The organism is Mangrovactinospora gilvigrisea (assembly GCF_001879105.1).
In the GTDB taxonomy this organism is placed as follows: Bacteria; Actinomycetota; Actinomycetes; order Streptomycetales; family Streptomycetaceae; genus Mangrovactinospora; species Mangrovactinospora gilvigrisea.
In genome coordinates, this window is the sequence record NZ_MLCF01000132.1 from 1 (window position 1) to 42,619 (window position 42,619).

A 42,619-nucleotide genomic window follows, 5' to 3' on the forward strand; every position below is an offset into this window, starting at 1 on the left:
GACGGTGCGTCGGCGCGCGGCGCGGGCGCCGGTGGTCGGAATGGCTCCGACGGTCCGTCATCCGACGGTCGTGGCGCGGCGGGCGACTCCGGCGGGAGTTCTGGGGCGTGGCCGGGTGACGGCCGGTCGGGCGGTGACGGTGCGTCGGCGCGCGGCGCGGGCGCCGGTGGTCGGAGCGGTTCCGACGGTCCGTCATCCGACGGTCGTGGCGCGGGGGGCGGCTCCGGCGGGGCTGCTGGGGCGTGGCCGGGTGATGGCGGGGCGGGCGGTGACGGTGCGTCGGCGCGCGGCGCGGGCGCCGGTGGTCGGAGCGGTTCCGACGGCCGGTCCCCGGACGGTCGCGGCACGCTGCCGCGTGGCGCGGCGGGCGGCCCAGGCGGGAATGCTGGGGCGTGGCCCGGGGACGGTGGCAGGGGCGGTGACGGTTCGTCGGCGCGCGGCGCGGGCGGCAGCGGTTCGAGTGCTTCCGACGGCCCGTCACCGGACGGTCGTGGCGCGGCGGGCGGCCCTGGCGGGAGTTCTGGGGCGTGGTCGGGCGACGGTGGGTCGGCGCGTGGTGCCGGTGGCGGCCGTTCCGACGGGAGCCCGCAGGGTGATGGCGGTCGTTCCGGCGCGGGCGTCGGGGCGTGGCCGGGGCAGGGCGGCACATCGGGCGGTTCCGACGGACTGTCGTCGGACGGCCGCGGCGCGGCGGGCCGCCGTCCCGGAGAGGCGCCGGGCGTTGACGGCGCGTCGGAACAGGCCGCGGGGGCCGGCAGTGGCACGCCGGCGGGTGCTTCCGACGGCCTCGGCGCGACGCCGCATGGTGCGGCGGGCCGCTCCGGGGCGTGGCCGGGCGAGGACGACGGCACGTCGCCTCCGGGTGCGGGCGGTTCCGGCGGCGGGTCGCCGGACCGCCGCGGCACGCAACCCGTGGGCCCCGGCGGAGACCTCGGCTCCGCCTGGCCGGGGCGCGACGGCGACGAGCCCGACGGTGACCCCGGCCGGCCCGCCGGAGGCCGCGGCGCCGTCGGCGGTGGGACGCCGTGGGTGGTGGGGGGCGGGCTCTCCGCGGAGACGTGGCCGGGGCGGGACGACCCCCTCGCGCCGCCGAAGCAGCGCGGCGCGCGCCCCTCGTGGGACCTGCGGCCCGCGCACGCCGCACCGCCCGAGAGCCCCGAGGACGGCGGAGACGACGCCGACGACCTGCCCCGCCGCGTCCGCCGGGCGAGCCTCGCGCCGCAGCTGCTCGCCGACCCCGAGACCGCCGCCGCGGACGACGCGCCCCCCCCGCGCGACCCCGAGGAGGCCCGCGCCACCATGACCGCCTTCCGCAGCGGCTGGATCCGAGGGCGCAGGCCCTCACCCCTGACCCCGCTCCCCGACGACCGCACCGCCGCCGCAGAGAACCACGACGACGATCGAGACCGCGAGGAGGCCCCGGATGCTCGGGACGACCCATCACCCCGGTGAACTGGACTGGCTTCTGGACGACCTCGTCTCACGGGTCGCCGAGGTCAGCCATGCCGTGGTGCTCTCCAACGACGGCCTCGCCCTCGGCGCGTCCGCCGGGCTGAGCCGCGAGGACGGCGATCACCTCGCCGCCGTCGCCTCCGGCTTCCAGAGCCTCGCCAAGGGCGCCGGCCGGCACTTCCACGCCGGTTCCGTGCTGCAGACGATGGTCGAGATGGAGGGCGGCTTCCTCTTCGTCGTCGCCGCGGGCGAGGGCACCTGCCTCGCCGTCTTCTCCACCGCCGAGGCCGATGTCGGCCTCGTCGCCTACGAGATGGCCCGCCTCGTCAAGCGCGTCGGCGAGCACCTCTACGCCTCGCCGCGCGCAAGCTCGGGCCCAGGCTCAGGCCCGGGCTCGGGCCCGAGCGGCATCCCGGGCCCGTCCGCGGCCCGCGACGACGATCCCGCCACCCGGGCCTCGGCCGGCCGCCCGGCCGGCGGAGGGTGATGCCCCGTCATGTCGGACGCGTTCCACCTCTGGTACGACGACGAGGCGGGCCCGGTGGTCCGCCCGTACGCCATGACCGGCGGCCGCACCCAGGCGGCCGGTCCGGATTTCGACCTGATCGCCCTCGTGGTCGCGGACAGCGCGCCCGAGGACGATCCGACCCTTCCCCACGGCCATGCGGCGGTCCTGGAGGTGCTCCAGGAGGAGCCCCTGTCCGTCGCCGAGATCGCGGCCGAGCTGGACCTTCCGGTCGGGGTGGTCCGTGTGCTGCTGGGCGACCTGCTGGACGCCGCGCACATCCGGGTGAGCAGGCCCGTGCCGCCCTCCCGGCTGCCCGACGAGCGAGTTCTCCGAGAGGTGATCGATGGACTCCGTGCGCTCTGACCGCGACCGCCGGGAGCGGCGGCTCGACCCCGGCCTGGCGCTGAAGATCCTTGTCGCGGGCGGATTCGGGGTGGGCAAGACCACCCTGGTCGGCTCGGTGAGCGAGATCCGCCCGCTGCGCACCGAGGAGCGGCTCACCGAGGCCGGGGTGGGGGTGGACGACATCGGCGGCGTGGAGGCGAAGACCACCACCACGGTGGCGATGGACTTCGGGCGGATCACCATCCGGGAGAACCTCTCGCTCTACCTGTTCGGCACCCCCGGGCAGGACCGTTTCTGGTTCCTCTGGGACGAGCTGGCGTCCGGCGCGCTGGGCGCCGTCGTCCTGGTTGACACCCGGCGCCTGCAGGACTGCTTCCCGGCGGTGGACTTCTTCGAGCACCGCCGGCTGCCGTTCATGGTGGCCGTCAACTGCTTCCCCGGCGCGCGGGTCTACTCCCCGGACGACGTCCGGTCCGCTCTCGATCTGGACGGCGACATCCCGGTGGTGCTGTGCGACGCGCGGGAGCGCGAATCGGGGAAGGAGGTGCTGGTGGCGCTGGTGGAGCACGCACGGCGGATGCACCTGGCGCTGCGCGCGCCCGGGTGACGGCCCGGAGCGGGTCCGTCGACCCGGGGAAACCCCGAGTTTTCCCCCAGGTGGCCCCGGACTGTGCCCGCCGAACCTGTTCCCGGGAACCTGAGCGGGGTTACCTTCGTATTGAGGGGCAGATCCCCCCGGAGCCCTGACACTGCGGCCGCTCGCCGCGGATGGAGGACGACAGACATGTCGAGGAGCACGAAGATTGTCATTGGCGGCGCGGTGGTGGTGCTCGGCGCCGGGTTCTTCGTCAGCTGGTGGCTGGCCTTCGCGCTGATCCTGGTCCCGGTCGTCGGCTACATGGCGCTGGACAAGTCGCAGCGGCGCCGGCTGAACCGGATCACCCGCAAGGAGCTGGACCGCTAGCGCGCACCGCCCAGGCAGAGGAAGCGAACACGGCACCCCGTCCGATCCGACCGATCGGGCGGGGTGCCGCTGCGCATGGCGGGCATGAGGACACATGAAGGCATACGGGCGTGCGGTTACGGGCGAATCGGTGGTGCGGCGGTAGGGGAGCGGTACAGGATGTGAACGTGGACGGGGCAGAGGTTCAGACAACTGCCGGGGACGGCGCCGGCTCCGGGGAACCGGGGGGCGCCGTCGCCGTCGAGCGCGCCGCGGGCGCCGCCGAGGCGGCGCTGGAGCGCGCCTCCGGGCTGCGCAACGCGGGGCGGACGGCCGAGGCGGTCCGCGTCTACGGGCAGGCCCTGGAGGACGGCGCGCGGGCCGGTTCCGCGATGCTGCAGGCGGACGCCTACCTCGGCCTGGGCGACTGCGCGTTGGACCGGGGCGATCTGGAGCGGCTGCTGTCCTGCTGCGCCAAGGCCGAGCGGCTGCTGGCCGACCAGGACCTGCCGGTCCGGGCGCCCGCGCTGCGCGGGCGGGCGCTGGCCCATCTGCAGACCAGGGATCTGCGCTACGGCTGCCATCTGCTGGAGCAGGCCGTCGACGAGCTGCACGCCCACGAGGCCCCGGAGGACGCCGCGGAGGCGGGGGCGGCGGGGCCCGGCGCAGCGGGCGAGGACGGCGGGGCGGCGACGGCGCGCGCCCTGGTGCTGCTGTACGCCACGCTGATCTCGCCCTACGTCGACCTGGGGGAGCGGGAGCGGGCGGCGCGGGCCGCCGAGGTGGCCGAGACGCTGCTGCCGCGCACCCGCGATCCGCAGGTGCGGGCGTATCTGCGCCGGCAGGCGGCGCGCTGGCTGACCACCGAGGGCCGCTTCGGGGACGCGCTGGAGGCGCTCGCCGAGGCGGAGGCGGCCTACCGCCGGCAGGGCATCAGGATCGAGGTGGCGCAGTCCCGTTGGGCGCGCGGCTATGTGCTGGCCCAGCAGGGCGCGCTGGAGGAGGCGGAGCGGGAGCTGACGGCGGCCCGCGACGAGCTGCGCGAGGTGGGCTCCCAACTGATCACCATGCAGGTCGAGGTGGAGCTGGCGGACGTCTGGCGGCGGCGCGGCAAGTCGGTGGAGGCGGCGGCGCTGCTGGGGCGGATGCTGCGGGAGCTGCGCGGCGACCACGGGGCGGTGCACGCGGCGGCGGCGCACCATCTGCTCGGGGTGATCCTGGAGGGCAGCGATCCGGGGGCGGCGGAGCGGCACTACCGGGCGGCGCTGGTGCTGCGCCACCAGTCGCGGCTGGCCGGGGACCTGGCGGTCACCTGCCGCCGGCTCGGCGACCTGCTGCACCGCATCGGCCGCACCCCGGAGGCGGTGGACGTCTACCGGTTCGGCCTCTCGGGCCTCTCCGGCCCGGGGACGACGACGCTCGGCGACTCCTGACGGCGGCAGCGCATGAGGAAGCCGCCGCACCGAGCGGTGCGGCGGCCGCGTTGCGGGTGCCGAGCGGGCGTCAGCCCGTCGAGGACGACTTGATCTTGGGCAGGTGGGTGAAGACGTCGAAGTAGAGCAGGCCGGAGGCGAGCAGCCCGATGAGCCCGAGGATGAGGCCGGCCCAGGCGAGGGCGCGGACCCACGGCGCGGGGCGGAAGTACCCGCCGCCCAGCCCGGACTTGAGCAGCACCACGGCGGTGATGACGACGGCGACGGCGGCGGTGATGCCGTTCCACATCGCCATGATGTGCCAGGGGTGGCCGTAGATCGCCTCGACCTGGGCGCTGGTGCTGGAGCTGGAGCCGAGCCCGGCCTGCCCGACGAGCTTGGAGCGGTCCTCCATCAGGGAGCCGATCCAGGTGCCCGAGATGGAGGCGAAGCCGAGCGCGCCGCCGACCATGGCGGCGACCGCGGAGGGGATGCCGCGGGTGCGGACGGTGGGCACCGACTCGACGAGGCCCTCGGCCTTGCGGACGGCGTAGATGCTCGGGGGCTCGAGGTCCTCCTCGTCCTCCTCGTCCTCCTCCTCCTCCGCCTCGTCCGCCTCGTCCGCCGCGTCGGTCTCGTCCTCGGCCCTGGTGCCGGCCTCGTCGTCCGTCGCGGTGTCGTCCCGGTCGTCGCCCGCCTCGGCCTCGACCGCCTTCGAGGACTCGTCCTCGGCCGTGTCCTTCTCGGCGGACGGGTCGGTCTTCGCAGCCTCCTCCGCGGTGTCGCCCGGGGCGGCGGCGTCCTTCTCGTCGCTGTCGATGGGTGCCATGGGGCGGAGCCTAGGGGCCGAATCTGAGGATGAGATGAATACGGTGCGGTCCGTGATGAAGACGTGACGGATGTTGTCGAAAGATAAGGACGGCCCTTGCGGCGTACGGGTGTTGACGAGGCCGTTGACGCTGTAACAACAGGTATGTACAGTCGCCGCATGTATGCGATGCAGTACGAGATCACGCTGCCGGCCGACTACTCCATGGACGTCATCCGCAAGCGGGTCGCCGAACGCGGGCATCTGACCGACGGGTTCGAGGGCCTCGGCCTCAAGGCCTACCTGGTGCGCGAGCGCGGCGCGGACGGCTCGCCGGTCAACCAGTACGCGCCGTTCTACCTGTGGGACGACACCGGCGGGATGAACCGCTTCCTGTGGGGCGGCGGCGGATTCGACGGCATCGTCGCCTCCTTCGGGCGCCCCGAGGTGCGGCACTGGACGGGCGTCGCCTTCCGCACCGGCCCCGACGCGGCGGGCGAGCCGCGCGCCGCGGTCCGCCGCACGGTGCGGCTGCCCGCCGGCGCCGACCCGGCCGGCGTCGTCCCCGCGGCGGCCGAGGCCCTGGAGGAGCGGGCCCGCCGCGCCGGCGTCCACTCCACCGCGCTGGCCGTCGACCCCACCCGCTGGGAGCTGGTGGAGTTCACCCTGCACACCGACGAGCCCGCCGCCCCGACCGATCCGGACACCGCGCTCTACCGGGTGCTGCACCTGTCCCGGCCGCACTTCGCCGAACTACCGCTCGGCCGCCAGTGGTAGCGGGCCCAGCAGGCAGCGGACGAGGCGCCCGCCGCTACACCAGGCGGTAGCGCCCGCCCGGCTGGGTGCGGAACTCCTTCGTCCCGCCCGGCAGGCCCGCGACCCGGCACAGCCCGCCCCGCTCGGCGCGCACCTCGGCGGAGGTGATCCGGCCGCCGCTCAGCTCCGCGCTGACCAGGAACGCCCCCTTGGCCCGCAGATCCGTGAAGGACGCGTCCCGATCGCGCGGCCACGACGGGAAGAGCCGCACCGTGCCGCCCTCGCTCGTCATCAGCAGCGAGTTGAGCGCCTCCAGCGGGCCCGCCACCTCGATGCCGCCCACCGTGCAGTACGGGGTGAGGTTGGACGGCCGCCACAGCTGCGCCGTGCGGGCCTTGAACTTCTCGATGAGGTCCGCGCCGTCCCAGCCGGCCCGCGCCGCGATGACGAAGACCTTGGCGTAGGCGTTGCCCTGGCCCCAACCGGCCTGCAGCCGCAGCGAGTCCAGCACCCGCTGCCGGTCCGCCTCCGCGCCGACGCCCAGCGAGACGTTCTCGCCGGGGTGCACCAGGCCCTCCAGATTGATCGGCTGGTTGCCGGGCTCGAAGGTCACCGAGATGTCCGTGGAGCCGCGCACCGCCTCCGCGATCAGATACACCTCGGTGCCCTGGTAGACCCCCACCGGCGCGGGCGCCAGCTTCGCCAGCACCTCCTCGCGGCGGGCGTTCAGCGGCAGATCGGCGCCGAGCCGCTCGGAGGCGGCGATCAGCGTGGTGTAGAGCTTGCGGATGAAGCCCAGGTCGAGATCCGGGTTGAGGTCGTCGGAGCCCTCGTGGGCCGAGCTGTGCTCGACGTTCCAGTGCGTGCCGTCGAACGTCAGGTAGTCCTGCCAGAAGTCCTCCAGCCCGCGCATCGCCGGGTAGAGGTACCGCTTGAGGAACCGGTCGTCCTGGGTGTACTCCCAGTACCAGATGACCGGGATGATCGCGAAGGAGCCGTTGGACTTCTGGTCCACGAACGCCTGGTTGGTCGTCGGCGCGACCGGCACCGCCGCAGGGGCCGGCAGGCCGTGGTGCAGCGGCATCAGCGTCCGCTGGTAGGCGATGCCCTGGTAGCCGGCCGCCGCCGTGGTGTTGCGCTGGTACGGCAGCTCGTCCAGCACCGAGATCGCGTAACTGCGCAGCGCGTCGGCCCGGTTGGCGGCCGGCAGGCCGTAGAACGGCGCCTGGTAGTTGTAGTTGAGGAAGTCCCTGCCCTGCCAGTTGGGGACGTCGGTGACCACCCACGACCCCCACAGCCCCGGCGGCAGCTCGCCCTCCCGCGCCGCCGCGCCCATCAGGTGCAGCGCCCCGTAGTAGTACTGCTCCAGCACCGGATCGCCCAGGTCGACCCAGGAGCGCAGCCAGTACGCCCGCCACCAGGCGGCGTGCTCCGCCGCCAGGGCGTCGATCCGGCGGCCCGCCGCCGACGCCGCCTCGGCCGCCCGGGCGGCCAGCGCCGGCGCCGAGGGGCCGTCGGCGGTCGGCCGGGCGTCGCCGCGCAGCGCGGCGGCCACCCGCACGCTCTGGCCGCCGCGCAGCACCACCCGGCCGGTGGCCGTCGGCGCGGTGGAGGCGTCCCCGGGCGTGCTGGACACGGCGTCGAACGCGGCGCCGCGCTCCCGGCGCAGCGCCACCGCCTGGGTGGAGTACCAGGGCGGCTCGGTGGTCGGATGGCCGGTGCGGGCGATCCAGGGTGCGCCGCCGGAGACCCCGGAGGCGGTGGGGTAGTGCAGCTGGTAGCCGGGGGAGGGGGTGAGGGCGCCGAGGGTGAGGTCGATCCGGGTCTCGGGCGCGCCCTCGGGCAGCGCCACCTCCACCACCAGGGTGTCGTCGGAGTCCGCGGTCCAGCCGGTGACGGTGGCCCGTGCCCCGCCGAGCTGAACGGTCGTCACCGAGCGGGAGTCGCGGATCCGCTGCTCCGCCCGGTAGACGGCGGCCGGGTCGACGCCGGCCGGCACCGGGTCCGGCGAGGAGACCGTCAGCTGGGCGATCGACAGCTGGCTCGTCCGGTACTCCAGGTACTTGGTGTGGTACATCATGCCGAAGTGGTTCTTGTTGGCGAACCAGAACTTCTGCGTGGTGGTGCCGGTGTCGCCGACGACCACGCCCAGGTTGCCGTTGCCGAGCAGCGCGCCGTCGCTGAGGTAGACCGTCACCAGGTTCTTCGGCGGGGCCGTCGCCACCCCGGTGATGCCGTCCAGCTTGGCGGCGAGGCCCGCCCAACCATCGGATGTTCCTGCGGAGGACGCCCCGGGGGTGGGCGTCGCCCCGGAGGCGGATCGCGCCATCGCCCCCAGAGCCAGCGGAGCGGCCAAAGTGCCGCCAACTACAGTGCGTCGAGAGATGCCGGAGCCGGACATGCGGAATGCGCCTCCCAGGGGCCAAGCGGACGAACGGGGCCTGTGTGAGCGTCAGACATCCAATATCTGTGCCGACGGGCGGTCAATCCCCGTGACGGCAAAGGTTTGCAGCCCGCGCCGCCGCATAGGCTCGGCACATGACGGAGACCCCGCACAACCCGCTGATCGCGCCCAGCACCCTGCCCTACGCGCTGCCGCCGTTCGCCGACATCCGGACCGAGCACTACCTGCCCGCCATCGAGCACGGCATGGCCGAGCAGCTCCGCGAGATCGGCGCCATCACCGCCGACCCGGCCCCCGCCGACTTCGCCAACACCCTGGAGGCGCTGGAGCGCAGCGGCACCGTCCTGGCCAACGCCCTCCAGGTCTTCTTCCTCAAGGCGGGCGCCGACACCGACGAGGCGATCCAGGCCGTCGAGGCGGAGATCGCCCCCCGGCTCGCCGCGCACGGTGACGCGATCCACCTCGACCCGCGGCTGTGGGCGCGCATCAAGGCCGTCCCCGGCACCGGCCTCGACGCGGAGCAGACCCGTCTCCTGGAGCGCTACCGCACCGACTTCGCCCGCGCCGGCGCCGATCTGACGGAACAGCAGCGCGACCGGCTGCGCGCCCTCAACACCGAACTCGCCGCCGAGTCCACCCGCTTCGAGCAGGACCTCTTCGCCGACACCCGGGCCCGCGCCCTGGTCGTCGAGGACCGCGCCGCGCTCGCCGGCCTCCCCGACACCGAGATCGAGGCCGCCGCCGAGAACGCCCGCGCCCTCGGCCGCCCCGACGGCAGCTATGTGCTGAGCCTGAAGAACTTCAGCAACCAGCCCCAACTCGCCCGGCTGGAGAACCGCGAGACCCGCCGCCGCCTGATGGAGGCGAGCCTCGGCCGCGGCCTGCCCGGCAGCGCGGAGACCATCCGCCGGCTCGCCGTGCTGCGCGCCGAGCGGGCCGCCCTGCTCGGCTACCCCAGCCACGCCGCCTACGAGGTCGCCGACCAGACCGCGCGCACCGCCGACGCCGTGGAGTCGATGCTCGCCCGCCTCGTCCCGCCGGCCGTCGCCAACGCGCGCCGCGAGGAGGCCGCCCTCACCGCCGCCCTGCGCGACGACCTCGGCGACCCCGAGGCGGTGCTGGAGCCCTGGGACTGGGCCTACTACGCGGAGAAGGTCCGGCGCGTCGAGCACGATGTGGACGACTCCGCCGTCCGCTCCTACCTGGAGCTGGAGCGCGTCATCAAGGACGGCGTCTTCCACGCCGCCCACCTGCTCTACGGCCTCACCTTCACCGAGCGCCCCGACCTCGTCGGCTACCACCCCGAGGTGCGCGCCTTCGAGGTCTTCGACGCGGACGGCAGCCCGCTCGGCCTCTTCCTCGGCGACTGGTTCACCCGCGACTCCAAGCGCGGCGGCGCCTGGATGAACGACCTCGTCCCGCAGAACCGGCTGCTCGGCCGGCGCCCGGTCGTCACCAACAACCTCAACATCGCCAAGCCGGCCCCCGGCGAGCCCGCGCTGCTCACCTTCGACGAGGTCCGCACCTGCTTCCACGAGTTCGGGCACGCCCTGCACGGACTCTTCTCCGACGTGGACCACCCGCGGCTGGCGGGCACGGAGGTGCCGCGGGACTTCGTGGAGTACCCGTCGCAGGTCAACGAGATGTGGCAGACCTGGCCGGAGGTCCTCGCGCACTACGCCGTCCACCACGAGACCGGCGAGCCGATGCCCGAGGGCCTGGTGGACCGGATCCTGGCGGCGGAGGCGTTCGGCGAGGGCTTCCGCACCGTGGAGTACCTGGGCGCGGCGCTGCTGGACTGGGCGTGGCACTCCCTGACGGAGGGCCAGGACCCGGGCGACGTCGCCGAGTTCGAGGCGGCCGCGCTGGCGAAGGCGGGGATCGCCATGGACGCCATCCCGCCGCGCTACCGCACGGGCTACTTCGCGCACATCTGGTCGCACGGGTACAGCGCGGGCTACTACTCCTACATCTGGAGCGAGGTGCTCGACGCGGACACCGTCGAGTGGTTCAAGGAGTCCGGCGGGCTCAAGCGCGCCAACGGCGACGTCTTCCGCGCGAAGCTGCTGTCCCGCGGCGGCGCGGTCGACCCCCTGGAGGCCTTCGCGTCCTTCCGCGGATCCGCACCGCGGATCGAGCCCCTGCTCAGGCGCCGCGGGCTGGCGGCGGAGTAGGCGGCCCTACACCTCGGGCGACAGGTTCCACCCCGTCATCGCGGGGCGCCCGTGCTCCGTCCCCAGGCGGCTCAGCGTCGCCGTGTCCAGGCGGAACAGCGCGCCCGCCGCCGGCTCCAGCCCCAGGCGGCGGGCCGTCAGGACGCGGAGGAAGTGGCCGTGCGCCACCAGCACCACATCGCCGGGGCCGGTGTTGGCGAGGTCGACCATCGCCAGCACCCGGTCCGCCCGGGCGCCCACCTCCTCCGGGGACTCCCCGGGGTGGCCGGCCGGCCCCGGGACCACCCCGTCGTCCCACAGCGTCCACGCCGGGCGGGTGCGGTGGATCTCCTCGGTGGTGACGCCCTCGTAGCCGCCGTAGTCCCACTCGTGCAGGTCCGGGACGAGCACCGGGTCATGGCCGTCCAGCCCGGCCAGCCGCGCCGTCTCCCGCGCCCGGTGCAGCGGCGAGACGAAGACCCGCGCGATGTCCCGCTTCGCCAGCAGCGGGGCCACCGCGGCGGCCTCCCGCTCGCCCCGCTCCGTCAGCGGCAGGTCGGTGTAGCTGGTGTGCTGGCCGGACTTGCTCCACGCGGTCTCGCCGTGGCGGAGCAGCAGCAGTTCGCCCATGGCCGGTGACTTCCCTTCGGACTCTCAGGGCCCGGGGCGGGACCTCGGACGCCGGATGACGTATGCATCACCGCATCCAACAGGGCCGATGGTCCCGCCATTCCGCGCACCGGTCAGCGGCCGCGCAGCTCGCGGTACTCCCGCACCAGCGCCTGGGTGGACGCGTCCAGCCCCGGCACCTCCGCGCCCTCGGTGAGCGCCGGCTCGACCCGCTTGGCGAGCACCTTGCCCAGCTCCACGCCCCACTGGTCGAAGGAGTCGATGCCCCACACCGCGCCCTGGGTGAAGACCTTGTGCTCGTAGAGGGCGATCAGCTCGCCCAGCACCTTCGGGCTCAGCTCCGGCGCCAGGACGGTGGTGGTCGGCCGGTTGCCCGGGAAGGTGCGCGCCGCGACCTGGTGCTCCGCCACGCCCTCGGCCCGCACCTCCTCCGCCGTCTTGCCGAACGCCAGCGCCTGGCCCTGCGCGAAGAGGTTGGCCATCAGCAGGTCGTGCTGCCCGGCCAGTTCGCCCAGCTCGGCCACCGGCCGGGCGAAGCCGATCAGGTCGGCCGGGACGACCTTCGTGCCCTGGTGGAGCAGCTGGTAGTAGGCGTGCTGGCCGTTGGTGCCGGGCGTGCCCCAGACGATCGGACCGGTGGTCCACTCGACCGGCTCGCCCTCCTTGTCGACCCGCTTGCCGTTCGACTCCATGTCGAGCTGCTGCAGATAGGCGGTGAACTTCGACAGGTAGTGCGAGTAGGGCAGCACCGCGTGCGCCTGGGCGTCGAAGAACGACTCGTACCAGATGCCCAGCAGCCCCATCAGCATGGGGACGTTCTCCTCGACCGGGGCCGTGCGGAAGTGCTCGTCGACGGTGTGGAAGCCGTCCAGCATCTCCCGGAAGGCGTCCGGCCCGACGGCCACCATCAGCGACAGGCCGATGGCGGAGTCCATCGAGTAGCGGCCGCCGACCCAGTCCCAGAAGCCGAACATGTTGGCCGAGTCGATGCCGAACTCCTCGACCTTCTCCTTGTTGGTGGAGACGGCGACGAAGTGCTTGGCGACCGCGGCCTCGTCCTTGAGCGCGGCGAGCGCCCAACGCCGGGCGGCGGTGGCGTTGGTGATGGTCTCCACGGTGGTGAAGGTCTTGGAGGAGATGATGAAGAGCGTCTCCTCCGCGTCCAGGTCGCGGGTGGCCTCGTGCAGGTCGGCGCCGTCCACGTTGGAGACGAACCGGAACACCATGTCCCGGGCCGACCAGGGGCGCAGCGCCTCGTAGGCCATCGCCGGGCCGAGGTCGGAGCCGCCGATGCCGATGTTGACGACGTTGCGGATGCGGCGGCCGGTGTGGCCCTTCCACTCGCCGGAGCGGACCCGGTCCGAGAAGTCCGACATCTTGTCGAGCACCGCGTGGACGTCCGGCACCACGTCGTGGCCGTCCGTCTCGATGACCTCGCCGCGGGGCGCGCGCAGCGCGACGTGCAGCACGGCGCGGTCCTCGGTGACGTTGATGTGCTCGCCGGCGAACATCGCGTCACGCAGTTCCGCCACGCCCCGGGCCTCGGCCAGCTCGCGCAGCAGCCGCAGGGTGTCGTCGGTGACCAGGTGCTTCGCGTAGTCGATCTGCAGGTCTCCGACCTTCAGTCGGTAGCGTGCCGCGCGGTCGGCGTCGGCGGCGAACAGCTCGCGCAGATGGGTGTCGCCGAACTCCTCGCGGTGCTTGCCGAGTGCGTTCCACTCCGGCAGCTGGTTGAGTCGCATGTGTCGCAGTCTCCTTGTCGGCGAGCCGGCGGGCGGCCGTCGCAGCGGTGGTGACGGGATCTGGCGTCTTCTTGATATCACCGGGCAGCCCGGACGGCAGTCGGGAACCAGGTCCTCCGGGCCGCCTGTCCATCGTCCCGTTCTGTTGTATACAACCGCATGGGTGCGGCGCGGCTTCCCCCGGGTTCGGGAGGGGGCCGGGCAGACGTCCGTTTCGTTCAAGACCGGGGCGCACGGACGGCCGTAGCGTCGTGGCATGAGCACTGTTGAGCAACCCCGATTCGACGCGGTCGGCGTGGTCGTCGCCGACCTGCCGCGCGCCGTCGCCTTCTACCGCCTGCTGGGCGTCGACTTCCCCGAGGGGTCGGACGCGCCGGGCGCCCCGCACGCCGAGGCGGTGACGCCGAGCGGCGTCCGGCTGATGCTGGACCCGGAGGAGACCGTCCGCAGCTTCGACCCCGAGTGGACGCCGCCGAGCGGCGCCGGCCGCATCGGGCTCGCCTTCCACTGCGGCGACGCGGCGGGCGTGGACGCCGCCTTCGACCGCGTGGTGGCCGCCGGCCACCGCCCCCACCTCAAGCCCTTCGACGCCCCCTGGGGCCAGCGCTACGCCTCGGTCTGCGACCCGGACGGGAACGCGGTGGATCTGTTCGCGTGAGCCGGCGGGTCGTTCACCGGCCGCCCGCGCGGTTCGCCGCGCCCCTCACGGGGCAAGCAGGCGCCGCAGCGGCAGGCCCGTCAACTCCCGCACGTCCCGCGCGAAGTGCGCCTGGTCCGCCCACCCCAGCGCCGCCGCGGCCGAGGCTGCCGGCGTCCCCGCGCGGACCAGGTCCAGGCCGCGGCCGAGCCGCAGCACGCGGCTCAGCCGCTTGGGGCCGTAGCCGAATGCCGCCTGCGACCGCCGCCGCAGCTGCCGCTCGCTCAAGCCCAGCTCCCGCGCCGTCTCCGGGACGGGCCGCCCCGCGGCCATCGCCCGGGCCAGGGCCGCGACCAGCGGCTCCGCCGCGCCCGTGCCGCGGCCCAGGGCGATCTCCTCCAGCAGCGCGCCCGGCGCGGGCGACTCGGCCAGCCGCCCGGCCAGCTCGCGGACGAGCCGTGCCGGCCACACCTCCTCCAGCGGCACCCGGCGGTCCGTCAGCTCGTCCGCCGGGATGCCGAGCACGGCGGGCGCCGCCCCCGGCGCGAAGCGCAGGCCGGTGGTGCGGGTGCCGGGGACGACCTCGGGGATGTGGGCGGTGGTGTCCGGGCCGGCGATCACCAGGCGGGGCGACGGCTCGCGGTAGAAGAGCACGTCCATGCAGCCGTCGGGCAGCACGCGGTGCGGGCCGGCGCCGGAGAGCACCGTCCAGACCGCCGCGCCGGGCACCCGCGAGGCCCGTTCCCGGTAGGACGTCATGCCCCAACCCTGGCACGCGGCACCGACAACCACCCCGCGGTGCACCGGTCGGAAAAAAGTCTTTGCGCCCCGGGTCGGCTCCCCGTACCTTTGATCCCGGCCCCGAAGTCGTTGAACGGAGAAGCCCGTTGCTCCTGTAAGGATCCGCTGACACCGTGTTCCGCACGCCCCCGCCGGCGTGTGCGAACGGTGCGCGATCCTTGCGGTCGAGCCGCCTCCGATCCGCTCCGGGGCCCCTGCTTCTGCGGCGCCGTCCTTCGCGACGGCGCGCCCCACGGTGTCTCCCCGTGTTGCCACCCCTCACCGCGCAACCACCGGAGACCCACCTCATGTCATTGTCCCGGAACCACACCTCCGCCCCCGCGCTGGTCTGCGCCGGACTCGGCTTCGCCTGGCGGGACGGCACCCCCGTCCTCGCCGGCTTCGACCTCACCGTGGGCCCCGGCCGCACCGGGCTCGTCGGCCTCAACGGCTCCGGCAAGTCCACCCTGCTCAAGCTGCTCGCCGGGGTGCTGGTGCCGCAGGACGGCAGCGTCCGCGCCACCGGGGAGATCGGTTATCTGCCGCAGGACGCCACCCTCGACACCGCGCTGCGGGTCGACGCGGCGCTCGGCGTCGCCGAGGCCCGCGCCGCCCTGCACGCCATCGAGGCCGGCGACGCCGACGCCGGCCACTTCGCCGCCGTCGGGGACGACTGGGACGTCGAGGAGCGCGCCCGCGCCACCCTCGACCAGCTCGGCCTGGAGGGCATCGGCCTGGACCGCACCGTCGGCGAGCTCTCCGGCGGCGAGACGGTGCTGCTGAGGCTCGCCGCGCTGCTGCTGCGCCGTCCCGACGTGCTGCTGCTCGACGAGCCGACCAACAACCTGGACCGCGAGGCGCGCCGCCACCTGCACGACGCGGTGGACGCCTGGCCCGGCGTGCTCGTCGTGGTCAGCCACGACCGCGAGCTGCTGGAGCGGGTCGACCGGATCGCAGAGCTGCGGGACGGCCGGGTCCGCTGGTTCGGCGGCAACTTCACCGCCTACCAGGACCAGTTGGCCGCCGAGCAGGACACCGCGGAGCGGCTGCTGCGGGTCGCCGAGTCGGACGTCAAGCGGCAGCGGCGCGACCTGGCCGAGGACCGGATCAAGCAGGCCACCCGCGACCGCCAGGGCCGCAAGGCCGCCGCCAACGGGCTGCCGAAGATGGTCATCCACGCCCGGCGGCGGGCCGCCCAGGAGACCGCGGGGCGCAACCGCCAGCTGCACGAGGACCGCCTCCACTCGGCCCGCGAGCGGCTCAAGGAGGCCGAGGAGGCGGTGCGCGACGACGACCTGATCCGCGTCGACCTGCCGGCCACGGAAGTCCCGGACGGCAGGCAGGTGCTGACGGTGCGCGAGCTGACGACCCGGCACGGCATCACCGGGCTCGACCTGGACATCCGCGGGCCGGAGCGGATCGCCCTGCTCGGCCGGAACGGCTCCGGCAAGTCGACGCTGCTGCGCACCCTGATCGGCGAGCTGGCGGCGGCCGGCGGCGGGTTCGAGGCGCACGTCCCCGTCCGCCACCTGCCGCAGCGCCTCGACGAGCGGGTGCTGGACGACCGGCTCAGCGTGGTGGAGAACGCGGCCCGGCACGCGCCCGGCGCCGGCAACAACGCGATGCGGGCGCGGCTGGCCCGCTTCCTCTTCCGCGGCGCGCGCGCCGACCAGCAGGCCGGGACGCTCTCCGGCGGCGAGCGGTTCCGGGCGGCGCTGGCGGCGCTGATGCTCGCCGAGCCGGCGCCGCAGCTGCTGCTGCTCGACGAGCCGACGAACAACCTGGACCTGGGCAGCGTGCGGCAGTTGACGGCCGCGCTGGCCGCCTACCGCGGGGCGCTGGTGGTGGCCGGGCACGATGTGACGTTCCTGCGGGAGGTGGGGATCACGCGGTGGCTGCGGGTCGAGGAGGGCCGGCTGGTCCGGGTGGATCCGGACGACGTGTGAGCGACCGGGTCGTCCCCGGCGGCGGCGTGCGAGGATCGGTTGCCATGACGATCGGGGAGTTCGCCCGGGCCACCGGGCTTTCGGCGAAGGCGCTGAGGCTCTACGACGACGTCGGGCTGCTGCGGCCGCACCGGGTCGACCCGGGCACCGGCTACCGGCACTACGCCGAGGAGCAGGTCGCCAGGGCGCTGCTGATCGCCCGGCTGCGGCACCTCGGGATGCCGCTGGAGCGGATCCGCAGCGTGCTGGACCGCCCCGCGGGGCATGCCGCGGCCGGCGAGCTCACCGCGTTCTGGGCGGAGACCGAGGCGGCCCTCGCCGAGCGGCGCCGCCTCGCCGAGCGCCTCGTCGACCAGCTCACCGGCGCCGGCCCGGCGCCCGGCGGGCCGGAGCTGACGCTGCGGCACGCCTCCCGCTGCGAGCGCGGCCTGGTGCGCCCCGCCAACCACGACGCGGCCCGCGCGGACGCGCAGGTGCTGGCCGTCGCCGACGGCTACGGTCCGGACGGCGGGCGCGCCGCCGCCGCGGCCGTCCGGGCGCCGCGCGGCGGCGATCCGGCGGCGGTCGCCGCCGAGCGGGTGCGCGCCGCGCTGCACCGGATCGGGGCGGCCGGCGGCGCGGGCTCCGGCACCACCCTGACGGCGCTGCTCCGGCCCGCGCCGACCGCGTCCGCCCTGACCGTGCTGCACGCCGGCGACTCGCGCGCCTATCTGCTGCGCGACGGCGGCCTCTTCCGGATCACCCGGGACGACTCGCACGTCCAGGCGCTGGTGGAGGCCGGGCGCCTCACCGGCCCCGAGGCCGAGCAGCACCCGGAGCGCCCGCTGCTGCTGCGCGCCCTGGACGGGCGCAGCGCGCCGCGGGCCGTCGCCGAGCGGGAGATCCGTGCCGGCGACCGCTACCTGCTCTGCACGGACGGGCTCTGCGCGGTCGTCGCCGAGCCGGAGCTGCGCCGCACCCTCGCCGACGACCGGACGGCCGGCGATCCGGACGCCGCCGCGGACGCGCTGCTGGCGCTGGCCCACCGGGCGGGCGCGCCGGACAACATCGCGCTGGTGGTCGCGGACGCGGCGCCGTCCCCGTAATGGCGCACCACCGGCGGGTGGGGATCCGCCTGACTTGGAAGACTCGGAGGCCGGATACTGATGACCGGCCGTCACCTCACCGCTGAAGGGATCCCGACCATGGGCAGCAAGCAGCGCACCGCCGGCGCATCGGCCAAGGCCGCGAAGGCGGCCCGGGCGACGAGGTGCGGAGGGCGGCGGCGCTCCGGCAGCGTCCGCCACGACCTGGGGATGCTGGCCCTGCGGGTGGGCACCGGCGCGGTGCTCTGCGCGCACGGCGGGCAGAAGCTGTTCGGCTGGTTCGGCGGCGGTGGCATCGAGGGCACCGCGGCGGCGATGGACCACATGGGGTACCGCCCGGGCAAGGCGAACGCGGTGATGGCCGGGCTGGGCGAGTTCGGCGGCGGCGCGGCGCTGGCGCTGGGCCTGGGCACCCCGGTGGCGGGCGCGGCGGCGGCCGGGACGATGGCCGGGGCGGCGGCGGTGCACGCGCCGTCCGGGTTCTTCGCGCAGGAGGGCGGGCTGGAGTACCCGGCGTTCCTGGGCTTCGCCGCGGCGGCGGTGGGCCTGTCGGGGGCAGGCCGGCTGTCGCTGGACCACCTGACCCGCCACCGCTACGACAAGGCCTGGATGGTGCTGGCCGCGTTCGCGGGGACGGGCCTGGCGGTCCGCGCGGTGCTGCGGAAGCGGGACGCGGACGTCGCCGCCGCGGAGGCGGCCGAGGAGCGCGAGGCGGACGAGGAGTCCGCGGGCCTGCGCTGAGGCCGCGTCAGGCCGCGGGGCGCCGCGCCCCCGCGGCGGCGAGGGCGTCGCCGGCGAGGCGGTAGACGGTCCAGCCGTCCATCGGGGTGGCGCCGAGCGACTTGTAGAAGGCGATGGACGGCTCGTTCCAGTCCAGCACCGACCACTCCAGGCGGCCGTAGCCGCGCTCGGCGCAGATCCGGGCCAGGTTGGTGAGCAGCGCCTTGCCGTGCCCGCCGCCGCGCGCCTCGGGGCGGACGTAGAGGTCCTCCAGGTAGATCCCGTGCGTGCCGTTCCAGGTGCTGAAGTTGCGGAACCACAGCGCGAAGCCCACCGTGCGGCCGGTGGCCTCGTCCTCGGCGACGTGCGCGAACGCCGCGGGGTGGGGGCCGAAGAGCGCGTCGTCCAGCTGGTCCGTGGTGGCGCGGGCCTCGTCCGGCAGGCGCTCGTACTCCGCGAGTTCGCGGATCATCGCGTGGATCTCGGTCACGTCGGCGGGCGTGGCTTCTCTGATCATGCCTAGACCCTAGCCGTGCCTCCTCGGGCCCCCGATTGTGCGGGGTACCGAAAGGTTCGGTCCCCGAGCTATATTGGTCGGTGTCCGAACCATTTATCGCCGGAGCCGCCCCGTGAGCCACGCCGCCGTCCGCCTGCCGGCCCTGCTGACCACGGAGCGACCGCGCCCCGAGGCCGTGCGGAGCCGCCCGGGGGCCTGGGCGCTCGCGGTGGGCACGGTCTGCTTCGGCGCGTTCATGGGGCAGCTGGACGCCAGCATCGTCACCCTCACCTACGGCAGCCTGCGCACCGAGTTCCACACCTCGCTCGCCGCCGTGCAGTGGGTGTCGCTGGCCTATCTGCTGACGCTCGTCGCCCTGCTGATACCGGTGGGGCGGCTCTCCGACGCGCACGGCCGCAAGCTGCTCTACCTCTACGGCTTCGTCCTGTTCACCGCTGCCTCCGCGGCCTGCGGCTTCGCGCCGACGCTGGGGCTGCTGGTGGTCTTCCGGGCGGTGCAGGCGGTCGGCGCGGCGATGCTGCAGGCCAACAGCGTCGCCCTGGTCACCACCAGCGCCCCGCGCGCGCGGATGCGCACCGCGCTGGGCATCCAGGCCGCCGGGCAGGCGCTGGGGCTGGCGCTCGGCCCGACGATCGGCGGCGCGATGGTGGCCACCATCGGCTGGCGCTGGGTCTTCTGGATCAACGTGCCGATCGGCATCGTCGCCGTGGTCGCCGGGCACTACCTGCTGCCGCGCACCCGGCACCGGAACGCCGGCTCCGGCTTCGACTGGGCCGGGCTGGCGCTGCTCACCGTCGCGACCACCGCGCTGCTGCTCGGCATCTCCGCGGCCTCCGGGCTGAGCCTGCCGGCCTGGTCGGTGGTGGCGCTCTTCGCGGTCGCGGTCGCGGCCGGCTGGGGCTTCGTCCGGCGGCAGGGCCGGGCCCGCGACCCGCTGCTGTCGCTGCGGCTGCTGCGGGTGCGGTCGGTGTCGTCCGGGCTGGTCGGCGCGCTCTGCGCCTATCTGGCGCTGTTCGGCCCGCTGGTGCTGGTGCCGCAGGTGCTGCGCGCGCACGGCGACGGCGCGCTGGCGGCGGGCGTCATGCTGACCGCCCTGCCGGCCGGGTTCGCGGTCGCCGCGACCCTCGCCGACCGGGTGCTGCCGCGCGGGCTGTCGGACCGGGCGCGGTGCACCGCCGGCGGCGTCGTGGTGGCCGCGGCGCTGGTCGGCCTGCTGCTGACGCCCGCGGTGCCGGGGGTGCTGGTGCCGCTGCTCGGCGTGCTGGGGCTGGGCCTGGGGCTCTTCATGCCGTCGAACAACGCGCTGGTGATGGCGTCCATCCCGACCGAGTTCGCGGGCACCGGCGGCGGACTGGTGAACATGGCGCGCGGGCTCGGCACGGCGCTGGGGGTGGCGCTGGTGACGCTCGGCATGCACCTCGGCGGGAACGCCGGGGCGTGGGGCGTGCTGGTGGCGGCGGGGGTGCTCGCGCTGCTCAGCGGGCTGGGCGGAGCGGGGGGAGTCCGCAGGTCGGGCACGGGGCGTCCGATCCGCGGAACGGTTCGTGAGACGGACGGTCCGCTCGGTTAGGCTTCGGCCATGTCCGCCCAGTCGCCCGCGCGTTCGTCGTCCGAAGCGTCCCCCGACGTGGTGTCGGGTGCGCCCGATGCCCGGCTGCTCACCGATGCGGTGACGCGGCTGCGGCGGGCGCTGCGGCAGTCCATCCGCACGGACTATCCGTGGGAGCAGCTGCCGATGGCCCAGGTGGAGCTGTTGCAGGTGCTGCACGAGCACTCGCCCGCGCGGATCGGCGACCTGGCGACGCGTCAGCGGCTGGCGACGTCGACGGTGAGCGGGCTCATCGGGCAGATGATCAGCGCGGGGCTGGTGGCGCGGGAGGTCGATCCGGGGGATCGGCGGGCATCGGTGGTGACGCTGACGGAGGCGGGCGAGGAGCAGCTGGACGCGTGGCTGCGGGCGCACGAGCGGCGGATAGACGCGGCGCTGGGCGAGTTGGGCGCCGAGGAGCGGGTGCGGGTGCGGGAGGCGCTGCCCGCGCTGTTCAAGCTGGCCGAGGTGCTGGGGGCGGACGGCGCGGAGTAGCCCGCGGCCGGCCGTGGTCGCCGTCGCCGCTCGACCCGCGGCCGGCCGTGGTCGCCGTCGCCGCCCCTCCGCCCCGGCACCCCACCCGGTGCGGGCCGGGCCCCCGGATAGCGGGGGGCTGCGCCGTCTCCGACGGCTCTCCGCAGCGTCGCGCCGCCCGCCACGCCCTTCACGCCGCATCGCCCGGAGGCCGGCCCGACCCACTGCCACGGCCTCCGTGCGGCACGCCGACAGGATGCACCCGACGCCGCTGCTTCCTCCGCCCGGATGGCGGGGCTGAGCGCGCTTGGCGAAGTAGGGCACACTTCCCGCGCCGCCCGGCACGCACATCTGCGGCGTTGCCCCTTCGCCGAACCCGCTTAGTGGGCGACGATGAGGTACCAGAGGGGTGGGAAGAGGGCCTGGAAGAGGCGGGGGGACCGGGTTGCCGCGTTGCAGGCCAGGGCCAGGGCCGCGAGGCCCAGGGTGACCGCCTCCCACGTCGGGGACGGGTTGCGGAGGGCCGCCGGCGCGGACGCGGCCACCGTCACCGCCAGGCCCGCCAGGACCGTCGCGAGGCGGCGGCGTCCCGGGGACGGGCACGCGGCGACGATGTCCGAGGCCGGGCTCGGCGCCGGCACCCCCAGCCGCGACCACGCCGGCATCAGCGCGATCCACACCGCCGGCGCCGCCCCCGCGGTGAACCCCGCCGCCACCGCGGTCAGCGCGAGCAGCGGCAGCCACCACCAGGGCTGGCCCAAGAGCAGCAGCCGCACCTCGGCGAGCAGCGGGAACGGCCGGTCGAGGGCGGGCGGTGGAGCCCCGAGCCCCGCCGTTCTGAACCGCGCGGCCTGCGCGGCCTGCGCGGCCTGCGCCGCCTCGGCGCGGCCCGCGGGGCGCGGCGGCATCAGCCGGTACCAGGCGCACGGGGCGAGGACGAGCGCCAGCGCCAGCGCCGCCAGCGCGACCGCCTGCGGCACCAGCTCCAGCCAACTGCCCGCCGGCAGGCCCGCCCAGTGGACGACCTCCCGGGAGGGGCCGTTCATCGTCAGCCCGACGCCGAACTCCATCCGGTGCGGGTCGTCGCCCTGCGCCACCACCGCGTCCCGCAGCGAGCGGGTGATCCGCCCCATGCCGAGCAGGTCGAGGCCGCGGCCGCTCTGGCCGCCGATGACCAGCACCATCCACACGACGAACCACAGCGCCGCCCCCGCGGCGCCGCGCAGCGGCCGGACGGTGTCCCAGAGCACCGCCGCGCCCGCGGCGAGCAGCAGCAGCGGCAGCTCGACCACCGCGAGCGGCAGCAGGAGTGCCACCGGGTCGATGCGGGTCGACTCGCCGCGCAGCAGCTGGATGGCGACCGCCGTGCCCAGCAGCACCAGCGCCCCGGAGAGCAGCACCAGCACCGCGCCGCCGAAGCGTCCCAGCAGATGGGACGCGGTGGGCCGGGATGTGGACGCGACGAGCTCGGCGACGCCCTCCGCCTCGTCGCGGGCGAGCGCGCCCCGCACGGCGGCGAAGCCCGCGAAGGAGAGCCAGAGCCCGCCGGCCATCGCCGTCACCGCGGCGAGGTAGCCGGTGGTGAACTCGCCGCGGTAGGGGCCGAGTTCCAGGACCTGGAAGGCGGCGTCCCGGGGCGGCGCGGCCAGCAGCCCCAGCAGCACCGACCCGACGAGCATCACCAGGTAGGCCGGGCCGCGGCGGCGGATCCGGAAGTCGGCGCGGGTGGAGGCGAGCGCCGCGGAGGCGACGGCGAGGCTCATGCCGGCACCCCCGCGCCCACGCCCGCGGCGAACGCCGCCGACGGCTGCTCGCCCACCAGCAGCCGGTAGGCGTCCTCCAGCTCCGGCGCCGCCGGCGCGGCGCCCTCCGGCGGACGCCCGCCCGGGGCCAGCAGCCGCACCCGCACGCCGTGCTCGGCGCGCGCCGTCCGGACGATCTGCCAGCGGGCCCGCATCAGGGGCAGCTCACTGCTCGGGACGACCGTCTCGAAGACCGAGCCGGCGGTGTGCCGCAGCAGCTCGGCGACCGTCCCGGCGCGGCGCAGCCGTCCGCCCGAGAGCACCGCGATGCGGTCCGCGGAGGCCGCCGCGTCGGTGACGATGTGCGTGGAGAGCAGCACGATGCGATCCGCGGCCAACTCGCCGAGCAGATCGAGGAAGCGGGACCGCTCGCCCGGGTCGAGGCCCACCGTCGGCTCGTCGACGATCAGCAGCCGCGGGTCGTTGAGCAGCGCCTGGGCGATGCCGACCCGCTGCCGCATGCCGCCGGACATCGCGCCCAGCCGGCGGTTCGCCTCCCCGCCGAGGTTGACGGCCGCCAGCAGCTCGGCGGTCCGGGCGCGGGCCGCGCGGTGCGGCAGTCCCTTGGCGGCGGCGAGGTAGCGGAGGAACTCGGCGGCGGTGAGCCGGGCGGGGGCGCCGAAGTCCTGCGGCAGATAGCCCAGGACGCGGCGCAGCGGCTCCGGGCGGCGCGCGGTGTCGGTGCCGTTCCACAGCACCCGCCCGGCGGTCGGCCGGACGACGGTGGCGAGGATCCGCATCAGCGTCGACTTCCCCGCGCCGTTGGGGCCCAGCAGCGCGACGACGCCCGGCCCGAGGTCGAGCGAGAGCCGCTCCAGCGCGGGGTGCCCGGCGCCGCGGTGGGTGTGCGAGACGTTGTCGAGGGTGAGCCGGGGCGGCTGCTGCCGAGGCGCCGTCACTTGGCGCCGCCCTTCAGGCGGGTGGGCTCGCCGTCGCGCAGCACGGTGACGCCCTTGGGGACCTCGACGCGGAACCGGGCGTCGCAGATGGCGAGCCAGCGGCAGCCGGCCTCCAGGTTGAGGCGGTGGCCGCGGAGCGTCCTGGTGAGGAGCTTCTCGCCGGCCTTGTGGTCGAAGCGGCGGACCACCGTGACGGTGCCCGGCCGGGCGGTGGCGACCAGGTCGGTGGGGGTGCCGTGGGCGCGCACGTCCAGGGTGCGGCCGGTGAAGGCGAAGTCCTTGGACTCGGGCTTGGCGTTGCGGTAGTCGGGCCCGCTGCAGGCCGCGGTCGCGGCAAGGGCGGTCAGGGCTGCTGCGGTGACGATGAGGCGTCGCATGCGGACAGCGTCGCCGCCCGGGGGCGGGGTCCGCCTCTGCCGTTCGGCAGATATCGGCGCCCCGGTTCCGGGCCGGTCACCGCCCGGGGTCGAGCGGCAGGACGGCCGTGGTGGTCCAGCCGGGGGCGGCCGGGGCGGCGCTGAGGGTGCCGCCCAGCGCCTCGACGCGGGCGGTGAGTTCGGCGAGGCCGAGGCCGCCGGCGCCGCGGTGCCGGCGGCGGAGCCGGGGGGCGGGTCCGGACGCGGCGCCGCCCCCGTCGTCGTGGACGGAGACGCGCAGCCGCTCGCCGTCCCGCTCGACCCGGACGGTGACGGCCGCGCCGGTGCCCGCGTGCCGGCGGACATTGGTGAGCGCCTCGACGACGAGCCGGTGCACCGCCTCCTCCACCTCCGGCGCCGCCGCCGCGTCCGGCCCTGAGTCCGCCCCCGCCTCCAGCCGGGCCGTCGGCCCGAACCGCTCCACCACCTCGGCCAGTTCGGCGAGCCCGTGCCGGCGCGGCGAGGGCGCGCGGTCCGGGGCCGCGCCGGTGCCGTCCGGGTCGCGCAGCGTGCTGACCGTGCGGTCCATGGAGTCCAGCGCGCGCAGCCCCGCCGCCTCGATCCGGGCCAGCAGCGCCTTCGCCTCCGCCGGGTCCGTCTCGCCGAGCTGCCCGCCCTGCGCCTCCAGCACGATCCCGGTGACCTCGTGCGCGACGAAGTCGTGCAGATCGCGGGCGACGCTGAGGCGCTGCTCGCGCTGCGCCTCGGCGATCGCGCGGACCCGCCGGGTGTCCAGCGTCCGCAGGTAGAGGCCGATGCCGCCGGCGACGACCGCGACCAGCAGCCCCATCGCCGCGCCCACCAGGTGGTCGGCGAGTTGCTTGCCCGGCTGGTGGAGGGAGAGCCGCAGCGGCAGCAGCACCAGCGCGGTGCCGGTGAGCGCGGTGACGGCGGCCGCGGTGCGCGCGTCCGGGATCCTGACGGCCCGTCCGACGAGCACGGTCAGCGCGGTGGCCTCGATCAGCCCCCAGAGCCCGGCCGCCGAGATCGGCCCCGGGTAGAGCGGGTCGAGGAGGAGCGAGAGGACGGCGGCGAGCGCCGCGGGCCCGGCGAGCGGCGGCCGCCCGGACCGCGGCCAGCAGGCGGCGGCCGCGGCGACGGCGGCGGTGACGACGACCGGCAGCGCCTTGAGCGCCGGGACGGAGGAGACCGGCAGCAGCACCGCCGGCAGCGCGGCGAGCAGGCAGGCGATCAGGGAGCCGCGCGGCACCCGGGCCGGTCGGCGGGACGCGGTCGCTCGGAGGGGCACGGCCTGTCGGCGGGGCACCGCCGTCACCCCGCGGACGGGGGCCGGTGGACGAGGCCGGACTCCCACGCCCGCACCGCGATCCCCACCCGGTTCCGCACCCCCAGCTTCCGCTGGATGCTGGCCACGTGGGTCTTCACCGTGCCGGGGGAGATGAACAGCTCGGCGGCGATGTCGGCGTTGGTGAGGCCCTCGGCGACGCGCCCGGCGATCTCCTCCTCGCGGTCGGTGAGCGGCTCGTCCGGCCCGGGCCGGCGGTCGCCGCGGCGGGGGCGTCCGGTGACATGGCTGAGCAGGCGGACCGTCACCTCGGGGCTGATCAGGCTGTCCCCGGCGACCGCGGCGCGGACGGCGGCCACCAGCAGGGCCGGGCCGGAGCGCTTCAGCAGGAACCCGGAGGCGCCGTTGCGGAGCGCCGGGTAGAGGTATTCGTCCAGGTCGAAGGTGGTGACCACGACGACGCGGAGGGGGTCGGCGCCGCTGTCCGGGGCGGGCGCGACCAGCTCCCGGGTGAGGGCGATGCCGTCCATCCCGGGCATCCGGACGTCGACCAGGGCGACGTCCGGGCGGTGCTGCCGGGCCAGCGCGAGGGCCGTCCGGCCGTCGGGCGCCTCGGCGACGACCTCGAGGTCGGGCTCGTGCTCGAGGATGCGGCGCATGCCGCGGAGCGCCATGGGCTGGTCGTCGGCGAGGAGGACTCGGATCACGCGATCGAAGGGTACGGGGTCGGGACGGGGCACGCGGCGCGGGTACCCCTATGGGGTAGGGTCCGTGGGGTGCGTGGACCTGGCGGCGCGGTGCGGGTGGTGGCCCTGGTGGTCGCTGCGCTCGCGTTGCTGCTGCATCACGGGGCGGGGGACGCCGTGGGGGTTCGGCACGGTGGGCATGGCGCGGCCGGCTCTTACTCGTCCGCGCCCCGCGGCAAAGCCGCCGATATGCAGAGCCGCGCGCCCCTGAACGGCTCAAGCGTGCACGTCGACGGGGCGATGGGCGGCTCGTGCGCGGCGCCGCACTGCGCCTCGGCGGATGTGCGGGGGTTCTCGCTGGCCGCGCCCGTCGCGGGGGCGCTCGCCGGGGATGCCGCCGCCTTGCCGGGGCGGGTCGCCGCCGCCGCGGACGCGCCGCGGGCGCACGGTCCGCCTCCCGATCTCTCGGTCCTCTCGGTGCTGCGCATATAGGCCGATCGGCCTGTCCGCAGCTGATCGCCCTTACCGAGAGACCGAAAAGAGAACACCGTCATGAACGCGATCAACCGTCGCTCCCTGCTCCTCGCGGGCCTCGGCACGGCCGCCGCCGGGACGCTGGCCGCCTGCTCGGCGTCGTCCTCCGGCGGGTCCGCCGACGCCGCCGCACCCAAGCTGGTCCCCGTCGCGGGGGCCGCGGTGGCGGCCGCCGAACGCCGCCGGAAGCACACCGGACGCACCCGCAGCGTCGCCCTCACCGCCGCGCCCGCCGAGCTCGACCTGGGCGGACGCACCGTCAGCAGCTGGGCCTTCGACGGTCGGCTGCCCGGCGCGGCGCTCCGGATGACGGCCGGCGACACCCTCGCCGCCACCGTCACCAACAAGCTGCCCGCGCCCACCACCGTGCACTGGCACGGGGTGGCGCTCCGCAACGACATGGACGGCGTCCCCGGCCTCACCCAGCCGGCCGTCGCCAAGGGGGACTCCTTCACCTACCGGTTCACCGCGGACCGGCCGGGCACCTACTGGTACCACCCGCACGTCGGCGTCCAGCTGGACCGCGGCCTCTACGGGACGCTGGTGGTGGAGGACCCGCACGAGCCGCTCTCCTACGACGACGAGTGGCTGGTCGTCCTCGACGACTGGCTCGACGGGGTCGGCGGCGCCACCCCGGACGCCGTCCTCGCCGAGCTCACCAAGGGCATGGGCGGCACGGGCCACGGCGGGGGCACCAAGAAGAAGAGTGGCGGCGGCCACGACATGGACGGCATGAAGGGGATGGGCGGCACGCGCCCGCTCTCCGGCTCCATGGGCGGCTCCGGCTCGCACATGCTGATGGGCGCCACCAGTCGGCTGCTGGGCGGCGACGCCGGGGACGTGAAGTACCCGTACCACCTGGTCAACGGCCGCCTCCCCACCGCACCGGACAGCTACCGGGGCCGGCCCGGCGCCCGCGTCCGGCTGCGGATCGTCAACGCCGGCGCCGACACCGCCTACCGGGTCGCGCTCGGCGGGCACCGGATGAAGGTCACCCACACCGACGGCTTCCCCGTCGAGCCCGCCGCCGTCGACGCGCTGCTGCTCGGGCCGGGCGAGCGCTACGACGCCCTGGTCACCCTCGGGGACGGCGTCTTCCCGCTCACCGCGCTCGCCGAGGGCAAGGGCGGCGGCGGGATGGCCCTGGTGCGGACCGGCTCGGGTGCGGCCCCGTCCGCGACCGTCCGCCCGAAGGAGCTGGACGGGCGGCTGCTGACCGCGGACCGGCTGCGCGCCGCCGCCGACGTCCGCCTCAAGGCCGCCGCCCCGGACCGGACGGTGCGGATCGCGCTGACCGGGTCGATGGCGAAGTACGACTGGTCGCTCGACGGCCGCCGCTACGACAGCGGGAACCCCCTCGCCGGGGCCCTGACGGTCCGCCAGGGCGAGCGGGTGCGGCTGGAATTCGCCAATCGCAGCGACATGTGGCACCCGATGCATCTGCACGGCCACACCTTCGCGCTGGCCGGAGCCTCCGGTTCCGCCGGCCAGGGGCCGCGCAAGGACACGGTGATCGTCCTGCCCGGGCAGACCGTCCGGGCCGAGTTCGACGCCATCAATCCGGGCCGCTGGATGGTGCACTGCCACAACGCGTACCACGGCGAGGCCGGGATGATGGGCGTGCTGGGCTACCTCGCCTGAGCCCCGCGCTCCGGCCGCCGCCGCCGGCCCGGCCGCCCGACTCCGCTTCGCGCCCGTCCCGGGCGGGTCGCGCGGGTGGCCGGGTCCCGCCCCCGCGTGAACTTCCCCCGCCCGCCACCCGTTCGGAAGATTGGCACCGGGTTCGACGGGCGGTGCCGTCCTAGGATGCGTGCTGGGAGGAAAAGGGACGGTGGCAGCAGTGACTACCCGTGCTGTGAGGGCTCGCTTCACGCGACTGGCCCGCCTCCTCGGCCTGGACCGGAACACGCTGCGGCGCCGTGCCGACCGCGTCCGCACCCTGCTCGGCGCGCTGCTCGGGCTGCTGGTCGCCGGCGCGGCGGTGGGCGCCTGGGTGCTCGGCGTCCGCGTCTACCACGCGCAGCAGGACGCGGTGCAGCGGATGGTGGCCCGGTTGCACCGGGTGCCGGCGACGGCGCTGGAGACGGCGCCGGCCCCGGCGGACGGCAGCGCCACGGGGGCGCATCCCACCGTCATGGTGCGCTGGACGGATCCGGTGAGCCGTGCGCGGCTCACCGGCGAGGCGCAGGTGCCGGACGGCACGGTGCGCGGCGAGCGGGTGCCGATCTGGCTCACCTCGGCGGACGTGCCGGCGCCGATCCCGCAGCGGACCGCCGACCTGGCGGCCGGCTCGGCGGGTGTGGGCGCGGTGGCCTGGCTGGGCGCGACCGGGGTGCTGGTCGCCGGGCACCTGGGCGCGCGCCGCCTGGTGACGTCCCGCCAGCTGCGGGCCTGGGAGCGGGAGTGGGACGAGATCGGCCCCCGCTGGTCCAAGCGGTTCCACTAGTTCCGCTGGGCCGCTCCGGTCGGCCGCAGCCGCTCTGACCTCAGGTTTCGCGGCATGTCGGGGACCAACGGGCCCTGGGGGAGGGGGTGCCTCCGCCGGATTCTGGTGGCGTTCCGCCGGATGAGCCACCGGGACCGGGAGGAGTGGGACGCCATGGCCGAGGACGAGCCGCGGACGAAGGCGGCGCCCCCGTCGGCGCCGAGGAACAGCGTGCGGGTGGAGGTCGACGAGGGCACCCCGTCCCGCTGGATCTGGATCTTCAAGTGGCTGCTGCTGATCCCGCACTACCTGGTGCTGCTGGCGCTGCACCTGGCGGTGGCCGTGGTCTGGGTGGTGGCGCTCTTCTGGATCCTGCTGTGCGGCCACTACCCGCGGCCGCTCTTCGACTTCTCCCTCGGGGTGCTGCGCTGGACGTGGCGGGTGGGGGCGTACGGGTACGCGGGCCTGGTGACGGACGAGTACCCGCCGTTCTCGCTGGCCGAGCGGCCGGAGTACCCGGCGCGGGTGACCGTCGACCACCAGGAGCACTACAGCCGCGGGCTGGTGCTGGTGAAGTGGTGGCTCCTGGCGCTGCCGCAGTACGTGCTGGTCTCGACGTTCACGGGGAGTCTGGCGGTGCTGGGCGGCGGCGGGTTGGCGCTCACCCTGACGCTCTACGCCGGTATCGCACTGCTGTTCACCGGGCGCTACCCGCGGGGGATCTTCGATCTGGTGATCGGTTTGCACCGCTGGCAGATCCGGGTGTTCGCCTATGTCGGGCTGTTGACGGACGAGTATCCGCCGTTCCGGCTGGACCAGGGCGGATCCGAGCGGGCGGAGGAAGTCTGACACAGTGTCAGATTGTGTCGGGAAACCGAGTGGTCATCGTGATGCGGGTGTGACACGTCCGAGGCACTCGCGTGGTACCGATCCCCCATGACCATGCCGATCCGGCTGACGCCGGAACGCCCCGCCCTCGTACGCCTGTTCGGCCGCGGCGCCGCGGCGCGGCGCGTCGACTGGCCGATGGTGGCCGCGGCCCTCGCCCTGATGCTCGTCGGATCGGTGCTCTCCTGGTCCGCCACGGCCCAGCAGGAGATCAACCAGGGCGGCAACCCGCACTTCTACCTCGACCGCCAGCTGGTGAACGCCGCGATCGGGGTGGCGCTCGGCGCGGCCGTCACCGCCGTCGACTACCGGCGGATCCGGCCCTACGCGATCTTCATCTACGGCGCCGCGATGCTGCTGCTCGCCACCGTGCTGACGCCGATCGCCTCCACCGTCAACGGCGCCCACTCCTGGATCGTGCTCGGCGGCGGCCTCTCCGTGCAGCCCTCGGAGTTCACCAAGCCCGCGGTGATCCTGCTGATGGCGGCGCTGCTGGCGGACGCGGTGGACGCCCGGGACGCGGCCGTGCCGACGGGGCGTCAGCTGGTCGCGGCGCTGCTGGTGGCGCTGGTGCCGGCCGGCATCATCATGGCCATCCACGAGCTGGGCACCGCGATGGTGCTGGGCGCCATCGCGATCGGGGTGGTGGCGGTCGCCGGGATGCGGGCCCGCTGGCTCGCCGCGATGGCCGGGGTCGGGGCGGTCGTCGTCTTCGCCGCCGTCCAGCTGCACGTCCTCTCCCAGTACCAGGTGGACCGGTTCGCGGCCTTCGCCGACCCGCGGCTGGACCCGTCCGGCGTCGGCTACAACGCCCAGCAGGCCCGGATCGCCATCGGCTCCGGCGGGCTGCTGGGCGCCGGCCTCTTCCACGGCTCGCAGACCAACGGCGGCTACGTCCCCGAGCAGCACACCGACTTCGTCTTCACGGTGGCCGGCGAGGAGTTCGGGTTCGTCGGCGGGATCGTGCTGATCGGGCTCTTCGGGGTGGTGCTCTGGCGGGCCCTGGGGATCGCCCGCCACGCCGGCGACCGGTTCGGCACGCTGGTGGCCGCCGGGGTGGTCTGCTGGATCGCCTTCGAGGCCTTCGAGAACATCGGGATGACGCTCGGCATCATGCCGGTCGCCGGCATCCCGCTGCCGCTGGTCTCCTACGGCGGCTCCTCGATGTTCGCCACCTGCATCGCGCTCGGGCTCCTGCAGTCGGTCCGGATCCGCGCGGGATCCGGGCACGGCTCCGCACGGTGACGTCCGGGGCCGCCCGCGGCCCGTACGCTGGCCCCATGGTGGTGAGCGACGGGCCCGAGGCCGCCGGCCTCGGCGAGGAGCTGTTCCGGACCGCGGCCGCGCTGCGCCGCCTGCAGCGGAGGCGGCTGCGCGGCAGCGTCCCCGGCCCGCCGCTGCGCGGCGCCCAGCTGGAGCTGCTGCACGTCGTCGAGGAGCACCCCGGGATCGGCGTCGCCACCGCCGCCCGCGCGCTGCGGCTCGCCCCCAACTCCGTCTCCACCCTCATCCGGCAACTCGCCGACCTGGGCATGCTCGCCCGCGAGCCCGATCCGGACGACGGCCGCGCCGTCCGGCTGCGCCTCACCGAGGCCGCCGAGCGCCGCCTCGCCGCCTGGCGCGCCGCCCGCTCCCGGCTCGCCGCCGAGGCGATGGGCCGCCTCGCCCCCGCCGACCGCACCGCCCTCGCCGCCGCCCTCCCCGCCCTCCGCGCCCTCCTCTCCGCGGTGGAGGAGGGGCCGGACATCGCCGTCGTCCCCACCGACGACGCGTCCTGATCCGCCGCCGATGGGGGCGCGCGGACGGCCGGAGACCGGCCAAACGCCGTGCACCACAGTTGTCCTGACCTCGCCCTGCGCACTCGACGCCGCAGGGCGTTTCCTGTTGCCTGCCGAGTCGGACACGGGAAACCGTCCTGATCGCCTTGTCCGGCGTCGCCGCCCCATCGCAGGCTGAATCGCGGTGGCCGAGCGCCGCCCGGACCGATTCCTCGGAGGCCAGCGTGCCGGAAGCCACCGGGTCGTTCGGACGGGAGCTGCGTGAGCGGCGTGTCCGTGCAGGGCTCTCACTGCAAGGCCTCGCCGACCTCGTCCACTACAGCAAGGGCCAGTTGAGCAAGGTCGAGCGCGGCCGGCAGCGGCCGTCACGCGAACTGGCCGGACTGTGCGACGAACGGCTCGGCGCCGGCGGCGCACTGGTCCGGCTCGCCGCCGATGGGACGGCGGGGGAGGGGATAGATATGGACCGGGACCGACGGCAGCTGATGGTGGCGGGGATCGCCGCGGCGCTGGCGCCGGGGAACGAGCTGGTCGCGTTTCCCCAGCTGCTGCCGCACCTCGCACCGCCGCGACCGGTGGACGGCCGCGCCGGGGGCGGTGCGTTCCTGGAGAGTTCCCGCGCGCTGCTCCTCGGGCTGCGGGCGATGGGTCAGGTGTCCGCGCCGGCGCAGGTCATCCCGACGGCAGCCGCCCATGCACGCACCTTGCTGCTGGCGACCGCGGACGCCTCCGGACGGGACCGCGCCGAGCTGCTCCGCCTTGCCTCCCGGTTCACCGAGTACGTCGGCTGGCTGGCGCAGGAGCAGGGCGACGACCGCACCGCCTTGGCGTGGACCGCCCGCGCGGTCGAGCTGGCCAGGGCCGCGGGCGACCGCGACCTGGCGGCCTATGCACTGATACGCGATGCCCTGGTTGCGCTCTACCGCAACGACGCCGCCCGGACCGTCGCCGCGGCGCGGCGTGCCCAGGCCGACGGTGTCCCCGTGCACATTTGCCGGCAGGCTGCGCAGCGCGAGGCCCAGGGCCATGCGCTGGCCGGGGACGCCGCAGCCGCCCTCGACTGCCTCGACCGGGCGCGGGACCTGACGGAGCATCCGGCAGGCCGGGCCTCCGAACCTGTGCTCGGCTCGATGCACGTCCCGGACCCCGTCGCCGCCGCGACCGGCTGGTGCCTCTACGATCTCGGCCGGCCCGCCGAGGCCGCCGCGATACTCGACGCCCAGACCGCCGCGATGCCCGGGGCCGCCCTCCGCGCCCGCGCGCGGTTCGGAGTCCGGGCCGCGCTGGCCCATGCGGCGGCCGGCGAGGTGGAGCGGGCCTGCGCCGGTGTGGCGCCGCTGCTGCCCACCCTCGCGGCCACCGGCTCCGCGACCGTCGCCGTCGATGTGCGGGCGCTCGCCCGCACGCTTGCCCGGCATCCGCGCAACGCCGAGGTGCGCCGGCTCCTCCCGGAACTGACCACCCTTCATCTTCCGTAGCGGCGGCGCTGATTCCGCGCCCGCCACCACCGAGCCCTCATGTCCTGTTCCTCGACCACGCACAAAGGGGAGACCTCGCCGTGTCGCATGTCTTCATCAACTACCGCACCGGCAACTCGGACGAGACCGCGGTCCTGCTCCGTCGTGAACTCGGCAGGCGCTTCGGCGACCAGCAGATCTTCTGCGCCGCCGTGGACCTGCCGGCCGGGCAGCCGTTCCCCGCCGAGCTGCGCCGGGCGCTGCGGCGCAGCGAGGTGCTGCTCGTCGTCATCGGCCCCGACTGGTCGACGGACCCGCGGCTGAGGGAGCGCGACGACTGGGTCCGGCAGGAGATCCGGCTCGCGCTCGGCAACGGTATGGCTGTCCTTCCCGTCCTGGTGGGGCGGCGGACGGAGCGGCTGCGCGCCGCCGATTTGCCGCGGGACATCGCGGTCGTCGCCGAGCACAACTCCGTGGTCTACGACACCCACTCCGATTCCGACGACATCCGCCGCCTCGGCGACGCGCTGGTCGACCTCGACCCCGAACTGGGCGGCTTCGACACCCAGCCGGCGGAGGGGGAGGTGGAGGGCGGCGTGCCGCCGCTCACCGCAGGGACGTCCAGCATCGGCGGTGACGTCCGGAACTCCTCGGTGATGCAGACCGGGAACATCCACGGCAACAACGGGGCCATCGTCAACGGGCCGATCAAGGGCCAGCTGCACACCGGCCGCGGTGATGTCCACGTCCACGGACTGCCCGACGGCAGGCGGGAGGGGAGGCGTTGAGCGACACCTACACCAGTCACTTCGCCGGCCCGACCGGTCCGGTCTTCTCCGGCGAGGGCGACCAGTTCAACCTCTACTTCGAATTCGTCGGGTTCGACAGGGGAACCGACGAGCCACCTTCCTCGACGGACCGCCCGAGCCCGGGCGGGCTGGCGGCCGGTCAACTCAAGTGGCTGGTCGGGTGCTTCGTGCCCGGAGCGGGTACCGACGAGGCGCGCAAACGCCTTGCCGACCGGCGCGCCGTCATCCTGGTGGGGGACCCCGGCAGCGGGCGAACGACCGCCGGGAGGGTGCTCCTCGCCCAGACCGAGGGCGACGGCGCCTACCGTGAACTGCTGGTCGACGAAAGAAGCGACGAGGGATTCCTCCGGATCGACCCGGGCGACATCGCGGAGGGCGACCGCCTGCTCCTCGATCTCTCCGACGCGGACCAGGCACGATGGAAACAACTCGAGCCGCAGCTCTCACCACTCATCGGGACGGTGCAGCAGCACAATGCCCGGATCGCAGTTATTGCACCGCAAAGCCCCCAGCCCGAGTGCTATTCGTTCATGGCCGCAGTGCAGCGTCCCGACGAGCGGCACGTGCTTCTCCGCCATCTCCGCAAGCACGGGATCGGCCGCCATGTCCAGGATGCGGAGTCGGACGGAGACATCGCGCTTCCCCCCGAGATCGAGGCCTACTTCGACCGCCGCCCTCCGATGCGGAGTCTGGCGCATGTGGCCGACCTGATCGTCCGCAACCGGGACAGCGACCCGTGGGCCGACCTGGGCCACTGGTGCCGCAGTGCGCTGGCCGCCCTCTCCGAACTCCGCGGTCCGGCAGCCGAGCTGACAGCCCGGCTCCGCACCGGGCAGCAGCGAGCGCTGCTGCTCGCCGCCGCGATGCTGCACGGCTCCCGAGTCGACCATGTGCACCTCGCCGCGGAAAGCCTGCTGGCGACCGTCCGCCATCAGTACGAGCAGGCGCAGCTGCTGGAGCGCGACGACCTCGCGGCACGGCTGGGGGAGTGCGATGCGGAGGTCGACGCGCAGGGGCGGGTGCGGATGAAGCAATTCGGGCTCGCCTCGGCGATCCGCAGGCACTTCTGGACGAACGTCCCCGATCTGAGAGCCGACCTGCAGGCCTGGATCGCGGGGCTGGTCGCCGGTGGCGATCTCGATCCAAGTGAACGCACCGGCCTGGTCGCGCACTTCGCCGACCAGAGCCTCGGCGGCGGCTCCCCCGAGTACCTCGTCGAGCTCGCGAAGGCGTGCTCTGCGGCCGGCCGCGGCAAGCACGCGGCTCTCGCGCTGGAGTTGGGGCTCCGGGACGACGACCATGCACGGTACTTCCGCCGCGCCGTCTACGACCTGTCCCGGACCGACTCGCTGCCGGAGCGCATGGTCGGCGTCCTCAGCGGGGTGTGCGCCGAGGTTATCGCCGTCCGCTACCCCGACGAGGCGCTCGTCCGGCTTCACCATCTGACGAGGCGCCATCCCCGCAACCCCGTGCCGTTCCGCGCGGTGCTGCGACTCGTCGAGGCCGACCGGCGGATGCTCCGGCTCTTCGCCGCCCGGCTGGTCCGGGCGGCCGATGCGGGCGGCAGCGCCGCCGACTCGGACCTCTTCCTGGCCGTCGCGCCGATCGCGGCCCGGCACCTGTCCGCGGACCGATGCGCCGCCCTGGAGCCGTGCTGGGCCGCAGCGCTGCGAATCCGGGGGCACCGGGAGTGGGAGGGCCCCGTCATCGCCTGGCTGCGGGCCGCCAACGGCCCCGCGCGGCGTCGCGAAGCTCTGGTCAGCGCACTGGTGGGAGCCGCCGAGCCCGTCGAGCACGGTCGGCTGTACGGCCTCGCCCGGCGGGTCGGTACCGCCGCTGCGGACGCCGTCTTCCGGAACATCGACGTCGTCCAGGGGATGCCCGCCGAAGGTGATGACGCGAATCCCAGAACATCCGAGCCGTCAGGAGCGATGCACCCATGAACGGAAGCCGGACCACGGTGGCGGTCTTCGTCACCGCCATCTGCGCACTCGTCGCCGTCATCTGCGGTCTCCTCGCCCACTTCGCTCCCTGGACCTGGGGCGCAGCCGGCGTGACGGCGCTCCTCGTCCCGGTCGTGATCCTGCGCCTGACGGCACCGCGCGCGGCGCTCATCCCGCCCGACCGGCAACTCTGCCCCGACCTGCCCATCCCGCCGCAGGAGAAGTGGGAGCGTCGCCTGGTGGATGTGCGGCTCGCCAGTGCCTGGGACGACTACGCGTTCCTCTTCTCGGCCACCGTGCAGTGGCGGCCTTTCGACGCTGCGCCCGACGACCGTTCCGTCAACCCGGGCGGCATCGCCGTCGGGGAGGTCCTGGCACGGGCACAGCTGATCACCGCGGCCACCGAGCCCGGCGACTATGCCCTCGCCCAGCACCAACTCGACGCTGCCCTGGCCCGGATGGAGCCGGACGCCGCCGGATCCGTTGACGCGATGGCGACCGACGTCGTGCTGCGGCTCGTCGACGCCGACCGCCAGCGCCTGGAGAGCCTCGCGGACGTCCGCAAGAAGGAGGCCGTCTGGGAGCACCGGCGCAAGTACGAGCTCAACCAGCGCGCCTACCTCGGCGGTGACGTCCTCAAGGACACCGGCAGCGCAGTGGTGTGGTGGCTGGCGCGCAATGAGGACCGGATCGAGAAGGTGGTCGACGACATCGGGCTGCTCGCCCATCTGACGGCTGCGGCGAACAACGAGGACGTTCCGGAGCGCTTCCGGCATCCGGCCGGACAATCGGACACGCCGGACACATCCGCCAGATGGGATCCGGCGGCCCCGCCCGGCAGCCACAACGGCTTCTCCCTGCCCGGCTGGGCTGCGGACGGCTTCCGCGGTGCGGCCCGCGACGAGATCGGGGCCGTGGAGGACCTCTTCGCGTCGTCCGGCTTCGAGCCCGGACACCCGAGTCGCCCGCTTATCGCCCGTCAGATCGCTCAAGCGCTCGCCACCAGCGGAAACGCCGCGGCAGCCGCACGCATCAGGGAGTACTACGACCCGGATCCCGAACCGAAATCCGAGCCCGGCGCCGATCCGGCCGGCGGTACGCAGGCCGAATCGGGCACGACGTACGAGGAGGCACCATGACCGGTTGGACCACGGCACTGGCCACGGCGGCCGGTACCACTGCGGTGGGGCTGGCGGTCACCGCAGTGTGGAACCGGCTGAGGCGCGGTGCGGCCGCGGCGCTCCGCCCGCTCGAGCGCTCCGAACGGGCGGGGCGTCCGGGAACCGAGTCCGAAGCCGGCGGCCGCATCCGGAACGGGATCGACGGCTCGGTGGACGGCAGCACGGTGGTCCAGGCGGGCGATGTCCATGGTGATGTGCGGGCCCGACGCTGAGTCACGATCGCGGTTCCGGGGGCGGATACGGGCGGGATCACGTTGGGGGGGGCTGGTGTTGCGGCACGTCGGAGGGGGGATGGGACCTATGGCCTCGATCTTGGGGGACGAACGGCTCTGGACCGGGGGTTCCCGCTCTGCGAAGTCTGATCGCTGGGGGCACAGCACCACACCACCCACAGAACCGCGAGAGGAACCCAGAGGATGCCTAGGAGCGAGCCCGGCGGCGCCACCCACAGCGACGTCGACGTGCCCGGCGGAGGTCCTGGCCGCAACACGGAGGAGATGGCGCGGGAGGAGGCGCTGCGGCTGCTCGGCAGCGTCCCGTTCGGGCGGGTGGTCTTCACCCTCCACGCGCTGCCCGCCATCCGTCCCGTCAACCACCTGCTGGAGGACGGCGCGATCCTGATCCGCACCCATGCCGGGGCCGAGCTGGCGGAGGCCGCCCGGCGCGACGAGGGGCGAGGGACGGTGGTCGCCTACGAGGCGGACAGCCTGGACGCGGAGAGCATGACCGGCTGGAGCGTGGTGGTCACCGGCTACCTGCGCCCGGTCACCGACCCGGTGGAGGAGGCGCGGCTGCGCGAGCGCCTGCATCCCTGGGTGGACCGGGACATGGACCGGGCCGTCCGGATCGACCCCGACCTGGTGACCGGCTACCGCCTGCGGCCGCGCTGACCCCACGTCAGGACCCCTGCGCACTACGCTGGAGGGGCGGCGAGGGGAGGCGGTCGGGATGACCGGCGGGCGGCTGATGGGGATCGAGGAGGTGGCCCGGCGGACGGGCCTGACCGTGCGGGCGGTCCGCCACTACGAGGCCGCCGGGCTGCTGCCGCCCGACGTCGACGGCCCCGGCCCGCGCGGCTACCGGGACGCCGACGTCGAACGGCTGCGGCTGGCCGCCCGGATGCGTCCGCTCGGCCTCTGCCTCGCCGATGTGCGGGCGCTGCTGGACCTGCTCGACCGGCTGCCCGGCTTCCCCCGCCAGGGCGGGGACGGCCCGGACGGCGAGTGCGCCGACGTCGCCGCCCGGCTGCGCCGCCATGCCGACCATGCCGACCTGCGCTGCGCCGACCTGCGCGCCGAGCTGGAGCGCGCCGAGGGCTTCGCCCGCGCGCTGCGCGAGCACGCCGACCGGGTGGAGCGCGCCTCGGCGGCCCGGAGCACCGCCGCGGGCTGACGGGTTCCGTGCGGACGGCCCCTTGCGGGCAGGCCGATCCGGCGACAACCCTGGTGGTCCGACGTCGCGTTGGAGGAACGATGCTGCGGATCGCCGAAGTGCACGCCGTCGAGATCCTCGACTCCCGCGCCCGGCCCACCCTCGCGGTGGTCCTGCGCACCCCGCAGGGCCTGAAGGTGCGCGCCGGGGTGCCGTCCGGGGCGTCCACCGGCCGCCGGGAGGCCGTCGAGCTGCGCGACGGCGACCCCGACCGGTACGGCGGCAAGGGCGTCTCCCGCGCGGTGGCCGCCGTCAACGGCGAGATCGCGGACGCGCTGACCGGCCGCGAGTTCGACTCCTTCCGGGAGGTGGACGACGCGCTGCGCGAGCTGGACGGCACCGAGGACAAGTCGCGGCTGGGCGCCAACGCGCTCGTCGGGGTGTCGATGGCGGCCGCGCGCGCCGAGGCGCTGCTGGGCGACCGGGAGCTGTGGGAGCACCTGGCGGCCGTCGCCGGGGCCCGGCCGCGGCTGCCGGTGCCGCACTTCAACGTGGTCAACGGCGGTGCGCACGCCGACAACCCGCTGGACTTCCAGGAGTTCATGGTGGCCCCGCTGGGCGCGCCGTCGATGGCCGAGGCGGTGCGGGCCGGCGCCGAGGTGTACGCCGCGCTGCGCGGCCGGCTCGCCGGGCTGGGCGAGCCGCTGGGCCTCGGCGACGAGGGCGGCTTCGCCCCGACGGTGACCCTGGAGCAGCCCGAGGAGGTGCTGGAACTGCTGGTCGGGGCGATCGGCGACGCCGGCTACGAGGCGGGCCGGGGCGGGGTGGCGCTGGCGCTCGACCCGGCGGCGAGCGGGTTCGCCGCGGACGGCGGCGGATACACGGTGGCCGGCGAGTCGCTGACGTCCGACCAGCTGATCGACCGCTACGAGGAGATGGTGGACCGGTTCCCGGTGTGGAGCATCGAGGACGGCCTCGGCGAGGACGACCGGGAGGGCTGGACCCGGCTCACCGCGCGGCTGGGCGGGCGGGTGCAGCTGGTCGGGGACGACGTCTTCGTCACCAACCCGGGGATCATCGCGGAGGCGGTGCAGGCGAAGATCGGCACGGCGGCGCTGATCAAAGTGAACCAGGTGGGCACGGTGAGCGAGACGCTGGACGCGGTGCGGGTCTGCCGGGAGGCCGGCTATGCGCAGATGGTCTCGCACCGGTCGGGCGAGACGGAGGACGCCTTCATCGCCGACCTGGCGGTGGGAACGGGCTGCGGCCAGATCAAGGCGGGGGCGCCGGCCCGGGGCGAGCGGGCGGCGAAGTACGCCCGGCTGCTGGAGGTCGCGGACGCGCGGCCCGGGCTGGAGTACGGCTGGGTGCGGGCCCGCTGACGGCGGACGGGCGGCCTACCAGCGGCCGATCTCGCTGGTGAGGTCGAGGGCGAGGACGCGGTCGGTGAACGCGAACGCCTCGAAGCGGGCGCCCGGCGGCGCCGTCGGATCGTCGGCGAGGCGGCGCAGCATCCGCAGCACGCGCGGGGTGTCGAGGCCGTCCTCCAGCGCCGCCACCAGCTCGCCGCGGACCGCGTCCGGCACGGGCCGGGACGGCGAGTCCGCCCACTCCGCGACCGACCGCCGCCACGCCGCCGCCTCCGCGGCGGCCTCCGCGAGCCGCTCCTCCGTCAGATCCACCTGCTGCGCCGGGCGGTGGCCGAGCAGCACCATCCGCAGCGGCAGCGGCTCGGCCGTCCGATAGCCGCGCCCCGTCACCGGGCCGGCCTCCAGCACGGTGTCCGGCTCCCGGAACGGCCCGCGCCCCGGCGGCCGGACGTTGAGCGCCGCGGCGCGCGCCGCGAGCTCAGCCGGCACCGCCGCGCCGACCTGCGCCGGACGGCCCGTCAGCTCGGCCCACCGGACCAGCACATCGGCGAGCAGCAGCCCCCGCAGCGTCACCGGCTCCGCCACGCCGACCCGCGTCCCGCGTCCGTCCTCCGCCCACGTCATGCACCCACGCTACCGGGGCCAGTGCGCCGGGCGCGGGAGACCGGCGGGCAGCCGGGTGCCGGCGCCGCCGGACGCGGCGGCCAGCTGCGGCGGGGTGAGGTAGAGCGCGCCGGTGAGGTCGGCGTCCGCGAGCCGGGTGTCCCGCAGGTCTGCGCCGAGCAGGTCCGCGCCGCGCAGATCGGCGCCGGTGAGGTCGGCGGCGATCAGATAGGCGCCGCGCAGGTCGGCGCCGCGGAGGGCGGCCTTGCGCAGGTCGCGTCCGATCAGGTCGGCGTTGCGGCGGTCCGGGCCGGCGTCGGGGCCGCGCTGCAGCTCGCTGGCGCGGGCGAGCAGCGGGCCGAGCTCGGCGCGCAGCGCGCCGGGGTCGGCGGCGAGGACGGTGTCGGCGTCCGCGCCGGCCAGCGCCGTCAACGCGGCGCGGATCCGCTCCAGTTCGGGGTGGACGGGCGCGGCGCGGCGCATCGCGAGCGCCGCGGCGGCGAAGTACACCAGCTCGTGGACCTGCCGCAGCACGGCGAACGCGGTGAACATCCGCTCCCGCTCGGCGCGGGGCTGCTGGTGCCAGTCGCGTCCGCCGAAGGTGACCTGGACGGTCTGCTGTCCGGCGCCCAGGCAGTCGAAGACCGTGCACCCGGACCACCCCGACTCCCGCAGCCGGTCGTGGATGCCGCAGCGGGAGTCGTCGCGCAGATGGCGGCAGGGCCGCCCGGCGGGCTTGTTCTCCGCGAAGGCGGCGTTGCCGGTGCTGCGCGCGAACGGCAGGGCCGTGCAGCACAGGCCGGAGCAGCGCGAGCAGTCGGCGCGCAGGGGGAGCGGGGTCTCGTCGGTCGCGTCGTTCACCTGCGCATTGTGCCGGAAAACCGCTCGGCGGTTGTCGGTGGCGGGTGGCAGTCTGGCGGGCATGGGGATGACGGGGACGACCGGGGCGGTGGGGATGACCGGGATGGTGGGGACGATGGGGACGATGGGGACGATGGGGACGGTGGGGTCGACGGGGTCGACGGGGGAGCTGACGATCACCGCGGGCGACGCGACCTGCCCGCTCGCGGCCGGGCCGAAGATCGTCGCGCATGTCTGCAACGACCGCGGCGGCTGGGGCAAGGGCTTCGTGCTGGCGCTGTCGCGGCGCTGGCCCGAGCCGGAGAAGGCGTTCCGGCGCTGGCACCGGGAGCGCGCCGGCAACGACTTCGGGCTGGGCGCGGTGCAGTTGGTGCGCGTCCGGCCGGACACCTGGGTGGCCAACATGGTCGGCCAGCACGGCGTCAGGCCGGGCAGCGGCGGCCCGCCGGTCCGCTACGAGGCGATCGCCGCCTGCCTGGCCACCCTCGCGACGGAGGCGCTCCGCCTCGGCGCCTCCGTCCACATGCCCCGCATCGGCTGCGGTCTGGCGGGCGGCACCTGGTCGCGGATCGAGCCGCTGGTGGCGGAGCACCTGGTGGCCCGGGGCGTGTGGGTGACGGTCTACGACCACGGGTGACGCGACGAGGTGGTGTCAGCCCGCCTTCGTCACGGTTCCGTTGGACATGAAGTAGTGCCCGCCGCAGCTGTACTCGCTGTAGTGGCCCTGCTGCCAGACGCAGACGCCCGCGTAGTAGCCGGGGCCGTCCCAGTACCAGCTGGTGGAGGTGGAGCCGGCGGAGTCGAGGGTGTGGAAGCTGTTGAGGTTCTGCGAGGACGAGGTGTTGGACGGGTAGACGCGTTCGTAGTGGAACTCGCAGGCGTGGCCGGCCGAGCGCATGCTGCCCATGGCGTAGCCGCCGGTGCCGGACGTCTTGAGGTCCAGCCAGGCTTCGCAGCCGTGGGAGACGGCGAGCGAGCCGGGGACGTAGCCGGCGTCGGTGGGGGTGGGCAGCCCGGGGGAGGAGGAGGCGCTCGCGGAGGCGTGCGAGGCCGGAGACGTCGGCTTGGGCTTGGGCTTGGAGGCGGCGGCGGTGCCGGTCGACTTCACGGAGGCGGACGCGGACGGCGGGCCGGCGACGTGCTTGGCGCCGCGGCGGTGGCCGGGTCCGTCGGGGAAGGAGCCGCGCCGGCCGTCCGACGCGGAGGCGGACGGTCCCGCCCCGTCGGCGGCGGTGCTGTGCCGCGCGGCGGCGGAGCCCTTGCCGTGCCCGCCCCCGCCGAGCACCGCCCACGCGGCGCCCCCGCCTCCGACCACGACCACCGCCGCGGCGACGGCGGCGACGACGGCGCCCCGCCGGCTCCGCCGCCGCGGCCCCCCGACACCTGCCGCGGGCCCGACCACCACCTCGGGAGCGCCACCGCCGGGGTAGGCGATCCGGGGAGTGTCCCG

Annotated in this window: 41 protein-coding genes and 2 pseudogenes; 29 read left to right on the top strand and 14 right to left on the bottom strand. The window is 75.1% G+C overall.

Features of this window, described 5'->3' with window-relative positions; genetic code table 11:
* Positions 1-912 precede the first annotated feature (912 nt).
* The 6 genes and pseudogenes from BIV57_RS20165 to BIV57_RS20190 all read left to right on the top strand — a co-directional run bounded on the left by BIV57_RS20165 (position 913) and on the right by BIV57_RS20190 (position 4,681).
* Positions 913-1,452, top strand: coding sequence for a flagellar biosynthesis protein FlhF (locus BIV57_RS20165; RefSeq protein WP_071658273.1), 540 nt, complete (start codon positions 913-915; stop codon positions 1,450-1,452).
* Positions 1,424-1,840: pseudogene (locus BIV57_RS20170) on the top strand (roadblock/LC7 domain-containing protein); the annotation flags it as partial. The gene BIV57_RS20165 and the pseudogene BIV57_RS20170, both read left to right, overlap by 29 nt.
* A gap of 108 nt (positions 1,841-1,948) precedes the next feature.
* Positions 1,949-2,323, top strand: coding sequence for a DUF742 domain-containing protein (locus BIV57_RS20175; protein ID WP_071658274.1), 375 nt, complete (start codon positions 1,949-1,951; stop codon positions 2,321-2,323).
* Positions 2,304-2,912, top strand: a complete 609-nt coding sequence (locus BIV57_RS20180) for a GTP-binding protein (protein WP_071658275.1) — start codon at positions 2,304-2,306, stop codon at positions 2,910-2,912. The genes BIV57_RS20175 and BIV57_RS20180 overlap by 20 nt, the downstream gene beginning before the upstream one ends.
* 177 nt (positions 2,913-3,089) lie before the next feature.
* Complete coding sequence (locus BIV57_RS20185) at positions 3,090-3,269, top strand: hypothetical protein (protein ID WP_071658276.1); 180 nt, start codon at positions 3,090-3,092, stop codon at positions 3,267-3,269.
* A gap of 167 nt (positions 3,270-3,436) precedes the next feature.
* The gene (locus tag BIV57_RS20190; RefSeq protein ID WP_139275738.1) at positions 3,437-4,681 is read left to right on the top strand and encodes a tetratricopeptide repeat protein; all 1,245 of its coding nucleotides are present in this window, start codon (positions 3,437-3,439) and stop codon (positions 4,679-4,681) included.
* Between the two features lie 70 nt (positions 4,682-4,751).
* Here the strand turns inward: BIV57_RS20190 and BIV57_RS20195 are convergent, their stop codons facing one another.
* Positions 4,752-5,489: a hypothetical protein gene (locus tag BIV57_RS20195; protein WP_071658278.1), complete on the bottom strand. Its 738-nt coding sequence runs from the start codon at positions 5,487-5,489 to the stop codon at positions 4,752-4,754.
* A gap of 159 nt (positions 5,490-5,648) precedes the next feature.
* Here BIV57_RS20195 and BIV57_RS20200 point away from each other — a divergent pair, with 159 nt between their 5' ends.
* Positions 5,649-6,245 (top strand): DUF4865 family protein, encoded by a 597-nt coding sequence (locus tag BIV57_RS20200; protein ID WP_071658279.1) that lies wholly within the window; start codon positions 5,649-5,651, stop codon positions 6,243-6,245.
* A 34-nt stretch (positions 6,246-6,279) separates the two neighbouring features.
* Here BIV57_RS20200 and BIV57_RS20205 read toward each other — a convergent pair whose 3' ends face one another.
* Entirely contained in the window at positions 6,280-8,553 is a 2,274-nt protein-coding gene (locus tag BIV57_RS20205; protein ID WP_139275739.1) for a glycosyl hydrolase family 95 catalytic domain-containing protein, read from the bottom strand.
* A 209-nt stretch (positions 8,554-8,762) separates the two neighbouring features.
* Between BIV57_RS20205 and BIV57_RS20210 the strand changes: the two genes are divergently transcribed.
* Positions 8,763-10,802, top strand: a complete 2,040-nt coding sequence (locus tag BIV57_RS20210) for a M3 family metallopeptidase (protein WP_071658281.1) — start codon at positions 8,763-8,765, stop codon at positions 10,800-10,802.
* A 6-nt stretch (positions 10,803-10,808) separates the two neighbouring features.
* Here BIV57_RS20210 and BIV57_RS20215 read toward each other — a convergent pair whose 3' ends face one another.
* On the bottom strand, positions 10,809-11,411 hold the full coding sequence (locus BIV57_RS20215) for a histidine phosphatase family protein (RefSeq protein ID WP_071658282.1): 603 nt from the start codon (positions 11,409-11,411) through the stop codon (positions 10,809-10,811).
* Between the two features lie 113 nt (positions 11,412-11,524).
* Positions 11,525-13,153, bottom strand: coding sequence for a glucose-6-phosphate isomerase (gene pgi, locus BIV57_RS20220; protein ID WP_071658283.1), 1,629 nt, complete (start codon positions 13,151-13,153; stop codon positions 11,525-11,527).
* A gap of 256 nt (positions 13,154-13,409) precedes the next feature.
* Between pgi and BIV57_RS20225 the strand changes: the two genes are divergently transcribed.
* Positions 13,410-13,811 carry a VOC family protein gene (locus BIV57_RS20225; protein ID WP_071658284.1) on the top strand — a complete coding sequence of 134 codons (402 nt, stop codon included), beginning with the start codon at positions 13,410-13,412 and terminating at the stop codon, positions 13,809-13,811.
* 45 nt (positions 13,812-13,856) lie between these two features.
* On the opposite strand, the gene BIV57_RS20230 is transcribed toward BIV57_RS20225, so the two are convergent.
* Positions 13,857-14,549: a helix-turn-helix domain-containing protein gene (locus BIV57_RS20230; protein ID WP_071658285.1), complete on the bottom strand. Its 693-nt coding sequence runs from the start codon at positions 14,547-14,549 to the stop codon at positions 13,857-13,859.
* Between the two features lie 329 nt (positions 14,550-14,878).
* Between BIV57_RS20230 and BIV57_RS20235 the strand changes: the two genes are divergently transcribed.
* From BIV57_RS20235 to BIV57_RS20245, 3 genes are all read left to right on the top strand, one after another.
* On the top strand, positions 14,879-16,516 hold the full coding sequence (locus tag BIV57_RS20235; protein ID WP_071658286.1) for an ABC-F family ATP-binding cassette domain-containing protein: 1,638 nt from the start codon (positions 14,879-14,881) through the stop codon (positions 16,514-16,516).
* A gap of 44 nt (positions 16,517-16,560) precedes the next feature.
* Positions 16,561-17,601, top strand: a complete 1,041-nt coding sequence (locus BIV57_RS20240; RefSeq protein WP_071658287.1) for a MerR family transcriptional regulator — start codon at positions 16,561-16,563, stop codon at positions 17,599-17,601.
* A gap of 210 nt (positions 17,602-17,811) precedes the next feature.
* Entirely contained in the window at positions 17,812-18,342 is a 531-nt protein-coding gene (locus BIV57_RS20245) for a DoxX family protein (RefSeq protein WP_071658309.1), read from the top strand.
* Between the two features lie 7 nt (positions 18,343-18,349).
* Here BIV57_RS20245 and BIV57_RS20250 read toward each other — a convergent pair whose 3' ends face one another.
* Entirely contained in the window at positions 18,350-18,838 is a 489-nt protein-coding gene (locus BIV57_RS20250; protein WP_071658288.1) for a GNAT family N-acetyltransferase, read from the bottom strand.
* Between the two features lie 112 nt (positions 18,839-18,950).
* Here BIV57_RS20250 and BIV57_RS20255 point away from each other — a divergent pair, with 112 nt between their 5' ends.
* Positions 18,951-20,408: an MFS transporter gene (locus tag BIV57_RS20255; RefSeq protein ID WP_265737002.1), complete on the top strand. Its 1,458-nt coding sequence runs from the start codon at positions 18,951-18,953 to the stop codon at positions 20,406-20,408.
* A gap of 9 nt (positions 20,409-20,417) precedes the next feature.
* On the top strand, positions 20,418-20,921 hold the full coding sequence (locus BIV57_RS20260; RefSeq protein WP_071658289.1) for a MarR family winged helix-turn-helix transcriptional regulator: 504 nt from the start codon (positions 20,418-20,420) through the stop codon (positions 20,919-20,921).
* Between the two features lie 359 nt (positions 20,922-21,280).
* Here BIV57_RS20260 and BIV57_RS20265 read toward each other — a convergent pair whose 3' ends face one another.
* The 5 genes from BIV57_RS20265 to BIV57_RS20285 form a co-directional block, all read right to left on the bottom strand.
* On the bottom strand, positions 21,281-22,663 hold the full coding sequence (locus BIV57_RS20265; RefSeq protein ID WP_071658290.1) for a hypothetical protein: 1,383 nt from the start codon (positions 22,661-22,663) through the stop codon (positions 21,281-21,283).
* On the bottom strand, positions 22,660-23,601 hold the full coding sequence (locus BIV57_RS20270) for an ABC transporter ATP-binding protein (protein WP_071658291.1): 942 nt from the start codon (positions 23,599-23,601) through the stop codon (positions 22,660-22,662). Before BIV57_RS20270 ends, BIV57_RS20265 begins: the two co-directional genes overlap by 4 nt.
* Positions 23,598-23,978 (bottom strand): hypothetical protein, encoded by a 381-nt coding sequence (locus BIV57_RS20275; protein WP_071658292.1) that lies wholly within the window; start codon positions 23,976-23,978, stop codon positions 23,598-23,600. The genes BIV57_RS20270 and BIV57_RS20275 overlap by 4 nt, the downstream gene beginning before the upstream one ends.
* 76 nt (positions 23,979-24,054) lie before the next feature.
* Positions 24,055-25,266 (bottom strand): sensor histidine kinase, encoded by a 1,212-nt coding sequence (locus tag BIV57_RS20280; RefSeq protein WP_245797821.1) that lies wholly within the window; start codon positions 25,264-25,266, stop codon positions 24,055-24,057.
* Between the two features lie 23 nt (positions 25,267-25,289).
* Positions 25,290-25,937 (bottom strand): response regulator, encoded by a 648-nt coding sequence (locus tag BIV57_RS20285; RefSeq protein WP_071658293.1) that lies wholly within the window; start codon positions 25,935-25,937, stop codon positions 25,290-25,292.
* A 132-nt stretch (positions 25,938-26,069) separates the two neighbouring features.
* Between BIV57_RS20285 and BIV57_RS24685 the strand changes: the two genes are divergently transcribed.
* The 14 genes from BIV57_RS24685 (at position 26,070) to eno (ending at position 39,717) form a co-directional block, all read left to right on the top strand.
* Positions 26,070-26,441 (top strand): DUF6153 family protein, encoded by a 372-nt coding sequence (locus tag BIV57_RS24685; protein ID WP_139275740.1) that lies wholly within the window; start codon positions 26,070-26,072, stop codon positions 26,439-26,441.
* A gap of 60 nt (positions 26,442-26,501) precedes the next feature.
* Complete coding sequence (locus BIV57_RS20295) at positions 26,502-28,124, top strand: multicopper oxidase family protein (protein ID WP_071658295.1); 1,623 nt, start codon at positions 26,502-26,504, stop codon at positions 28,122-28,124.
* Positions 28,125-28,338: 214 nt separating this feature from the next.
* Entirely contained in the window at positions 28,339-28,929 is a 591-nt protein-coding gene (locus BIV57_RS20300; protein ID WP_071658296.1) for an Rv1733c family protein, read from the top strand.
* 120 nt (positions 28,930-29,049) lie between these two features.
* Positions 29,050-29,757, top strand: a complete 708-nt coding sequence (locus tag BIV57_RS20305; RefSeq protein ID WP_245797822.1) for a DUF4389 domain-containing protein — start codon at positions 29,050-29,052, stop codon at positions 29,755-29,757.
* Positions 29,758-29,844: 87 nt separating this feature from the next.
* Positions 29,845-31,041: a rod shape-determining protein RodA gene (gene rodA, locus BIV57_RS20310; RefSeq protein ID WP_071658297.1), complete on the top strand. Its 1,197-nt coding sequence runs from the start codon at positions 29,845-29,847 to the stop codon at positions 31,039-31,041.
* Between the two features lie 35 nt (positions 31,042-31,076).
* Positions 31,077-31,574, top strand: a complete 498-nt coding sequence (locus BIV57_RS20315) for a MarR family transcriptional regulator (protein WP_079170528.1) — start codon at positions 31,077-31,079, stop codon at positions 31,572-31,574.
* A gap of 224 nt (positions 31,575-31,798) precedes the next feature.
* Positions 31,799-33,052, top strand: a complete 1,254-nt coding sequence (locus BIV57_RS20320; protein ID WP_071658298.1) for a helix-turn-helix domain-containing protein — start codon at positions 31,799-31,801, stop codon at positions 33,050-33,052.
* Positions 33,053-33,132: 80 nt separating this feature from the next.
* A complete protein-coding gene (locus BIV57_RS25405) occupies positions 33,133-33,819 on the top strand; it encodes a toll/interleukin-1 receptor domain-containing protein (RefSeq protein WP_071658299.1) in 687 nt (228 codons plus the stop codon).
* Entirely contained in the window at positions 33,816-35,783 is a 1,968-nt protein-coding gene (locus BIV57_RS20330; protein ID WP_071658300.1) for a hypothetical protein, read from the top strand. The genes BIV57_RS25405 and BIV57_RS20330 overlap by 4 nt, the downstream gene beginning before the upstream one ends.
* Positions 35,780-36,922 carry a hypothetical protein gene (locus tag BIV57_RS20335; protein WP_071658301.1) on the top strand — a complete coding sequence of 381 codons (1,143 nt, stop codon included), beginning with the start codon at positions 35,780-35,782 and terminating at the stop codon, positions 36,920-36,922. Before BIV57_RS20330 ends, BIV57_RS20335 begins: the two co-directional genes overlap by 4 nt.
* Positions 36,919-37,176: a hypothetical protein gene (locus BIV57_RS20340; protein ID WP_071658302.1), complete on the top strand. Its 258-nt coding sequence runs from the start codon at positions 36,919-36,921 to the stop codon at positions 37,174-37,176. Before BIV57_RS20335 ends, BIV57_RS20340 begins: the two co-directional genes overlap by 4 nt.
* A 204-nt stretch (positions 37,177-37,380) precedes the next feature.
* A complete protein-coding gene (locus tag BIV57_RS20345; protein ID WP_071658303.1) occupies positions 37,381-37,854 on the top strand; it encodes a pyridoxamine 5'-phosphate oxidase family protein in 474 nt (157 codons plus the stop codon).
* 58 nt (positions 37,855-37,912) lie between these two features.
* Positions 37,913-38,356, top strand: a complete 444-nt coding sequence (locus BIV57_RS20350; protein WP_071658304.1) for a MerR family transcriptional regulator — start codon at positions 37,913-37,915, stop codon at positions 38,354-38,356.
* A gap of 80 nt (positions 38,357-38,436) precedes the next feature.
* Entirely contained in the window at positions 38,437-39,717 is a 1,281-nt protein-coding gene (gene eno / locus BIV57_RS20355; protein ID WP_071658305.1) for a phosphopyruvate hydratase, read from the top strand.
* 15 nt (positions 39,718-39,732) lie between these two features.
* Here the strand turns inward: eno and BIV57_RS20360 are convergent, their stop codons facing one another.
* Together BIV57_RS20360 and BIV57_RS20365 are read right to left on the bottom strand one after the other, a co-directional pair.
* The gene (locus tag BIV57_RS20360) at positions 39,733-40,329 is read right to left on the bottom strand and encodes a hypothetical protein (protein WP_071658306.1); all 597 of its coding nucleotides are present in this window, start codon (positions 40,327-40,329) and stop codon (positions 39,733-39,735) included.
* 9 nt (positions 40,330-40,338) lie between these two features.
* Positions 40,339-41,169, bottom strand: a complete 831-nt coding sequence (locus BIV57_RS20365) for a pentapeptide repeat-containing protein (protein WP_071658314.1) — start codon at positions 41,167-41,169, stop codon at positions 40,339-40,341.
* Positions 41,170-41,302: 133 nt separating this feature from the next.
* On the opposite strand from BIV57_RS20365, the gene BIV57_RS20370 reads away from it, so the two are divergent.
* Positions 41,303-41,806 carry a macro domain-containing protein gene (locus tag BIV57_RS20370; protein WP_071658307.1) on the top strand — a complete coding sequence of 168 codons (504 nt, stop codon included), beginning with the start codon at positions 41,303-41,305 and terminating at the stop codon, positions 41,804-41,806.
* A gap of 15 nt (positions 41,807-41,821) precedes the next feature.
* Here BIV57_RS20370 and BIV57_RS25410 read toward each other — a convergent pair.
* Positions 41,822-42,619 (bottom strand): annotated as a pseudogene (locus tag BIV57_RS25410) (serine/threonine-protein kinase); the annotation flags it as partial.

Coding starts and splice junctions, on each gene's coding strand:
- BIV57_RS20230 (WP_071658285.1), bottom strand. CDS start 14,549: ATGACGTCCTACCGGGAACGGGCCTCGCGGGTGCCCGGCGCGGCGGTC.
- BIV57_RS20225 (WP_071658284.1), top strand. CDS start 13,410: ATGAGCACTGTTGAGCAACCCCGATTCGACGCGGTCGGCGTGGTCGTC.
- BIV57_RS20180 (WP_071658275.1), top strand. CDS start 2,304: ATGGACTCCGTGCGCTCTGACCGCGACCGCCGGGAGCGGCGGCTCGAC.
- BIV57_RS20360 (WP_071658306.1), bottom strand. CDS start 40,329: ATGACGTGGGCGGAGGACGGACGCGGGACGCGGGTCGGCGTGGCGGAG.
- BIV57_RS20345 (WP_071658303.1), top strand. CDS start 37,381: ATGCCTAGGAGCGAGCCCGGCGGCGCCACCCACAGCGACGTCGACGTG.
- BIV57_RS20175 (WP_071658274.1), top strand. CDS start 1,949: ATGTCGGACGCGTTCCACCTCTGGTACGACGACGAGGCGGGCCCGGTG.
- BIV57_RS20200 (WP_071658279.1), top strand. CDS start 5,649: ATGTATGCGATGCAGTACGAGATCACGCTGCCGGCCGACTACTCCATG.
- BIV57_RS20250 (WP_071658288.1), bottom strand. CDS start 18,838: ATGATCAGAGAAGCCACGCCCGCCGACGTGACCGAGATCCACGCGATG.
- BIV57_RS20265 (WP_071658290.1), bottom strand. CDS start 22,663: ATGAGCCTCGCCGTCGCCTCCGCGGCGCTCGCCTCCACCCGCGCCGAC.
- BIV57_RS20305 (WP_245797822.1), top strand. CDS start 29,050: ATGAGCCACCGGGACCGGGAGGAGTGGGACGCCATGGCCGAGGACGAG.
- BIV57_RS20370 (WP_071658307.1), top strand. CDS start 41,303: ATGGGGACGGTGGGGTCGACGGGGTCGACGGGGGAGCTGACGATCACC.
- BIV57_RS20210 (WP_071658281.1), top strand. CDS start 8,763: ATGACGGAGACCCCGCACAACCCGCTGATCGCGCCCAGCACCCTGCCC.
- pgi (WP_071658283.1), bottom strand. CDS start 13,153: ATGCGACTCAACCAGCTGCCGGAGTGGAACGCACTCGGCAAGCACCGC.
- rodA (WP_071658297.1), top strand. CDS start 29,845: ATGACCATGCCGATCCGGCTGACGCCGGAACGCCCCGCCCTCGTACGC.
- BIV57_RS20205 (WP_139275739.1), bottom strand. CDS start 8,553: ATGGCGCGATCCGCCTCCGGGGCGACGCCCACCCCCGGGGCGTCCTCC.
- BIV57_RS20340 (WP_071658302.1), top strand. CDS start 36,919: ATGACCGGTTGGACCACGGCACTGGCCACGGCGGCCGGTACCACTGCG.
- BIV57_RS20260 (WP_071658289.1), top strand. CDS start 20,418: ATGTCCGCCCAGTCGCCCGCGCGTTCGTCGTCCGAAGCGTCCCCCGAC.
- BIV57_RS20350 (WP_071658304.1), top strand. CDS start 37,913: ATGACCGGCGGGCGGCTGATGGGGATCGAGGAGGTGGCCCGGCGGACG.
- BIV57_RS20240 (WP_071658287.1), top strand. CDS start 16,561: ATGACGATCGGGGAGTTCGCCCGGGCCACCGGGCTTTCGGCGAAGGCG.
- BIV57_RS20315 (WP_079170528.1), top strand. CDS start 31,077: ATGGTGGTGAGCGACGGGCCCGAGGCCGCCGGCCTCGGCGAGGAGCTG.
- BIV57_RS20295 (WP_071658295.1), top strand. CDS start 26,502: ATGAACGCGATCAACCGTCGCTCCCTGCTCCTCGCGGGCCTCGGCACG.
- BIV57_RS20335 (WP_071658301.1), top strand. CDS start 35,780: ATGAACGGAAGCCGGACCACGGTGGCGGTCTTCGTCACCGCCATCTGC.
- BIV57_RS20215 (WP_071658282.1), bottom strand. CDS start 11,411: ATGGGCGAACTGCTGCTGCTCCGCCACGGCGAGACCGCGTGGAGCAAG.
- BIV57_RS20185 (WP_071658276.1), top strand. CDS start 3,090: ATGTCGAGGAGCACGAAGATTGTCATTGGCGGCGCGGTGGTGGTGCTC.
- BIV57_RS20275 (WP_071658292.1), bottom strand. CDS start 23,978: ATGCGACGCCTCATCGTCACCGCAGCAGCCCTGACCGCCCTTGCCGCG.
- BIV57_RS20285 (WP_071658293.1), bottom strand. CDS start 25,937: ATGGCGCTCCGCGGCATGCGCCGCATCCTCGAGCACGAGCCCGACCTC.
- BIV57_RS20195 (WP_071658278.1), bottom strand. CDS start 5,489: ATGGCACCCATCGACAGCGACGAGAAGGACGCCGCCGCCCCGGGCGAC.
- eno (WP_071658305.1), top strand. CDS start 38,437: ATGCTGCGGATCGCCGAAGTGCACGCCGTCGAGATCCTCGACTCCCGC.
- BIV57_RS20245 (WP_071658309.1), top strand. CDS start 17,812: ATGCTGGCCCTGCGGGTGGGCACCGGCGCGGTGCTCTGCGCGCACGGC.
- BIV57_RS20235 (WP_071658286.1), top strand. CDS start 14,879: ATGTCATTGTCCCGGAACCACACCTCCGCCCCCGCGCTGGTCTGCGCC.